At 67.7% G+C, this 57671-nt stretch carries 42 protein-coding genes, 4 tRNA genes and 1 pseudogene; 41 read left to right on the forward strand and 6 right to left on the reverse strand.

Annotation, left to right across the window (positions count from 1 at the left end):
• Positions 1-41 precede the first annotated feature (41 nt).
• From KIH78_RS06275 to pstB, 16 genes are all read left to right on the forward strand, one after another.
• Positions 42-1685 carry a peptidase U32 family protein gene (locus tag KIH78_RS06275; protein WP_219131701.1) on the forward strand — a complete coding sequence of 548 codons (1644 nt, stop codon included), beginning with the start codon at positions 42-44 and terminating at the stop codon, positions 1683-1685.
• Between the two features lie 42 nt (positions 1686-1727).
• Positions 1728-2777, forward strand: a complete 1050-nt coding sequence (locus tag KIH78_RS06280; protein ID WP_219131702.1) for a purine nucleoside phosphorylase YfiH/LACC1 family protein — start codon at positions 1728-1730, stop codon at positions 2775-2777.
• 150 nt (positions 2778-2927) lie between these two features.
• Positions 2928-3815, forward strand: coding sequence for an IspD/TarI family cytidylyltransferase (locus KIH78_RS06285; RefSeq protein WP_219131703.1), 888 nt, complete (start codon positions 2928-2930; stop codon positions 3813-3815).
• Positions 3816-3907: 92 nt separating this feature from the next.
• Positions 3908-4564: a pyroglutamyl-peptidase I gene (locus tag KIH78_RS06290; protein WP_219131704.1), complete on the forward strand. Its 657-nt coding sequence runs from the start codon at positions 3908-3910 to the stop codon at positions 4562-4564.
• Between the two features lie 339 nt (positions 4565-4903).
• Positions 4904-6412, forward strand: coding sequence for a coiled-coil domain-containing protein (locus tag KIH78_RS06295; protein ID WP_214315728.1), 1509 nt, complete (start codon positions 4904-4906; stop codon positions 6410-6412).
• Between the two features lie 170 nt (positions 6413-6582).
• The gene (locus tag KIH78_RS06300; protein ID WP_219131705.1) at positions 6583-7932 is read left to right on the forward strand and encodes a C1 family peptidase; all 1350 of its coding nucleotides are present in this window, start codon (positions 6583-6585) and stop codon (positions 7930-7932) included.
• A 483-nt stretch (positions 7933-8415) separates the two neighbouring features.
• Complete coding sequence (locus KIH78_RS06305) at positions 8416-9546, forward strand: 3-deoxy-7-phosphoheptulonate synthase (protein WP_236034473.1); 1131 nt, start codon at positions 8416-8418, stop codon at positions 9544-9546.
• 124 nt (positions 9547-9670) lie between these two features.
• Positions 9671-10864, forward strand: coding sequence for a 3-deoxy-7-phosphoheptulonate synthase (locus KIH78_RS06310; protein ID WP_219131706.1), 1194 nt, complete (start codon positions 9671-9673; stop codon positions 10862-10864).
• Between the two features lie 311 nt (positions 10865-11175).
• Positions 11176-12495, forward strand: a complete 1320-nt coding sequence (locus KIH78_RS06315) for an MFS transporter (RefSeq protein WP_219131707.1) — start codon at positions 11176-11178, stop codon at positions 12493-12495.
• A 107-nt stretch (positions 12496-12602) separates the two neighbouring features.
• Positions 12603-13313, forward strand: a complete 711-nt coding sequence (gene mtnN, locus KIH78_RS06320; RefSeq protein ID WP_219131708.1) for a 5'-methylthioadenosine/S-adenosylhomocysteine nucleosidase — start codon at positions 12603-12605, stop codon at positions 13311-13313.
• Between the two features lie 183 nt (positions 13314-13496).
• The gene (locus KIH78_RS06325) at positions 13497-14912 is read left to right on the forward strand and encodes a sensor histidine kinase (RefSeq protein ID WP_236034474.1); all 1416 of its coding nucleotides are present in this window, start codon (positions 13497-13499) and stop codon (positions 14910-14912) included.
• A 168-nt stretch (positions 14913-15080) separates the two neighbouring features.
• Positions 15081-15791, forward strand: coding sequence for a response regulator transcription factor (locus KIH78_RS06330; protein ID WP_214315737.1), 711 nt, complete (start codon positions 15081-15083; stop codon positions 15789-15791).
• Between the two features lie 391 nt (positions 15792-16182).
• Positions 16183-17310 carry a phosphate ABC transporter substrate-binding protein PstS gene (pstS, locus tag KIH78_RS06335; RefSeq protein WP_214315739.1) on the forward strand — a complete coding sequence of 376 codons (1128 nt, stop codon included), beginning with the start codon at positions 16183-16185 and terminating at the stop codon, positions 17308-17310.
• Between the two features lie 190 nt (positions 17311-17500).
• Positions 17501-18454, forward strand: coding sequence for a phosphate ABC transporter permease subunit PstC (pstC, locus tag KIH78_RS06340; RefSeq protein WP_214315741.1), 954 nt, complete (start codon positions 17501-17503; stop codon positions 18452-18454).
• On the forward strand, positions 18454-19446 hold the full coding sequence (pstA, locus tag KIH78_RS06345) for a phosphate ABC transporter permease PstA (protein WP_219131709.1): 993 nt from the start codon (positions 18454-18456) through the stop codon (positions 19444-19446). Before pstC ends, pstA begins: the two co-directional genes overlap by 1 nt.
• Before the next feature lie 72 nt (positions 19447-19518).
• Complete coding sequence (pstB, locus tag KIH78_RS06350) at positions 19519-20298, forward strand: phosphate ABC transporter ATP-binding protein PstB (RefSeq protein WP_214315745.1); 780 nt, start codon at positions 19519-19521, stop codon at positions 20296-20298.
• A 527-nt stretch (positions 20299-20825) separates the two neighbouring features.
• On the opposite strand, the gene KIH78_RS06355 is transcribed toward pstB, so the two are convergent.
• Positions 20826-22220: an NCS2 family permease gene (locus tag KIH78_RS06355; RefSeq protein WP_219131710.1), complete on the reverse strand. Its 1395-nt coding sequence runs from the start codon at positions 22218-22220 to the stop codon at positions 20826-20828.
• 352 nt (positions 22221-22572) lie between these two features.
• Between KIH78_RS06355 and KIH78_RS06360 the strand changes: the two genes are divergently transcribed.
• From KIH78_RS06360 to KIH78_RS06385, 6 genes are all read left to right on the forward strand, one after another.
• A complete protein-coding gene (locus tag KIH78_RS06360) occupies positions 22573-23439 on the forward strand; it encodes a hypothetical protein (protein ID WP_219131711.1) in 867 nt (288 codons plus the stop codon).
• Positions 23440-23950: 511 nt separating this feature from the next.
• The gene (rplJ, locus tag KIH78_RS06365; protein WP_214313963.1) at positions 23951-24472 is read left to right on the forward strand and encodes a 50S ribosomal protein L10; all 522 of its coding nucleotides are present in this window, start codon (positions 23951-23953) and stop codon (positions 24470-24472) included.
• Positions 24473-24595: 123 nt separating this feature from the next.
• Positions 24596-24976, forward strand: a complete 381-nt coding sequence (gene rplL, locus KIH78_RS06370; RefSeq protein ID WP_214313971.1) for a 50S ribosomal protein L7/L12 — start codon at positions 24596-24598, stop codon at positions 24974-24976.
• Between the two features lie 228 nt (positions 24977-25204).
• On the forward strand, positions 25205-26731 hold the full coding sequence (locus KIH78_RS06375) for an FHA domain-containing protein (protein ID WP_219131712.1): 1527 nt from the start codon (positions 25205-25207) through the stop codon (positions 26729-26731).
• 8 nt (positions 26732-26739) lie between these two features.
• A complete protein-coding gene (locus tag KIH78_RS06380; protein WP_214313975.1) occupies positions 26740-30339 on the forward strand; it encodes a helicase in 3600 nt (1199 codons plus the stop codon).
• Positions 30336-30536: a hypothetical protein gene (locus tag KIH78_RS06385; RefSeq protein WP_214313977.1), complete on the forward strand. Its 201-nt coding sequence runs from the start codon at positions 30336-30338 to the stop codon at positions 30534-30536. Before KIH78_RS06380 ends, KIH78_RS06385 begins: the two co-directional genes overlap by 4 nt.
• Before the next feature lie 177 nt (positions 30537-30713).
• Here KIH78_RS06385 and KIH78_RS06390 read toward each other — a convergent pair whose 3' ends face one another.
• The 3 genes from KIH78_RS06390 to KIH78_RS06400 all read right to left on the reverse strand — a co-directional run bounded on the left by KIH78_RS06390 (position 30714) and on the right by KIH78_RS06400 (position 32642).
• Positions 30714-31343: an SAF domain-containing protein gene (locus KIH78_RS06390; protein WP_219131713.1), complete on the reverse strand. Its 630-nt coding sequence runs from the start codon at positions 31341-31343 to the stop codon at positions 30714-30716.
• A 307-nt stretch (positions 31344-31650) separates the two neighbouring features.
• Positions 31651-31833 (reverse strand): FmdB family zinc ribbon protein, encoded by a 183-nt coding sequence (locus KIH78_RS06395; RefSeq protein WP_214313981.1) that lies wholly within the window; start codon positions 31831-31833, stop codon positions 31651-31653.
• 182 nt (positions 31834-32015) lie between these two features.
• On the reverse strand, positions 32016-32642 hold the full coding sequence (locus tag KIH78_RS06400) for a 5-formyltetrahydrofolate cyclo-ligase (protein WP_236034475.1): 627 nt from the start codon (positions 32640-32642) through the stop codon (positions 32016-32018).
• A 117-nt stretch (positions 32643-32759) separates the two neighbouring features.
• Here KIH78_RS06400 and KIH78_RS06405 point away from each other — a divergent pair.
• From KIH78_RS06405 to dapC, 13 genes and pseudogenes are all read left to right on the forward strand, one after another.
• Positions 32760-33407, forward strand: a pseudogene (locus KIH78_RS06405) (GNAT family N-acetyltransferase); the annotation flags it as partial.
• A 215-nt stretch (positions 33408-33622) separates the two neighbouring features.
• Entirely contained in the window at positions 33623-35056 is a 1434-nt protein-coding gene (locus KIH78_RS06410) for a hypothetical protein (protein WP_219131714.1), read from the forward strand.
• Positions 35057-35295: 239 nt separating this feature from the next.
• On the forward strand, positions 35296-35589 hold the full coding sequence (gene groES, locus KIH78_RS06415) for a co-chaperone GroES (RefSeq protein WP_214313985.1): 294 nt from the start codon (positions 35296-35298) through the stop codon (positions 35587-35589).
• A 156-nt stretch (positions 35590-35745) separates the two neighbouring features.
• A complete protein-coding gene (locus KIH78_RS06420) occupies positions 35746-36750 on the forward strand; it encodes an AAA family ATPase (RefSeq protein ID WP_219131715.1) in 1005 nt (334 codons plus the stop codon).
• Between the two features lie 148 nt (positions 36751-36898).
• Complete coding sequence (locus tag KIH78_RS06425; RefSeq protein WP_219131716.1) at positions 36899-41404, forward strand: transglutaminaseTgpA domain-containing protein; 4506 nt, start codon at positions 36899-36901, stop codon at positions 41402-41404.
• Positions 41405-41549: 145 nt separating this feature from the next.
• Positions 41550-41631: transfer RNA gene (locus KIH78_RS06430), tRNA-Tyr, on the forward strand.
• A 1-nt stretch (position 41632) separates the two neighbouring features.
• Positions 41633-41704 (forward strand) — tRNA-Thr (locus tag KIH78_RS06435).
• Positions 41705-41708: 4 nt separating this feature from the next.
• Positions 41709-41782 (forward strand) — tRNA-Met (locus KIH78_RS06440).
• Between the two features lie 56 nt (positions 41783-41838).
• Complete coding sequence (gene rpmG, locus KIH78_RS06445) at positions 41839-42006, forward strand: 50S ribosomal protein L33 (protein ID WP_007053013.1); 168 nt, start codon at positions 41839-41841, stop codon at positions 42004-42006.
• 119 nt (positions 42007-42125) lie between these two features.
• Positions 42126-43385: an FAD-binding protein gene (locus KIH78_RS06450; protein WP_219131717.1), complete on the forward strand. Its 1260-nt coding sequence runs from the start codon at positions 42126-42128 to the stop codon at positions 43383-43385.
• 187 nt (positions 43386-43572) lie between these two features.
• Complete coding sequence (locus tag KIH78_RS06455) at positions 43573-45099, forward strand: amino acid permease (protein WP_219131718.1); 1527 nt, start codon at positions 43573-43575, stop codon at positions 45097-45099.
• Between the two features lie 346 nt (positions 45100-45445).
• A complete protein-coding gene (gene fdxA / locus KIH78_RS06460) occupies positions 45446-45769 on the forward strand; it encodes a ferredoxin (RefSeq protein ID WP_152233997.1) in 324 nt (107 codons plus the stop codon).
• A gap of 170 nt (positions 45770-45939) precedes the next feature.
• Positions 45940-47130, forward strand: a complete 1191-nt coding sequence (gene dapC / locus KIH78_RS06465) for a succinyldiaminopimelate transaminase (protein WP_214313995.1) — start codon at positions 45940-45942, stop codon at positions 47128-47130.
• A 73-nt stretch (positions 47131-47203) separates the two neighbouring features.
• On the opposite strand, the gene dinB is transcribed toward dapC, so the two are convergent.
• Positions 47204-48550, reverse strand: coding sequence for a DNA polymerase IV (gene dinB, locus KIH78_RS06470; RefSeq protein WP_219131719.1), 1347 nt, complete (start codon positions 48548-48550; stop codon positions 47204-47206).
• A gap of 262 nt (positions 48551-48812) precedes the next feature.
• Between dinB and KIH78_RS06475 the strand changes: the two genes are divergently transcribed.
• Entirely contained in the window at positions 48813-49760 is a 948-nt protein-coding gene (locus KIH78_RS06475; protein WP_219131720.1) for an EamA family transporter, read from the forward strand.
• Positions 49761-50185: 425 nt separating this feature from the next.
• Here the strand turns inward: KIH78_RS06475 and KIH78_RS06480 are convergent.
• A tRNA-Ser gene (locus KIH78_RS06480) sits at positions 50186-50273 on the reverse strand.
• A 516-nt stretch (positions 50274-50789) separates the two neighbouring features.
• Between KIH78_RS06480 and KIH78_RS06485 the strand changes: the two genes are divergently transcribed.
• From KIH78_RS06485 to malQ, 5 genes are all read left to right on the forward strand, one after another.
• A complete protein-coding gene (locus KIH78_RS06485) occupies positions 50790-52208 on the forward strand; it encodes a CapA family protein (protein WP_219131721.1) in 1419 nt (472 codons plus the stop codon).
• A gap of 504 nt (positions 52209-52712) precedes the next feature.
• Positions 52713-53759, forward strand: coding sequence for a D-2-hydroxyacid dehydrogenase family protein (locus KIH78_RS06490; protein WP_236034481.1), 1047 nt, complete (start codon positions 52713-52715; stop codon positions 53757-53759).
• Positions 53760-53764: 5 nt separating this feature from the next.
• Positions 53765-54406: an IMPACT family protein gene (locus tag KIH78_RS06495; protein WP_219131723.1), complete on the forward strand. Its 642-nt coding sequence runs from the start codon at positions 53765-53767 to the stop codon at positions 54404-54406.
• A gap of 58 nt (positions 54407-54464) precedes the next feature.
• Complete coding sequence (locus KIH78_RS06500; RefSeq protein WP_214314004.1) at positions 54465-55058, forward strand: AbrB family transcriptional regulator; 594 nt, start codon at positions 54465-54467, stop codon at positions 55056-55058.
• A 36-nt stretch (positions 55059-55094) separates the two neighbouring features.
• On the forward strand, positions 55095-57260 hold the full coding sequence (malQ, locus tag KIH78_RS06505; RefSeq protein ID WP_219131724.1) for a 4-alpha-glucanotransferase: 2166 nt from the start codon (positions 55095-55097) through the stop codon (positions 57258-57260).
• The last annotated feature ends 411 nt before the right edge of the window (positions 57261-57671 follow it).

Raw genomic sequence — 57671 nt, forward strand, 5'->3', positions numbered from 1 at the left:
TGCCCCGCCCGCTACACCGCTCTCGCTACACTGTTGGGGTGATGAATACGGATAGGAACAACCCCCTGCGCATGCGCCGCAAGCCCGAAGTGCTGGCGCCGGCCGGCAACCTGCGCGGCCTCAAGACCGCCGTCGACTACGGCGCGGACGCCGTCTACTGCGGCGGCAAGGCGTTCGGCATGCGGAGCGCCCCGAAGAACCTGAGCCTCGAGGATTTCGAGGAGGGCGCCCGCTACGCCCATGAGCGCGGCTCCCGCGTCTACGTCACCCTCAACGTCCTGCCCCGCAACGCGGAGGTGGAGGCGATGCGCGAGTACATCGGCCAGCTCAGGGACACCGGCATCGATGCGATGATTGTCACCGACATCGGCGTGATGATGATGGCCCACCAGATTGCCCCGGACGTGGAGCTGCACGTCTCCACCCAGGCCGGCGTCACCAACTACGGCGCCGCGCAGGCCCTGTACGAGTTCGGCGCCCGCCGCGTGGTGCTCGCCCGCGAGATGGACCTGCAGGCGGTGCGCGACATCCGCGCCCGCATCCCCGACGACATGGACATCGAATGCTTCGTGCACGGCGCGATGTGCATGGCGTTCTCCGGGCGCTGCCTGTTCTCCAACTATCTGACCGGCCGCGACGGCAACCACGGCGAATGCGCGCAGCCCTGCCGTTGGAAGTATTCGATTGTGGAGGAGAAGCGTCCCGGCCAGTACTTCCCGATCGAGCAGACCGAGGAGGGCGCGTACCTGTTCAATTCGCAGGACATGTGCATGCTCGACCACATCGACGATCTCATCGATTCCGGCGCCACGAGCCTCAAGATCGAGGGTCGTTCCAAGTCCGCGTACTACATCGCCGCGATGACGAACGCGTATAAGACCGCCGTCGACGAGTACATGGTCCAGCGTGGTTTCGAGGCCGCCGACGGCACCGTGCTCATGCCGTTCCGCGACCGCGTGATCCGCGAGGGGGACCCCGATTTCGCCGCGTCCGCCGACGCGGCGCCCGACGCCATCGAACGTGACGCCGACAAGGCGTTCGCCGGCGTCCCCGGCGGCGACGTGGGGCTCGAGTTCGCAGGCCCGGCGTCCGATGCGTCCTCGTCCGATGCGTCCGCCGCGCCCGTGGAGGACGCGGCCGCCCGTTCCGCTGGCGGCGCGCAGCTCGACGAGCTGAGCTACAAGGCCCGTTCCGCCCGGCGCAAGTCCAACACGCGCGAGGAGGTGCTGCCGGAGGGCTGGCATCACGCGAAGGTCCGTCCGGCCCCGCATGTCACGCTGCCCGGCTGGCTCCTCGAGGAGCCGGACAAGGTGGCTCACCGCGACTATTCCACCGGCTTCTACTATCCGGAGCACAAGGTCACGCAGAACACCAACCGTTCCGCCTACTTCCGTTCGTGGATGGTGGTGGGCGAGGTGCTCTCGTGGAGCCCGGAGCGCGGCGGCCGCGTCACCATCATGAGCCGCAACAAGATCGAGCCCGGACAGCTCGTCGAGTTCCTGCTGCCCGGCGAGCCGCCGCTCGCCTACAACGTACCCGCCGATGGTCTGGAGGACGCCGACGGCGTGCCCGTCGCGGCCATCAACAATCCCGCGCACGTGTTCTCCTTGCCCTGCCCGCATGAGGTGCCGGAGAACGCGGCCATCCGCTCGCGTACGAAGAAGCCCACGCTCAAGGCCGAATGACCAAGAGCCCCACGCCGTACCCACATCCAAGGAGACACCATCATGAGTGAAATCGACGAGACGATCCTCGACTCGAATCAGATCAGCTCCACCGACAAGGCCGGCCGTCCCATCCCGGTGACCATCCCGATCGCGCTCGCGCCCGGCGTCACCGTGGTGTACACCACGCGCCTCGGCGGCCTGTCCACCGGCGATTTCGGCAACCTCAACTTGGGCGGCAAGTCCGGCGACGACCCGGAGGCGGTGCTGTCGAACCGCATCGCGCTCGCCGAGGCCGTCGGCGCGCGCCTGTCGCTCGTCTCGCAGGTGCATTCCGGCACGGCCGTGGACGTGGACGAGCGGTTCGCCATCAACACGCCGTTCGGGTTCGACGTGTCCGGCACGCGTTCCGACGCCGACTACGCCTCCGCCACCGGCGAGGCGACCAGCCCGTCCGAGCCGTCCGATTCCTCCGCCGCCGACGCCGCGACCCCGCAGGTCGTGGAGGCCGACGGCCAGGTCACGTCGCGCACCGGCGTCGCGCTCGGCATGTTCGCGGCCGACTGCCTGCCCGTCCTGTTCGCCGACCCGACGGCCGGCGTGATCGGCGCCGCCCACTGCGGCCGCCGCGGTCTGGAACGCGGCGTCATCCAGTCGACCGTCGACCTGATGGTCGCCAAGGGCGCGAGCCCGGAGAACATCGTGGCCACGTTGGGCCCGTGCATCTGCGGCGACTGCTACGAGGTGGGCGACGAGGTCGCCGACACGTTCGTCAAGCGTTTCCCGCTTACCAAGACCACGTCCCGGTTCGGCGGCGCCGGCATCGACATCGCGGAGGCGGCGCGCATCGACCTCGCCTTCGCCGGCGTGCACCAGGTGGTCGATTCGATGCCGCGCGTCCACGCCGCCACCGAATACCTCGAGGAAGACGCCGAGCTCGCCGAGCTGTGCCGTACCGACGGCGAAGGGCCGGCGGAACTCCGGGAGCGCATCGCGGGTATCGAGCACAGCATGTGCACGTTCGAGAACCCGCTGTGGTATTCGCACCGTCGCGCCGTGAAGGCCGGCAAGCGTCATGAGGGGCGTCTGCTCGCCCTCATCGTCCGCCACTGACCCGCCACTGACCCGCCATCGACCCGCCATCGACCTGCCATCGATTCGCCGCCGACCCCGAAAAGCCGGGCCCTCCGCCGTGTACATTCCGTGCGGAAGCCTGTGGCCCGGCTCACACCCCGCCGCGCCGCGTTCTACGGTGGAGGCATTATGACCGAGAGAGAGAACCGTGATATGACCGTCGACGGCATCGCATCCGTGCAGTCCGAGAGCGCCGCCCCCGAAGCCCCCGCACCCCAGTCCGCGCCCGTCGTGGCGGTGGTGCTCGCCGCCGGATTCGGCACGCGCTTCGACCCCGACAACCCCAAGCAGCTCGTCTCCGTGGGCGGCAAGCCCATCGTGTGCTGGAGCATCGAGGCGTTCGAACGTTGCGCGCGCGTCACCGACATCGTCGTGGTCGTCAACCCGAAGGTGCGCGACGAGGTGGAGCGGCTCATCGGCGAGGCCGGGTACGCCAAGGTGCGCATCGTCATCGACGGCGGCGAGGAGCGCGTCGACAGCACGGCCGCCGCGCTCGACATGCTCGCCCAGGCCGGCATCCCCGGCGACGCGAAGATCCTCATCCACGATGCCGTCCGCCCGTTCGTCGCGCAGTCGGCGATCGACGGCTCGATCGACGCGCTCGACGGGTTTCGCGCCGCCACCGTCGCGTACGCGTCCACCGACACCGTGCTGCTCACGCGCGACCTCGGCGACCGCAAGGTCGTCGCCCGCGTGCCCGACCGTCCGGACACGTACCGCGCGCAGACGCCGCAGTCGTTCCGCTTCTCCACCATCCGGCGCGCCTACGAGCTTGCGGCGGCGGATCCGGACTTCCACCCGACCGACGACACGCGCGTCGTCGTCGACTACCTGCCCGACGTGCCGGTCGCCATCGTCTCCGGCAGCGAGACGAACCTCAAGATCACGACGCTCGCCGACATCCCCACGGCCGAACGCATCGCCGCCGACCTCACGCACCATATGACGCGCGAGGAGGCGAAGGCGCGCATGCACGCCATGTTCGCCGGCGCCGCCGCCCAGATGCACCGTCGCTGAACGTCACGCCGCGTCCGGAGGCCGGCGGCGCGTCGTGACGGGCCGCGTCCCGTCCGAAAGGCCGGCATGGCCGTACGGGTACACTGGGTGCCATGCAGCAGTTCAGTGTGGTGATCTCCGGCTTCGACCATTACGAGGACGTCCGCGTCAACCCGTCCTACGAGGTGCCCAAGGCGCTCGCCGAAACCGGCGTGGACGGGCTCGAGGACGTGCGCGTCGACATCCACGCGGTGAGCCTGCCGGTCAGCTTCGCCAAGGCGTGGCCCACCCTGCTCGACACCATCGAGACCGTGCACCCGCAGATCGTCATCGCCACCGGGCTCAAACACGCGGCGCGCGGCGTCATGCTGGAGCGCTGCGCCACCAATCTCATGGACGCGGCCAAACCGGATGCGGACAACGTGGTGCCGCGCCGCGCACCCATCGATCCGGACGGTCCGGCCGCCTACTGGACGCGCCTGCCCCTGCGGTCCATCCTCGCCGACTTCGCGCACGACGGCATCCCCGCCACCCTGAGCTCCGACGCGGGCACGTTCGTGTGCAACTCGCTGTTCTACAACCTCCTCAACTGGACGAGCGCTCAGGAGAAGGTGCTCTCCGGCTTCGTGAGCCTGCCGCTCATCAACGAATCCCGGCACCCGCAGCACGGACTGCCGCTGCGCCAGCTCGTCGCCGCCGGCGCGGACGTGGTGCGCGAGAGCGTGCGCTACTACCGCAGGCCCAGCTCCGAGGACATCCTCATCGCCTGAGCGCCGGCAACGCCCGCGGAATGGAGCGGGCCGCGGAACGGGGGCCGCGCGGCCAGCGGCCGGTCTGCGGGAGGCCCGCGCACCCCGCAACACGCACGGTTCGAACGAAACAAGAACATGCTGTGTGAATCGCACGGTCGTTCAGCACATTCCCAGCGGGCATGGGCTAGGATGCGTAACGAACACGCCCATGGGGGACCAACGTGACCACCGCATGAATCGGACGGCCAAAAGGCCGCCGCCGGACCATACGGCCGGAACCGGAGGGGAAGCCAAGCGGGGCGGTCAATCGAGCGAGTGAGTGCGGCGGAAGCCGAAGGCAGCCGAAAGGATAGGAACATGGACCAGTTCCCGATCGTGTTGAGGGGTTACGACAAGGACAAGGTGGACGAGGCGTTCGCCACCGCGCAGGCCAGCGTGCGCCAGGCGCAGCGCACCCTCGCGGACATGCGCGAGCAGATCGCCGCCAACGACGACCGCATCCTCCAGCTCCAGGCGCAGCTCGAGGAGGAGAAGAAGCGCAAGCCCGCCGGCAACAGCTTCGCCTCCCTCGGCGCCAACGCCCAGCAGATGCTCGCCTCCGCCGAACAGACCAGCACCGAACTGCTCGAACGCGCCAAGGCGGACGCCGCCACCACGCGCAAGGCCGCCCAGGCCCAGGCCCAGACGCTCATCAACAACGCCAAGCTCGACGCCCAGCACATCGTGGAGGACGCCAACAAGAAGGCCTCCTCGCTGCTCGACCAGGCCAACACGCAGGCTGAGACCATCACCACCTCCGCGAAGAACGACGCCGCCCAGCTGCGCGCCGAGACCGCGAAGAACGTCACCGAGCAGCGTCAGACCGTCGAGCTCGAGCTCGCCAACGCGCGCGAGGAGCACAACAAGAAGCTCGCTTCCGAGCGTTCCAGCCAGGAGCGTGAGCTCGCCGACCTCAAGGCGGAGGCGACCGCGCAGATCGCCGCCCAGCGCAAGAGCACCAACGAGGAGCTCACCCGTCTGAAGTCGGAGGCGAACGACCAGATCGAGGCCGCGCTCGCCGAGGCGAACAAGAAGCTTGCCGACGTGCGCGAGCAGGTCTCCAAGATGATGACCGACGCGCAGCGTAAGGCCGGCGAGATCACCGACGAGGCCAAGGCCAAGGCGCAGGAGATCACCGACGACGCCGAAGTGCACCGCACCAAGACCATGAGCCAGGTCAACGCCGAGGTGGAGCAGATCCGCAAGGACATCGCCGCCCAGCAGGACGAGGCCACCAAGAAGGTGGGCGAGCTGCTCGACAGCCTCGAGGAGCGTCGCGCCGCCGCCAAGAAGGAGGCCGACGAGCTCATCGGCCAGGCCAAGATCGTGCGCGGCGACGCCGACTCCTACGCCGCCGCCAAGCGCGGCGAGGCGGACACCCAGGCCGCCGAGATCGTGAAGAAGGCCGGCGAGGAGGCGGACGCCCAGATCGAGGAGCGTCGCGCCGCCGCCCAGAGCGAGCTTGACGGGCTGAAGAAGCACATCACCGAGCTGCAGCAGCGCGAGGCGCAGATCACGCAGCGCGTGAGCGAGCTGCGTCTCATGTTCGCCAACGCGTTCTCCGGCTTCCTCGGCGGCCAGTCGCCCGCCGCGCCGGACGTGCCGCTCGCCAACGTGGTGCCTGGAGGCACGGGCGCCGCCACGTCCGTGGCCGAGGCCATGGCCGCCGCGAACGGTCCCGCCCCAGCTCCGGCCGCTCCGGCCGATTCGTCCGCTCCGGCGGACGCCGCCGGTCAGGACGGCGACGCCGATTCCTCCGACGCCGGTGACGCCGGTAATGCCGGTGACGCCGGTCAGGGCGACGGCCAGGCTCCGGCCGAGGCCTGATCGCCCTTCCGCCTTCCGATGACGGCCGGTCCTCGCGCGAGGACCGGCCGTTTTTTCGTCCCGCTCCCGACCCCGCGCACCGGTTTCCGCGTGTCGCGCGAGCGGGTAAGCTGTACTCCGGCATCCACCACCCACAAGGTGGCCGAAGATACGAAAAGGAGCATACGGACATGACCAATCTGCAGCCGTTGACCGGTGACGCGCTGAACGCCCTGCGCGACGAATTCGACGCGGACGGCACCAACCGCATGGCGATGAACGCGGTGACCGCCGCCGGCATCGACACCGTCGCCAAGAACTATGATCGCGCGCGTCTGCTGCAGCGTCGCTTCTCCACCGTCGTCGACAACGGCGAAGCCACCCACCAGGATCGTTCCGGCCGTTGCTGGCTGTTCAGCTCCCTGAACGTGGCGCGCTTCGTGGCCAAGAAGAACCTCGGCCTCAAGGAGTTCGAGTTCTCCCAGAACTACGCCATGTACTACGACAAGCTCGAGCGCGTCAACTACTTCCTGCAGGACGTGGCCGCCCTCGTGCGCGCCGGCGAGCCGGCCGACTCCCGCCTCATCCAGCACCTCCTCGCCGACGTGATGGGCGACGGCGGCCAGTGGACCATGGCGATGAACATCTACAAGAAGTACGGCGCCGTGCCGAAGGACCTCTACCCGGAGACCGCCTCCTCGAAGAACACCGGCGAGATGAACACGCAGCTGCGCCACATGCTGCACACCGCCGTCGCCCGCATGTTCGCCGCGCAGGCCGCCGGTGACGACGCCGCCATCGACGCCGCGATCGCCGAGGCCCGTTCTGCCGGCCACCGCATCCTCACCATCCACCTGGGCGAGCCGCCGGTCTCCTTCGACTGGGAGTGGACCGATAAGGACGGCGAGTTCCATCGCGACGGCGAGATCACGCCGCAGGAGTTCTGGACGAAGTACGTGGGCTCCGCGGACCTCGAAAGCTACGTGTGCCTCGTCGACGACCCGCGCCAGGAGCATCCGAAGGGCCGTAAGATCGCCATCGAGCACCTGGGCAACGTGGCCGGCGGCGACGCCACCGAGTACCTCAATGTGCCGAACCAGTTCATGAAGGACTGCGTGAAGAAGATCCTCGTCGAGCAGGGCATCCCGGTGTGGTTCGGCGCCGACTGCCACCCGTTCATGGACCGTGAGTCCGGCGCGTGGGCGACCGACCTGTTCGAGTACGGCTCCATCTACGACTTCGACTTCGATCTGGACAAGGAGGCGCGCGTCCGTTTCGCCGATTCCGCGATGAACCACGCGATGGCGTTCGCCGGCGTGGACGTGGCCGAGGACGGCTCCACCCGCCGTTGGCGCGTGGAGAACTCCTGGGGTACGAAGATCGCCGACAAGGGCTACTTCACGATGAGCGACGACTGGTTCACCGAGTACGTCTACGAGGTCGCCGTGCCGAAGGCCCTGCTGCCGGAGGAGTACCTCAAGGCCCTCGAAGAGGACGCCATCAGCCTGCCCGCGTGGGATCCGATGGGCGCGCTCGCGTGAGAAAGAGCCCGGTGGGCTCTTTCGCGAGCGCGCCGAGCCGCGACAGCGGCGAGGTATGGTTTCCAGCCCCGAACGCTGTTTTCCCGGCTTCCCGGCCGACAGGCCGGCAGCGCTGGCATAGCGAAGAGCCCTGTGGGCTCTTCGCGCCAGCGCGCCGAGCGGCGGACGAAAGTCCGCCGCGAGGAAGCTCTTGGTGTGTGGAAGGGCTGTCCATAGGTCTGTCCGCGACAGCGGCGAGGTATAGCTTTCGGCCCCGTACGCTGTTTTCCCGGCTTCCCTTTTCCCGGCTTCCCGGCCGACAGGCCGGTTACGCCCGCCCCGCCTGCAGGACCGGCGCATGACGGCCGACCGTTCCACGAAACGGTCGGCCGTTTCTCATTCCGTGGCATCGCCGCTACAGTGGTGTCCTTGTTGCATACCGCATCGTCCGCCTGTCGGGGCTTATGACGGGAGGGCGCGTCGTTTCAGGAAAGGAGAGTCGGCATGGCAGCACTTCGTGGTCCGGATAGTTCCGAGGACGCACAGCGTTTGGGGGAGCAGGCCGTCTTTCCCGAGACCGTCGACGTCAACATCCGCCAGCTCGATCCGATTCCCGCGCCGCGCGCGTTCCTGAAGGAGCTGCCGCTCACGGACGCGATGAGCGATTTGGTGCTTCGCTCCCGTCAGGCCATCCGCGACGTGCTGCATGGACGCGACGATCGTCTGCTGGTCATCGTGGGCCCGTGCTCCATCCACGATCCGAAGGCCGCGCACGAGTATGCGGAGCGTCTCGCCGCTGTGAACCGTGAGCTCGACGACCGTCTGCTCATCGTCATGCGCGTGTATTTCGAGAAGCCGCGTACCACGATCGGCTGGAAGGGCCTCATCAACGATCCGGATCTGGACGGCCGCTTCAACATCCGCAAGGGCATGTGGCTGGCCCGCAAGGTCCTCACCGACGTGCTGAACCTGGGGCTTCCCACCGCCACCGAATGGCTTGACCCGATCACCCCGCAGTACATCTGCGACCTCATCAGCTGGGGCGCGATCGGCGCGCGCAACACCGAATCGCAGGTGCATCGCGAGCTTGCCTCCGGCCTGTCCATGCCGGTGGGCTTCAAGAACGCGACCGACGGCTCCATCAAGCCGGCGGCCGATTCCTGCTATGCGGCCGCGTTCGAACATCATTTCCTGTCCATCAACCTGGACGGCCGTGTCATCTCCGCGGAGACGAAGGGCAATCCGGACTGCCATCTGGTGCTGCGCGGCTCGAATCACGGCCCGAACTACGACAAGGCGTCCGTCGCGCAGGCGCTCGCCGATTTGAAGGCCTCGAAGGCGTCCGGTCCGAGCGAGCATGGTCTCATCATCGATGCGGCGCATGGCAACTGCGGCAAGGACGAGGTGCGTGAGGCCGAGGTCGTCGAGGAGATCGCCGAGCGTGTGGCCCAGGGTGAGCCGGGCATCCTCGGTGTGATGATGGAGAGCTTCCTTGTGGCCGGTCATCAGAAGCCGGCGCCGCTCGACCAGCTGGTCTACGGCCAGTCGGTCACGGATTCGTGCGTGCCGTGGGACCGTACGGAGGAGCTGCTGCATACGCTGGCCGACGCGGTCAGCGCCCGTCGCGCCCTGTAGGGCCCGCCTCCGATCGTCTCCCAATCGCTGTCCGTTCTTGGCCCCGCAACGTCGGCTTCTCCCGGCACTGCGGGGCTCGGCTATGCTAGGGGCTGGAATAGCGAGTAAGGGAGACGAACAGACCATGCAGCAACAGCAGCCGCAGCTCAACAAGCCGGAGGATCTCAGGGCCATCCGCGAGGCGATGGAGGAGGGCAAGAATCCGCTCGTCGCCACGGACGTGCCCCGCTGGGAGGATCAGGTCGGCATCAGCCGCATCGTGAACCGCCGTGTTCTGGAGTTCGAGGTGTTGCCCACGCCCGCCCAGGTGCTCGCCGACCTGCCGCTCACCAGCGAGGCGCAGGAGATCGTCGCCTACTCGCGTGACGAGATCCGCGCATGCCTGTACGGGCAGGACGACCGTCTGCTGGTCGTCGTGGGCCCTTGTTCGGTGCATGATCCGGCGGCCGCGCTTGATTACGCGCATCGTCTCGCCAGGCTCAAGGACGAACTGGGGGAGCAGCTGCTCATCGTCATGCGCGTCTACTTCGAGAAGCCGCGCACCACCGTCGGCTGGAAGGGCCTCATCAACGATCCGGACATCGACGGCTCGTGCAACATCAAAAAGGGCCTGCTGCTGGCCCGCCGCACGCTGCTCGGCGTGCTGGGGGAGGGGCTCGCCGCGGCCACCGAATTCCTCGAACCCACCAGCCCGCAGTTCATCGCGGACGCGGTGAGCTGGGGCGCGATCGGCGCGCGCAACACGGAAAGCCAGGTGCACCGGCAGCTGGCCAGCGGCCTGTCCATGCCGATCGGCTTCAAGAACGCGACCGACGGCTCGGTCAAGGCCGCGTCCGATTCCTGCTTCGCCGCCGCCCAGCAGCACACGTTCTTCGGCATCGACCACATGGGCCGCGCCGCCGTGGTCAAGACGCTCGGCAACCCAGACTGCCACGTGGTGCTGCGCGGCTCGAGCTCCGGACCGAACTACGGCAGGGAGGACATCGCCGCCGCCCTCGACACCATCCGCATGCGCATGCCCGCCGATTCCGCCGCCGCGCACGGCGTCATCGTCGACTGTTCGCACGGCAACTCCGGCAAGGACGAGCACCGTCAGGCCCAGGTCGTGCGCGAGATCGCCGCACGCATCGCCGCCGGCGAACGCGGCATCACCGGCGTGATGATGGAGAGCTTCATCGAGGGCGGCAACCAGCCGGCCGCGCCGCTGCCGCAGCTCGTCTACGGCAAGTCGATCACGGACCGGTGCCTGTCCTGGACGGATACGGAGACGCTGCTGCGCACGCTCGCCGAGGCGGTCGCCACTCGACGCTGGAACTGAACGCGCGCGGCTGACGCCGGCCGAGCGCCGGCCGGACGGCGGACGGACACCGTCCGTCGCACGGACGGCCGGATAGTCATCTGTCCGCAATGTGAACAGTATCGCCTTCGAAGTCACGACGCGAGTACACCTATATGGCAGCACAGCGGTGTGCGGACACCGCTGCAAGCCACAAGCCGAATCGGATTCGTCCGCGCACCCCGCATACATACGGGCACCTGCGATACACCCGCGGGAACCACCCGAATGAGAGAAGCAAACCAAGCAGGGGCCGGGCGCACGCCCAAGGCCCCGTAGAGGGGTATTCCACAATGTCCGCAACCGCAACCGCGACTGCAACCACCAAGGTGAAGAAGGATTCGGTTCCCGAGATCATCGCCGCTTCCATGGTGGGCACCGCCATCGAGTTCTACGACAACTACTGCTATTCCATCGCGTCCGCCAGCTACTTCGGCGCGATCTTCTTCCCGGCCGCCACCAAGGCCAACCCGGCCATCGGCACGATGCTCGCGTTCCTCACATTCGCCGTGTCGTTCCTCGCCCGCCCGTTCGGCTCCATGCTGTTCGGCCACTTCGGCGACAAGATCGGCCGCAAGACCACGCTCGTGGTCGCCCTGATGACGATGGGCATCTCCACATTCCTCGTCGGCTGCCTGCCGGGCTACGACCAGTTCGGCATCTACGCCATCATCATCCTGTGCATCTGCCGCGCCTGCCAGGGCGTGGGCCTCGCCGGCGAATGGTCCGGCGCCGCCCTCGTCGCCACCGAGAACGCGCCGGCCAACAAGCGCGCCCTGTACGGCTCCTTCCCGAACCTCGGCGCCCCGATCGGCTTCTTCTGCGCCTACGGCCTGAACCTGCTGCTCGACACCACCCTCGGCCCGGACAAGATGCAGGCCTGGGGCTGGCGCATCCCGTTCCTGTGCTCCGCCGTGCTCGTCATCATCGGCCTGTACGTGCGTCTGCGCATGACCGAGACCCCGATCTTCCGCAAGGCCGTCGCCAACGACCGCGTCGTCAAGCACCCGCTGCGCTCCCTCGTGCCGTACTGGAAGGAAGTCCTCCTCGGCACCTTCGCCATGGGCATCACCTACACGCTGTTCTACGTGCTCGGCACCTGGTCCCTGAGCTACGGCGTCAAGGTCATGCAGCCGGCGTTCACCCAGAACGAGTACCTCGCCATGCAGATGACCTCCGTGGTCTTCTTCGCGGTCTTCATCCTCATCTCCTGCGTCTACTCCGACAAGATCGGCCGCAAGAAGGTGCTCATCACCACCACCGCGCTGACCCTGGTCTTCTCGCTGTTCGCGATGCACCTGCTCCAGCACAACGTGACGACCGTCATGATCTTCCTGTGCGTCGGCTTCGCGCTCATGGGCTGCCTGTTCGGACCGTGCGGCGCCTACCTGCCCGAGCTGTTCCCGACCAACGTGCGCTACTCCGGCGCGGGCCTGAGCTACAACCTCGCGGCCATCCTCGGCGGCGCGTTCGCCCCGTCCATCGCCACCGCGCTGGTGCAGAAGACCGGCTCCGTGGTGTCCGTCGGCTGGTACATGGCCATCATGGCCGCCCTGGCCCTCGTCGCCCTGTTCCTCATCAAGGAAAGCAAGGACACGAACTACGAGGACTGACCGGCTTCCGTCCGGCCTCCTGACGCCCGGCCTGCGGGCGTCCGATTGACCACAAGCTCCCCTAAGCTCGGAAACGGCAACATTTCCGAGCTCAGGGGAGTTTTCACATGACCAGGACCATTGCGATCATCGGGGCGTTGGACGAGGAGGTCGCGCTCATCGCGCGGTCGCTCGACGGCGTCGAGCACGACCATGCCGCCAGCCTCGACGTGACGTGCGGCACCATCGCCACGAACGGCGGCGAGACCCTGCGCGTGGCCGCCACCGTGGGCGGCATGGGCCTCGTCGCGGCGGCCGCCACCACCCAGCATCTCATCAGCACGTACCGGCCGGAGGCCGTGATCTTCTCCGGCATCGCCGGCAACCTCAACACGCATCTGCACATCAACGACGTGGTCCTCGGCGGCACGCTGCGCTACCTCGACACCGACATGCGTCTCGTCGGTCAGTGGAAGCCCGGCACCGCCGAACACCCCGTCGAGGAGTTCCACTCCGACGACCGTCTCCTCGCCATCGCCGACGAGGCCCTCACCGCCGCCGGCATCACGCACATCACCGGCATCATCGCGTCCGGCAACTACTTCGTCGACACCGAGGCCCAGGTGCGCAAGGTCGTCCACGACACCGCCGCCGACGCCGTCGAGATGGAGGGCGCCGCCGTCGCGCAGATCGCCGCCCGCAACGACGTGCCGGCGCTCGTCATCCGCGCGCTGTCCGACAACGCCGACACCGACTACGAGGTCTTCAAGGAGTTCGACATCAGCGAGTACGCCGACACCGCCGCGCGTCTCGCCGTCGACATCCTCCGACGCATGTAGCCGTCGCGCCGCGATGCGTCGCGTCGCGTCGCACGCCGCCCGTCGTCCGTTCGGTCTGCACGTCGTCTGTCCCGTCCGCGTGCGGAAGATGAACTTCCGCTGAACTTACGTAGTCCACAACGAAACCATGTGCATTTGCCGCTACTGTGGTAGCGAACAGCACACAGGGAAGGGTGGAACCGCATGGTCTGGTGGCAGGTGCTCATCTTGGTGGCGGCGACGGCGTTCGTCGCCGGAGTGGCCGGATACCGCAACGGCACGGAGCATGGCGAGCTCATGGAACGTGAGGCGAACGAACGGACGAACCGGCATCTCGACGCGGACGACGCGCTGTTCGGCTCCGAACCCTCGGTGCGCGCCGCCGAGGAGCAGTTCGTCCACGCCATGCCGGAGGCGGTGATCCTCGTCGATGCCGAAGGCGGCATACTGTACATGGGCAAGGGCGTCTCCGGCTTCGGGCTCGTCGACGGCACGCGCATCGGCGACGAGGACGCGGTCGGCATCCTCTCCCGCGTGGTGGCCGACGGCAAATCCCGCGAACGCGAGATCGCCATCCCCCTGGACATGGCGCATGACGGCGTCATCCCCGGCAATTCCGGCCACGGCGTCCAGGCGGGCGAGACGATGCCCGCCTCCACCCGGTACCTCAAACTGCGCGTCAGCGCCATCGGCGACGACCGGTACGCCATCTTCGTGAGCGACATGAGCGAGCAGCGCCGGTTCGAGGCGATGCGCCGCGACTTCATGACGAACGTCTCCCACGAGCTCAAGACGCCCGCCGGCGCCATCTCCCTGCTCGCCGAGACCATCGGCGACGCCGCCGACGACCCGGACGCCGTACGCTACTTCGCCGGCCGTGTCGCCAAGGAATCCACCAGACTCACCGAACTCGTGCACCGGCTCATCGACCTGCAGAAGGCGCAGGACGCCGGCGGCGTCCTCGACGCACGCCGCCTGTCCGTCATGGCCGTCGCGCGCAAGGCCATCGCCGAGAACCAGGTGCAGGCGGACGGACGGCACATCGCCATCGACCTGTCGTTCGGCGGCGAACCAGCGGGCGCGGAGCCCGCGGAAGGCGAGCCGGACGCGTTCGTCTCCTGCGACGAGGAATCGATCGTCACGGCCGTGAAGAACCTCGTCGAGAACGCCATCCACTACTCGCCCGAACACACGACCGTCCGCGTCGCCGTGACCGCGAACGACACGCGCGTCAAGATCCGCGTCATCGACCAGGGCATCGGCATCCCCGCCGCGTCCATCGACCGCATCTTCGAACGCTTCTACCGCGTCGACCCCGCCCGCTCCCGCCAGACCGGCGGCACCGGTCTGGGCCTCGCCATCGTCAAGCACTCCGTGGCCGACTGCGGCGGCACCGTGTCCGTCTGGTCGCGTGAAGGCGAAGGGTCGACGTTCACCATCGAACTGCCGCGCGACGTGTCCGGCGACGACGATGCGTCCGCTGACGGCGGCGCGTCGGGTGCGTCCGACGCGTCCCGCAAGGGCGACGACGCGGACGGCAGCGGACGCGAACGTCCCGCGCGCAGCGTACGCAACAACGTAGGCGACGACGATATCACGGTGATGGTGCATCGGCAGTGACGCCACGATGGGCGTCATATCGGACGCCACGACGCCGAAACGGATACGTAGCCGATTCGCATCGCAGATGAACACCCGGCGAACGGCTAGGATGGTTTTCGGAAAATCTCATGAAACCCCGACGCGGCATGACGCGGCACCAACGGGGCTTCCCGACGAAAGGTGATCATGACGCGCATACTCATCGTGGAGGACGAGGAGTCCTACAGGGAGCCGTTGATGTACCAGCTCACGCGTGAGGGGTACGAGGTGTCCGCCGCCGCCACCGGCGAGGAGGGCCTCGAACTGTTCACCAAGGGCGGCATCGACTTCGTGCTCCTTGACCTCATGCTCCCCGGCATCGACGGCACCGCGCTGTGCCGCCGCATCCGCGAACAGAGCCGCGTCCCCATCATCATGCTCACCGCCAAAAGCGCCGAGATCGACAAGGTCGTCGGCCTCGAGATCGGCGCCGACGACTACGTCACCAAGCCGTACTCGTTCCGCGAGCTGCTCGCCCGCATCCGCGCCGTCATGCGCCGCAACCAGCAGCCGTCCGGCTCCGCCGACGGCACCGCCTCCGGCGACGACCTGCCGCTGACCTGCGGCGACATCTCCATGCAGGTCGGCCAGCACCAGGTCACCGTGCGCGGCGAGAACGTGTTCTTCCCGCTCAAGGAATTCGAACTGCTCGAATACCTCCTGCAGAACAAGGGCCGCGTCATGACCCGCCACCAGCTCATCGACCGCATCTGGGGCTCCGACTATGTGGGCGACACCAAGACCCTCGACGTGCACGTCAAGCGCGTGCGCGCCAAGATCGAGGAGGACCCGAGCCACCCGAAGTACCTCACCACCGTGCGCGGCCTCGGATACAAGATCGACCAGCCGGTCGCCTGACGGCGTCAGGCGGCGGGTCGATTCGCCCGCCTGTCGGCAGGCCTTCGCCGGTGGACGGTCCACCGGACCGTCCACTGTTCGGCTCAGCCGGTCGCCTGACCGGCATCGGGCCTTCGCCCGCGGGCGGCTCCCTTCCGCAAGGAGGGGAGCCGCCCGTCGTATATGACGGGCGCATAAGGCGGGCGCATACACGCATCGTGCATGGACGATGCCCAACGCGCAAACTACGCCTCCACCCCCGAAAACGACGTAGGCATAAATCGCGGATTGTTCATCGTCCGTTCACCGGTTTCGGCCTTCATCCCCTCGCGACGCCCATAGGCTAGTAGATGTCATGAAATGACGGGCGGCCCATACGGCCGTCGCAGGTTAGTTGATAGAGGGAAAAAGAATGCGTAACAACATCTTCGTGCGCTCCATGGCCGCGCTTTCCGGCATCGTCATGCTGGCCGGCCTTGCCGCCTGTGGTGACAACACCACCAGCGGCAGCTCCAACGGCTCTTCCGAAACCACCAAGTCCGAGCCCATCTCCGGCTCCTTCCAGGGCGCCGGCGCCTCCTCCCAGCAGGCCGCCGTCGAAGCCTGGACCGCCGGCTTCCAGGCCAACAACCCGAACGCCAAGATCGCCTACAACCCGTCCGGTTCCGGCGCTGGCGTCTCCACCTTCCTCACCGGCGCCACCGCGTGGGCCGGCTCCGACAAGGCCCTCGCCGACGACGAAGTCACCAAGTCCGAGGCCGTCTGCGCCTCCGGTTCCGCCTTCGACGTCCCGGTGTACATCTCCCCGATCGCCGTGGTCTTCAACCTCAAGGGCATCTCCGACGCCGGCAAGCACATCAACATGGACGCCTCCACCATCGCCAAGATCTTCGACGGCAAGATCACCACGTGGAACGATCCGGCCATCAAGGAGCAGAACCCGAAGCTCGACCTGCCGAGCACCGCGATCACCGTGGTCCACCGCTCCGACAAGTCCGGCACCACCCAGAACTTCGTCTCCTACTTCAAGGACGTCGCCCCGGATGACTGGTCCTACGACCTCTCCGAGAACTGGCCGAACAACGTCGGCCAGGGCGCCAAGGGCACCTCTGGCGTGATCTCCACCGTGCAGCAGGCCGACGGCACCATCGGCTACGCCGACTTCTCCCAGGTCGGCCAGCTGGGCACCGTGGCCGTGAAGGTCGGCGATTCCTACAACGAGATCTCCGCCGACGGCGGCTCCAAGGTCATCGAGGACTCCAAGCTCGACGACACCGCCAAGGGCGACAACCGCGTGGTCGTGAAGATCAACCACGAGACCGAGGCCAAGGGCGCCTACCCGATCGTCCTCGTCTCCTACATGATCGCCTGCCCGGCCTACAAGGACGCCAAGCAGGGCGAGTTCGTCAAGTCCTGGCTGACCTACGTCACCTCCGATGAGGGCCAGAAGGCCGCTCAGGACGCCGCCGGCTCCGCTCCGCTGCCGTCCAGCCTGACCTCCAAGATCAGCAAGTCCATCGAGGCCATCAAGACCAAGTGAGTCCGGTCCACGGCACGGTCCCGCGACCGTGCCCGTCCGGACGCTGACCCAAGCAATCGTCTCCGATAGCAACCACATCCTTGAGCCGCAGTCGTCATACACGGCTGCGGCTCAAGCCCGGTCAGCACCCGGACACCAGACCAGACCGCTTTCCGCTTCCCCAATTGCAACCCATCCATAAGGAGCATCCGTGAGTTCGCAAGACAAACCGGTGATGCAACCGGCCGGTGGCAAAACCGCCGACAAGGTGTTCAAGGGCGTGGCCTATGGCTGCGGCATCCTGATCCTCGTCGTCCTCGCCGCCGTGTTCCTCTTCCTGTTCTTCCGCGCGTTCCCGCTCATCGGCGGAGACCAGGCCAAGAACAGCGCCACCATCTCCAACTTCACGGGCGGCAAGACCGACAACTTCTGGGGCTACGTGCTCCCGCTGCTGTTCGGCACCGTCCTCGTCTCCATCCTCGCGCTGATCATCGCGTTCTTCATCTCCATCGGCATCGCGCTGTTCATCTCGCACTACGCGCCGAAGAAGGTCGCGACCGGACTGAGCTACGTGGTCGACCTGCTCGCCGCCATCCCCTCCGTCATCTACGGTCTGTGGGGCGGCCTGATCCTGGTGCCGGCCATCTACCCGTTCTGGAACTGGGTGGCCACCTACTTCGGCTGGATTCCGCTGTTCGCCGGCCCGGCCGCCAACCCGCAGCGCACCGTCGGCACCGTGGCGGTCGTCCTCGCCGTCATGATTCTGCCGATCATCACCTCCATGTCGCGTGACATCTTCCTCCAGACCCCGACCCTCCAGCAGGAGGCCGCCTACGGTCTGGGCGCCACCAAGTGGGAGATGATCAAGCTCGCCGTCCTGCCGTTCGGCAAGTCCGGCATCGTGTCCGCCTCCATGCTGGCCCTCGGCCGTGCGCTCGGCGAGACCATGGCCGTGTTGATGATCCTGTCCCCAGGCCTCACCTACTCCGTCAAGCTCCTGCAGGCCTCGCAGAACCAGACCATCGCGGCGAACATCGCGGCCCAGTACCCCGAGGCCGACGAACTCGGCGTGTCCGCCCTGATCGGCACCGGTCTCATCCTGTTCCTCATCACGTTCGTCGTGAACTTCATCGCCCGTAAGATCACCGAGAAAGCGAGTGTCTGATGGCTGAAGAAGCAAAGAAGAAGAACCTCGACGGCGCGCCCGTCATCGACTTCGACAAGTTCCGTCCCACCCGCTCCTCCGAGAACGCCCGCAAGCGCAAGGACGTCTTCATGACCGGCCTCATCGGCCTGTCCTTCGTGATTGCCTGCATCCCGCTGGTGTCCGTGCTCTGGACCACCATCGTCAACGGTCTCAAGCGACTCAACATCAACTTCCTGACGTTCAACATGACCGGCGTGGTCGGCGGCAACCAGACCCCGTCCGGCGGCTACGGCGGCGTCCTGCACGCCATCATCGGCACGCTGGAGATCACCGGCGGCGCCATGGTCATCTCCATCCCGATCGGCATCATGTGCGCCGTGTACCTCGTCGAATACGCGCACGGCGGCAAGCTCGCGATGACGATCTCCCTGCTCGTCGACGTGATGAGCGGCATCCCGTCCATCGTGGCCGGCCTGTTCGCCTTCTCGATGTTCACCATCGTGTTCGGCCCGGGCACCATCAACGGCTTCGAAGGCTCCGTGGCATTGTCCCTGCTCATGCTGCCGACCGTCGTCAAGTCCTGCGAGGAGATGCTCAAGATCGTGCCGAACGACCTTCGCGAAGCCTCGCTGGCCCTCGGCGTCACCAAGCAGCGCACCATCTCCAAGATCGTGCTGCGCACCGCGCTGCCCGGCATCGTCTCCGGCTGCATCCTCGCCATCGCGCGAGTGATCGGCGAGACCGCCCCGCTGCTCATGACCGCAGGATACATCGCCTCCACCAACGTGAACCTGTTCTCCGGACAGATGACCACCCTCCCGGTGTTCGTCTACCAGGAGTACTCGAAGCTCAACGCGAACTGCCCGGTCAACGCCGACGCCACCTGCGTGCCCACCATCCCGATGGAACGCTCCTGGGCCGCCGCTCTCGTGCTGATCATCATCGTGCTGCTGCTCAACCTCATCGGCCGCTGGGTCGCCAAGGTCTTCGCCGTGAAGAGCGAACGCTGACGCCGGCCCGCAACATCGTTTCGTTCGGATTCGTTCGGATCTCAAGGATCTCAAGAAAATAAAGGAAACATCATGGGACAACGTATTGACGTGAACCACGAGAACATCTACTACGGCGACTTCCTCGCCGTGGAGGATGTGAACATCAACATCGAGGCGAACAAGGTCACCGCCTTCATCGGCCCATCCGGCTGCGGCAAGTCCACCGTGCTGCGCACTCTGGACCGCATGCACGAGCTCATCCCCGGCGCGCACGTCGAGGGCGAGGTGCTCCTCGAAGGCAAGAACCTGTACGACGCGGACGTGGACCCCGTGTCCGTCCGTCGTGACGTCGGCATGGTCTTCCAGCGCCCGAACCCGTTCCCGACCATGTCCATCCGTGAGAACGTGCTCGCCGGTGTGCGTCTGAACAACAAGCACATCAGCAAGTCCGACGCGGACGACCTCGTCGAGTGGGCACTGCGCGGCGCCAACCTCTGGAACGAGGTCAAGGACCGTCTCGACAACCCGGGCATCGGCCTGTCCGGCGGCCAGCAGCAGCGTCTGTGCATCGCACGCGCCGTGGCCGTCCACCCGCAGGTCGTCCTCATGGACGAGCCGTGCTCCGCGCTCGACCCGATCTCCACGCTCGCCGTCGAGGACCTCATCAACGAGCTCAAGAGCGACTACACCATCGTGATCGTGACCCACAACATGCAGCAGGCCGCCCGTATCGCCGACTACACCGCCTTCTTCAACCTGAAGGCCGTGGGCCAGCCGGGCCACCTCGAGTACTTCGCGGACACCACCACGATGTTCAACAACCCGCAGAACGACGAGGCCGAGCGCTACATCTCCGGTCGCTTCGGCTGATCGCGCGACGGATTACGCCGTCCCTCTAACCCTGATGCGGAGCCCCGCACCGGATGCTGTTGCCAGTATCGTTGGCCAGTATCCGGTGTGGGGCTTCCGTCGTTTTCCGGGTGGTTTTCGGCTCCGGGGAAGCGGTCCGTCATTGGTTGGTCCGATTGCTTCGCTAACTGGTCTCTCCGCGAAGCGGTTCGGTATGGGGGTGACTGACTGTTTCGCTGACGACCTTCTCCGTGAATCATCCTGTCGACTTTGTGACCGGTTGTTTCGCCGAGACGCTTAACCGCAGCGAACCGTCCTCGCTTCCTGCGCTTCCGTTGCCCCCGGCCGCGCTTTCGGTGCCTCCGGTCGCACCTCAGGCCGAGCTTCCGGATACGAAGAACCCCATCCGCCATGCGCAGCCCGGAGGCTGAGCACAACGGATGGGGGTTGCAGGACTTACATGTGTCGGTCATGTGCCGGTCATGCGCTTATCGGCCACACGGCCACACGGCCAAACCACACAGCCAACAGCCACGCGCCCGTAGGAACTACAGGATCGCCATGCACACGAAGTCGATGATGAACAGCAGCGCCACGATCCAGATGATCGGGTGGACCTCCTTGGCCTTGCCCTTGCAGGTCTTCACGATGCAGTACGCGATGAAGCCGCCGGCGATGCCGTAGGAAATGGAGTAGGAGAACGCCATGAACGCGGTGGCGAAGAACGCTGGGATGGCCGCGGAGATGTCGGTCCAGTCGACCTCCTTGAGGGAGGCGGCCATCATGCAGCCGACGATCACCAGCACGCCTGCGGTCGCGGCGGACGGCACGGCGGAGATGACCGGCGCGAAGAAGATGGACAGCGCGAAGCAGATGGACACGACCACGGAGGTCAGGCCGGTGCGGCCGCCCGCCGCGATGCCCGCGGAGGACTCCACGTACGTGGTGGTGTTCGAGGTGCCGCAGATGGCGCCGATGGAGGTGGCGATCGAATCGGCGAACAGGGCGCGGTCCATCTTGGAGGAGAAGCCGGAGCCGTTCTCCAGCGCCTTCTCGTCCTCGAGGGAGAAGATGCCGGTGCGGCGGCCGGTGCCGAGGAACGTGCCGAGCGTGTCGAACGTGTCGGACATGGAGAACGCGAAGATCGTGACGATCACGAGCGGCAGCCTGCTCAGATCGGAGAACAGCGCCGGGAAGCCTGCCGGCGTGAAGATCGCGCCGAACGTGGTGGGCAGTTCGGAGAACGTCTGGGACAGGGACTGCGAGGAGCCGAAGTTGGTCACGCCGAACGGGATGCCCGCGATGGTGGTGATGATGATGGCGAGCAGCATGCCGCCCTTGACCTTCATCACGGTGAACACGATGGCGAGCAGCAGGCCGATGAGGAACACCCACAGCACCGGGGTGTTGAACGTGGCGAGACCCGGCGTGGCGGCGGTGGCGAGGCCCTTGCCGGCGGCCTTCGCGTCCTTCGGGGTGAAGGTGATGAGGCCGACGTTGAGCATGCCCACGTACGCGACGAACAGGCCGATGCCGCCGCCGATCGCCTGCTGCAGCTGCTCCGGAATGGCCATGATGATCATCTTGCGGATCTTGGTGACGGTGATGAGGATGTTGATGAGACCGCACAGGAACACCATGCACATCGTCTCCTGCCAGGTGAAGCCGAGGCCGAAGCAGACGGTGTAGGTGAAGAACGCGTTGAGGCCCATGCCGGCGGCCTGGGCGTACGGCACGTTGGCGAACAGGCCCATGACGAGCGTGCCGATGATGGCCGCGATGATGGTGGCGAGGAAGACGCCGCCCCACGGCATGCCGGTCTGGCTCAGGATCTGCGGGTTGACGACGATGATGTACGCCATCGCGAAGAACGTGGTCAGACCGGCCAGGATTTCGGTCGAGGCCGTCGTGCCGTTCTCCTTGAGATGGAAGAACTTCTCCATTTTCTCTTCTTTCCTTAATTCCTTGGGTTGTGTGGGAACCGTCCGCCGCGGTCGCGTTCGCGCTGTCGCGGTGGCCCGGTCCCGGCGAGGATCGCGACTCGCCCCGGCCCCCGTGCGTCGTGCGCGTCGACCGTTTCGTCGACGGACGCGCCCGCATGCGCGGCCGGTGGGAACCGTCGCCGATTATATCGCGGGCGTATTGCGCCGCCTGCCCCGGCCATGGCTAGACTGTCCGTTGGAAACGGTCGGACGGCGGCCGTGCGGGGATCCGCCTGTGGTGGCGGACGTCGGCGGACGCCGTCGGATGGCCGATGACGATGGTTGACGACGGATGACGATGGAAGGGGAACAGATGGGCAGGCAGCCGGTCGAGGTGTCGATCCGCGCGTGGAAGAAGAACGTAGTGAAGCCAGGGCGGGAGCGCGGTCGCGTGCTGCTCATGCCCGGCACGGGGTACAACTGCGACCGTCCGTTGCTGTATTGGTCGGCGCAGGCTTTGGTGGAGTCCGGTTGGCGGATCGACCGTATGAACGTCGCGAACGCGTCCGACGACCTGTCCACCGTGATTCCCGTCATCAACGAGGCGATCGACGGTTGGGTCGCGTCCGTCCGCGCCGCGTACGCCGCGTCCCTCGCGTCCGATTCTGTAGGAACGGATGTTGCGGCGACCGGTGAGGCTCGCGTTTCGTCCGTTTCTGTAGGAACGGATGCGATGATGCCGCCCCGTTCGCCGCGTCTGCTACTCATCGGCAAGTCGCTGACGACGATGACGTATCCGCATGTCGCCACGCGGTACGGTCTGCCGTTCGTCCTGCTCACGCCGGTCCTGCATCATGCCGATTTCGATCCGTCGGCGCGCGTGATTCCGGTGCCGCGGGTGGGCGACGACATCATCGCCGAGTCCGACGCCCCGTCCGTCGACGTCGCCAAGGCGGTGCTTGCGGCCGACTCCTCCGGCGTTGCGTCCGATGCTCTCGCGATGGGCGAGGCGGAGCTTGAGCGGTGGCGCGTCTCCCGTTACCCGGGGCCGGCTCCGTTGGTGTGCGCCGGTACGGCCGATCCGTTCTACGATCGCGTCCGCGCCAATGCGCTGACCCCGCACGTTCATGAGTATCCGGATGCAAACCATTCGATCGAGGTGCCTGGGCATTGGCGTCGTTCCCTCGACTATCTCAAGGAGGTCGCCGCCTCCGTCGCCCAGTACGCCGCGACCATCTAGCATCCGTTCGGTGAGGCGTGTGTCGCGTCCGTTTCTATAGGAACGGGTGCTGCGGGGTCCGGTGGGGCCCGTGTTTCGTCCGATTCTGTAGGAACGGGTGCTGCGGGGTCCGGTGAGCTCCCTGTTTCGTCCGATTCTGTAGGAACGGATGTTGCGACGGCCGGTGGGGCCCGTGTTGCGTCCGATTCTGTAGGAACGGATGTTGCGACGGCTGGTCAGGCGCATGTTTCGTCCGTTTCTATAGGAACGGATGTTGCGGCGTGCGACACGCCGCGTCCATATATGTCCGCAACCCCACGTAACTTGTCCACTCGTAAACCACAGACCGTTGGTTGGGGCGTTTACGCGCCCTCGAAGTTTGGTTCGCCAGGCCAGCGCAGGTTGAGAGATATAAGCCCGCTTGCGGGCAGCCGGAAACGGCCTTATGTTGCTCTGCCTGTGCGCAGGGCTTTTTTATTGCCCGGCCGTGCGGATCCGACCTCAGCCAATGATCGACTTAGGAAGGAACGCCATGAAGAGGCCCGAAAAGGAAGCGGTGGTTGCCCAGCTTACGGCTCAGTTCCGTGACGCTGACGCGATCTACCTCACCGAGTACCGCGGGCTTACCGTTCCGCAGGTCGCCGATCTGCGCGAAAAGCTAGGCCGCGATACTTCCTACACTGTGGCTAAGAACACGCTGGCACGCATCGCCGCCAAGGAAGCGGGCATCGAGGGTCTCGACGAGATCCTTTCCGGCCCGACCGCCATCACCTTCGTGAAGGGCGACTTCATCGAGGCTGCGAAGACCATCCGTGACTTCGCCAAGACCAACAAAGCCCTCATCGTCAAGGGCGGCTATGCCGATGGCACCGTCTACGACGCCGAAGGCGCCCAGAAGCTGGCGGACCTCAAGTCCCGCCCGCAGCTGCTTGCCGAGTTCGCCGGCGACATCAAGGCCACGATGTCCAAGGCCGCGTACCTGTTCAACGCCCTGCCGACCAAGGCCGTGCGTACGATCGATGCGCTGCGCGAGAAGCAGGAGAAGGCCGCCTGATTGTGGGACGCGCCTTCGGGCTCGTCGCATGATGATTGGTCACAATTAAAAAGAAACCAAATGTCAGGGGACGGAATACCTCTTCGACTTTAGATCCGTCTCCATTATGGAAAGGAAGCCATTATGGCTAAGTTCACCCAGGATGAGCTGCTGGAAGCCTTCGGTGAGATGACCCTCGTCGAGCTCTCCGAGTTCGTGAAGGCCTTCGAGGAGAAGTTCGACGTCGAGGCTGCCGCTCCGGCCGCCGTCGCCGTTGCCGCTGCTCCGGCCGCCGCCGCTGAGGAAGAGGAGAAGACCGAGTTCGACGTCGTCCTCTCCGCCGTCGGCGACAAGAAGATCCAGGTCATCAAGGCCGTCAAGGCCATCACCGGTGCCGGCCTGGCCGACGCCAAGGGCATGGTGGACGGCGCTCCGACCACCATCCTCGAGAAGGCCAAGAAGGAAGACGCCGAGAAGGCCAAGTCCCAGCTCGAAGAGGCTGGCGCCACCGTCGAGCTCAAGTGATTCGTGCGGCTTGAAGCCGCGTTTCACGCTCGATATCAGCGTTGTGGAAACCCCGCTCCTGCATATGCAGGGCGGGGTTTTCCCGTATCGTGCGCCGCCTTCGCGTCCCGGCTCGCCGGCCGCGCAGAGATTCTGTCAATGCGCACGCCGATAATGCGGTGAAATGGGCGCCATCATGACACAATAAGAAATAGTGTGTGAACGGCGAGACTCGGAAAGGACGACGCGGTGAGTGAGCAGCAGGCAAGCCAGTGGCGCGTGAAGGTCGGCGGGGGAGACCAGGTGAGCGTACGTCCGGGCGAAAGCCTTGAGATTGGACGCAAACCCCTGCGCCCGCTGCCCGACGACGGCGTGGCCAGGCTGGAGATCGAGGACGGCACCAAGTCCATGTCGAAGCGTCATGCCCGGTTCAGCGTCTCCGCGGACGGGTCGGCGCAGATCAGGGACCTGTCCTCGACGAACGGATCGTACGTGGTGAACGAGAAGGGCGAGCTCATGCGCCTGCCTGCGGAACGCGACTACACGCTGCCGTCATCGCCCATGCGCATCCAGTTCGGTGACGTGCCGCTCGACTTCGTACGCATCGAGGCGGACGAACGCCCGGTCAAGCCGGTGCCGAACCTGTTCTCGTATTCGGACAACACCACCCGTCAGGAGCCGGACGCCGCCGACATGTCCGTCGACGACATCCTCGACCTCAGGGCCGGTGAGCCCACCGCGGTGTTCAGCGCGCAGCACGCCCGCCACGCGGCCCCCGTGGTCCCCGGTACGCTCAACGCCCCGGTCACGCTGGGCAACCCCCTACTCGCGGACCTCCACCGGCATGCCGAACCTGCCGCCCAGCCGGCACGGTCCGCGCAGGACGTGCAGGGTGTCCAGAACGTCCAGAACGCCCAGAACGTCCCGGCCACGCAGGACGCGCAGCCGGAGTCCCAAGCGCAGCCGGAAGAGCAGCGGCAGAACGCCGACGTCACGGACAACACCGCCGCGCTTGATCAGAAGCCGGCCGGCGAAGTGACCGTCGCCGAGCCGGACGCCGACCAGGTGGCCGCCGGCGAGGCCGCCGTCGAGACCCCGTTCCCCGAGGAGGCGTCGCGCATCGAGGAGCCTCCGGCCGATTCCATGCCGTTGCGCGTGGTGGAGACCCCCAAGCCGAGCCTGCCGCGCAACCTGTTCACCGACGCCATGGCCGCCGACGCCGCGTCGGAATCCGGACCGGAACACGACCGCACGGCCGCGCCCGCCGTGGACGCCGTCATCGCCGCCCACCAGGACGCCGAACCGGCCGCACCCGTCGCGTCGAATCCGACGCAGGGCGCCGTGCCGGAACGTGTCGTCGCACAGCCGCAGACCGTCACCTTCGTGCCGATGGACGCGCGGCAGGCCCCCGGCGTCGTGACCGGCGGCCCGTCCGCCGCGCCCGCCGACGATCTCGATGACGAGACCGGCGTCTACAAGCCCGCGTTCGAAGCCGGATCCGTGTTCGAGAAGGTATCCAACGGCGACTTCGACAAGCCGGCCGAACCCGAGGTGGAGGTCGACGGGTACACCGCCAAGGACGCGCGCACCACATCGGACATGACCCTCCAATTCGAAATGGCGCGGCACAGCGAACTGCTGCCCTTCCTCGCCATGAACCCGGCGCTGTACGACGACCTGTACGCATGGCTCGCCGCACAGGGCGACCGGGACATCGACGAGGCGCTCGAACACAACGCCGGATACCAGGATTACCGCCAGGCGGTAGGAAAGTGAGCGGACGAATGACCGACCAACCCACACTCGACCGGTTCCAGGAATGGCATGACCAGTACCGTGCCTCGCTGGTGCCGTCACCGTTGGAGGACATCAGCCAGCTCGCCGCGCAGCTCGACCTGACCCACGCGCATCCATCGGGCATCGCGCAGCTGTTCGCCTCCGGACACGTCACGCTCGACTCGCTGTTCCGCGACAACGGCATGCTGCGCGCCGCCGAACGCCGCCTCGGCCGCGTGCTCGACGACCGTGGCGCCAAGAAGCGCGTCAGCGGCGTGGCCGGACTGTCGCTCGTCGTCGGCGTGGCCACGTGGAAAGGCAACGCGCTGCCCGTGCTGCTCTATCCGGTGGAGGCCGTCCTGTCCGAGACGCCCGGCAAATCGTCGATCACGTTCACCGGCACCGTCACCCTCAACGATTCGTTCGTGTCCGTCATGCACGCCGCGGGCGTCGACCTCGACGAACAGTACCTGTTCGACGGTTCGCACTACGCCACCGGCACGCCGGAGACGTCCGCCGTGTTCGGCGCGATCACCAAGCAGGTGAACGGCGCCATCGGCGGCTTCGCCATCGAACGCCACATCATCCTCGGCTGCTTCAAGGAACCGGCCGCGCAGATCCTCGCCGAAACGCAGCGCATCATCGACGACCTGGGCAACGGTCCCAGCGGCAACCCGCTGCTCGACGCGCTCGCCGGCGACGAGAAGGCCGCGGCCGCGCTGCACGACGCGCCCATCGCCGACTACAGCCCGTTCGATGCCGACCCGCACACCGAATACGAGGTGGGCGACGTCGACAACACCGTACGCTACGCCGCGCAGCTCGCCGCCTCCGGACACTCCATCACCGTGGACGGCGCGCTGGGGCGGGACACCGCCGAACAGGCCGCCGCCATCGCCTCCCGATGCGTGATGAACGGCCGTTCCGTGCTGTACGTGCCCGGCGTGGCCGAACAGAAGCGGCGCTTCACACACGTGATGCGCGCCAACGAGATGCAGGGGCTGCTGCTCGACATCGCCGACGACAAGGCCAACGCGAGCATCGACCGCCAGCTCATCACCGCCGTCGGCTTCCAGGAGGGAGTGGCCACCCAGCACTTCGAACAGCTCGCCGACGAGCTTGTCGGCGTCCGCTCCCGCCTCACCCGCTACCTGGGCGACCTGCATGGTGTGAGCGAGAAGTGGGGCGTCTCCGCCTACCAGACCATCCAGAACCTCGCCGCCATCTCCGTGGCGCCCACGCACCCGGCCACGCGCGTGCGTCTCACCGAACACACTGCGCGCCAGGTCGGCGGCCGCATCGACGAGTGGGCCGGCAAGCTCGAACGCGCCGGCGAACTCGGCGAATACACCATCGGACCGAACGACACCGCCTGGTACAAGGCCTCGCTCACCAGCGAGAAGGACGCGGTCAACGCCTACCAGCGCGTCGTGGACCTGCTCGAGAAGGTCCTGCCGGCCGTGCGCGACCAAGTCGCCTCCACCGTGCAGGCCTGCGGATTCCCCGTACCCTCCACGGCACGCGAATGGAGCCGCCAGATCATCGTGCTCAAGAACCTGCGCCGCGTGCTCGACGTGTTCCAGCCGGAGATCTTCGAACGCGACATCGACGCAATGATCGAGGCGAGCAAATCCAAGGCCGACCGCAAGGCCGAAGGCACCACCATGGGCTTCTGGGAGCGCCGTCGCCACGTGCGCGAGGCCAAGTCCCTGCTGCGCGTGGGCGCCCAGGTCGAGGACCTGCACGCCGCGCTCATCGTGGTGCGCAAGCAGGCCGAACAGTGGCGCACGCTCGTGCCCCACGGCGGCTGGCCGGTCCTGCCGCCCAAGCTCGACCAGATGATCGCCGCCCAGGAGACCATGTCCAGCGACATGACCGCGCTCGACGCCGTGCTCAGCACCACGCCGCGCGGCGGCGAGCTCGAGACCCGCGACCTCAACGAGGTGGAGGCGCGTCTCAAGGAGCTGTTCGACGACCACAAGGCGCTCGACACGCTCCCCGAACGCTGCCGTCTCGAGAATGAGTTCCAGGCCGTGGGCCTGACCGACCTCGTCACCGACCTCACCAACCGCCGCGTGGGCGTCCACGCCGTCGGCGCCGAACTCCAGCTTGCCTGGTGGACCACCGTGTTCGAGGACATCGTGCGCTCCTCGCCGATCATCTCCAACCAGGACGGCTCCGTGCTCGCCAACGCCACCGAACGCTTCGAGCAGGTGGACGTCGAACACGTGCGCTCCGTAGGCCCCATGGTCGCCCAGGAGTCGATACGACGTCTCAGCGACATGCTCTTCGCCCGCACCCAGGAGGCCAACCTGCTGCACACGCAGCTCGCCGGCCGCACGCACGCCTCCATCGACCGCGTGCGACGCGACCACCCGGAGATCCTCGCCGCCGCCAAGCCGATCCTCATGGCCACGCCGGACACGCTCGCCTCGCTCACCGAGCCGCGGCAGCTCGCCGACGTCGCCATCATCGACGCCTGCGCGCACATCCCCGCCGTCCAGCTGCTCAGCGTGCTCGTGCGCGTCAGGCAGGTCGTGGTCGTGGCCCACTGCGGCACCGTCACCTGCGACAGCCTCAAGCGGCTCATCGGCATGCTGCCGGCCGTCCAGGTCAAATCGCATCCGGTGCGCCGTTCGCCGCTCGTCACCGCGTTCCTCGAATCGCAGGGATACGGCGCCGTCCGCTACGACGTCACCACCGACGCGGCGCGCGGCGGCGTGGCCTACCACAAGGTCGAGGCCAACGGCACGCCCGTCTTCTCCACCGGCCTGGTCGAATCCAGCCAGCAGGAGATCGACGAGGTGGTGCGGCTCATCATCGAACGGGCGAAGAGCTTCCCCATCGTGCCCACCGGTTACCTTCTCACCGTCGTCACCCTCACCGACGTGTTCCGCGTCCGCCTCGGCGCCGAGCTCAAGTCGCTCGCCGCGAAGGACAAGGCGATGAACGCCTTCCTGCGCCACGTCCGGCTCGTCGGCATCCGCGAGGTCGCCGGCGCCCAGGCCACCGACGTCATCCTCTCGCTGTGCTATGCGAAGACCGTGCACGGCAGGCTGCTCCAGCAGTTCGGCGCGTTGGAGGACGCCGGCGGCAGGGGCATGCTGCTTGACGCGCTCGCGCTCGCCGACCGCCATCTGGACATCGTGTCCGCGTTCTCCTCCACGGAGATGGAGGACGAGCGCATCCACCAGGCCGGCCCCAAGCTGCTCAAGTCCATGCTCGTATGGGCCGAACAGCTCACCGACGAGGTGGCGCACCCCGCCGAACACCGTTCCGGCTACAACACGCTGTTCAACGACCTCGCCGAACGCATCCGCTCGCGTGGCCTGGACGTGTCCATCAACTACGGCTTCGACAACGGCCTCACCATCCCGATGGTGGTGGGCCTGCACGGCAAGCCCTACGCGCTGGCCGTCCTCACCGACGACGCCGGCTACATGTCCATCCAGTCCACGCGCGAACGCCACCGCATGCTGTCCTCCGACCTCATGATGCTCGGCTGGTCGGTGATCACCGTGTGGAGCGTGGGCGCGTTCGTCAACCCGGAGAAGGAAGTCGACCGCATCGTGGCCCAGATCGGCGAGATCTACCGGGAGGTCAAATGAGCGAGTATTCGGCCTCCCGCCGCACGCCGCGCAAGCATAGGCGCGTGGTGCGCGAGGGCACGGAACGCTTCGACGCGGACGGCGTGAAGCTCGAACCCTCGGACATGCTCACCGAACGCCAGCGCGAAGCGGACGACGACAAGCGCATCCTGGGCGAGTTGCCGCCTCACTGGGCCGTGTTTAATGAACGTGGCTGATTACGGCGATTGGGCCCAGTGAGGCGGCCTTCGCGGCCCGCCTGTCGGCGGCCGCTCACCTCGCCTACGGAAAGCCCACCGGGCTTTCCGTGTGACGGCTCGGCCTACTGGGCCGTGTTTAATGAACGTGGCTAGCCACGGCGATCGGGCCCAGTGAGGCGGCCTTCGCGGCCCGCCTCATTCATGCACGGACACGATCGCGCCGAGCTCGGCCGAAGCCATCACGCGCAGCACCTCGTCCGGCCGCATCGCCACGGTGAGTCGCGCGCCGGCCGCACCCTCCCGCGTGGCCTTCGCCTGCGCCATCACCAACGCCTGCTCGGCCAGCACGCACGGCTGCGGCTCGTCCTCGGCACACCCCACCGCGGACACCAGCGTCACGGTGTCCCCGGGAACCAACGCGGAGGCGTCGTTCGACACGGCGACCTCCAGCACGCCGCTGCCCGCGGGCGGCACCGGGGAGGCGCGCGCCATCCCCGGGAAGAGCGGCTGACCGGCCGCCATATCGGACTGGACGATGGCCCCCACCGCCTCCTCCGGCGAGGTCAGGGCCGAATCCAGCGGACTCGCTCGCGGTGCCTCCACCATCTCGACGTCGCCCTCGCCGATCGTCTCGCCGCGCGCCAGCGCGCGGGCCGTCACCACCACGGTGACGGTCGCGGTCATCGACTCCACCACGGACAGCACCATCAGACAGGCCAGCGCCAGACAGCAGCACGCCGCGATGCGCACCGCACGCACCCTCGCGCGCCGCGCCGCCAACGTGGGACGTGTGAGCCGCGTCCACGGCATCGTGAATCTTCTCATGCGGCCCATGGTCGGGGGAGCGAAGTCCCCGGGGCAAGCGCGGCGGGGGATTGTGGATAGAGCCCCCGCGAATCTTCACATCCTGTTCGAACGGTCCGAACGGTCCGAACGGTCCGAATATCCCGAACGGCCGGGTGGTGTGGACGGTCCGCCACGCCGCCCGACGAACGGCCGGACCGTCCACGAACGGCCACGGATACGCGAAGGGGCGCGGCCCCCGCAGGAACCACGCCCCATCGCCCTCACCGGGCGTCCGCCGTCGCGAACCGTATGCGGCCGCACCCGGCTGCACCCGGCCGCAGCCGGCTCACTTCTTGCCGTCGGTGCGGTAGAAGCCGCTGCCCTTGAACTCGATCGGCACGGCGGAAAACACCTTGCGCACCTGCTCCTCATGGCACTGGGGGCACACGGTGATCGGCGCGTCGTCGAACGACTGGTGCTCCGTGAAATCGTATCCACAGCTCTTGCAACGGTAATGATAGGTAGGCATCTGCAATCCTCCATCAGGGACGGACCCTGAACAACGTCCTTCTTCTCCGGCGGGGCACGTCAGGCCGCGTCCGCCGGCGTATGCAACCGTACATATCCTAATCGCCGCCCAGACACGTTCCGCCATGGCCGAACGGACGCCGACCACAATGCGGACGGTCTTCGGGCGAAGTCCGTCCGGACTCACTCCTTGCCGAACATCGTCAGCCCCTCGGGCGTGACCACGCCGTCCACGGGCAGGTCATGCGGCTCGCGCGGCAGCGGATCGGCCCCGTCGGGCAGCATCTCCCACGGCCAGCACACGGCCACCAGCGGCGCGTCCGGGGACACGTGCGCCAGCGCGCGGTCGTACCAGCCGCCGCCGCGGCCCAATCGGGTGCCCGAGGCGTCCACCGCCAGCGCAGGCACGATGACCACGGCGGCGTCGCGCAGCGCCTCCATGCCGAGCGTCTCCGCCTCGGCCGGCTCCTCGGGGCGGCCATGGCCGTCGCCGGCGACGGCCAGATCGTCCAGCGTCTCCAGCACGCCCCAGCCGACCTCCATGCCCGTGCCCAGCATCGGCACCAGCAGGCGCAGGCCCCGTGCGAGCGCGTCCTCCAGCAGCGGTTCGATGCGGATCTCCGATCCCATCGGCACGTAGGCGGCGACGGTGGCGCCCGCCTCGAGCCCGTCGAACAGCGCGCGGGCGTGCCTCGCCACCATGGCGCCCGCCGCGGTCCTGTCCGCGGCCGGCACTGTCTTGCGTCTCGCGATCGCCGCGCGCCGCAGCGCGCGCTTCGTCCCCGGCTCATCCATACGTGGTTCGTCCATCGGTGCGTCCATGGCGGCCAAGCCTAGTCCCGCCATATTTCCCGCCATATTGCGTGTGTGCGGCGTCGGCGCGGCGTCCGTGCGACGAAGACGCGGCGTGAGTGGCACAATAAGGGCGTGTCAGTTTTCCAGTCGATCGCCCGGGCGTTCGCCCCGGCCGATCCGAACGCCATCCGTACGCCGGTCACGCTCCATGCGCCGGCCGGCGCCGTGCCCATCACCCTGCGCACGATGACGGAGGACGACGAGACCGCATGGGGCATGGTGCGGTGGAGCAACGACGCCTGGCTCAGACCGTGGGAGTCCGGCGACCCCATGCACGGCCCGGGCCTCACCTTCAACCAGTGGCTCGCCGCGCAACGGCGCGGCGAACGGCAGGGGCACGGCATCGTCCTCCTCATCGAGCATCGGATGCGCATCGTCGGACAGATCTCCATCGGCGCCATCAGCTACGGGTCCATGCGCACGGGCGTGGTCGGCTACTGGGTGGCGCAATCGTCCGCCGGGCACGGCATCGCGCCCACCGCGCTCGCCATGCTCGCCGACTGGGCCATGGCCGATCCGGACGGACCCCGGCTGCACCGGTTGGAGATCGCCATCCTCCCGGAGAACGCGCGCTCGCACGCCGTGGTGCGCAAGGTCGGCGCACGGTACGAGGGGCAGCGGCGCAACTACATGTACGTGAACGGGCGGTGGCGCACCCACGACACCTACAGCCTGCTCGCTGAGGACCGCGGCGAGGGGTTCACGGCGGGGCTCGTGGCACGGCTCGCGTGGCATGCGGACCATTCGTCGCAGCCGGACCACCAATCGCAATCGGACCGTCCGTCGTCCGACGCCACCGCGCCGGCCGGAGCCGTATCGGACGTGCAGGCGGGCGCCGCATCGGATGCGGGACACGCGGCGCAGACCAACGACGCCGCCGACACGCGCGGGACGGATGCGGCGAATGTGATGCCCGTCTCCTATTCTTGATGCCTATGGGTTACGAGTCACTGAGCACGATCATCGTGCTGGTCATCGTAATCATAGGAATCGTGGTATGGCTGCCCATACGCACGGCCAACAGCATGAGGCATGTCGAGGAGCACCGCACCGACCGCTACTCCACCTCGCTGCACCTGGTCGACGAGCATAGCGGCACACGGTTCAGCGACGACAGGACCTATGTGAAAGGGGTTTCGATGCAGCCGAAACAGAGGCGCGCCACAACGCTCACCCCAGCACGCATCGCCGAAGTGCGGCGTCTTCGTCATGAGGCCACCCGTCGTCGCCGAATCATCGTCCTGACGTTGCTGCTCGCCACCGCGCTCGTGCTCGGACTCGCCTTCGCGCTGCACTACAGCCCGCTGTTCGCGCTCATCCCCGCCGTCCTCGCCGCCGTGGTGGTGGCGTTGGGCGCGCACGCCGCCAAGCAGGCCAGGGCATGGGAGCACAAGGTCGCCCTGATGAGGTCGCGCGAGCGCAAGGCCAAGGTCCGCGCCGCCAAACGCCAGGCGCACATGGTCGAGGTCCACACCGCGCGCATGAAGGCCGCCGTCGATGCCGCGGCCGCACCCGCGGGTTCCGTTCCGGAGACGAAGGACGATGCCGTGCGGCGGGGGAGCGCCGACCTCATCGCCAAGGCCGTGAACGATGACGCCGGCGACGTTCCTGTGAACGATGACGCCCCCACCGATCGTATGGAGCGGCGTGAGATCCGCCGCGTGCTGCGCCAGGCGCAGGAGGAGAAGCGCAGGGCGCTCGCCGAACGCGCCGCCCGCGAGGAGGCCGGGACGCCCGAGTCCTCCGCCGAGGCCGCGTCCGTGTCCGTATCCGCGGAATCCGGGTCCGTCGCCGAGAATGTCAAGGCCGGCGATGAACCGGCCGCGCAGGCCAAGACCGACGCCAAGGCCGTTGAGGAGTCCGTCTCCGACGCCACCGCGGAACTCGTCGAGGTCAGGCCGGCCAAGGCGCTGGACGCGTTCGACATGGCCGCCATGTCCCCCGAACTCATCTCCTTCACGCTGGGCGAGGCCCGCAACGGTGTGGAGCAGGAGGACGGCACCCCGGAAAGCCTCGAGATCAGGTCGACGCGCCAGGTGAGCAAGGCCACGCCGGTGAGCCGCGAGGAGCAGGACCGTCTGGCCGACGAGGCCAAGGTCGAGACCGAGCCGGCCGTGCGGCCGGCCGCCGACGGCACGCCTTCCGGCCGTCCTGCGGACGATGTCGCCTCCGCCGCGTCGCAGGGCGATGTCGACGCCGTGTCCGCCGAAGCCTCGTCCGCCGACGACGCGTCCGACGCCGCTCCCGCTGTGACCGACGTCGCCGCGTTCCATACGGCCGAGGAGCGGGCCCGTGTGGCCGCCCCGGCCGCCACGTCGGATTCGCTCGGCAACGACCTGCAGGCCGTGCTGGCGCGCCGCAACGGCTGAGCGCGGCCGGCAACGGCGTCATAACCGACCGGATACGGGCCGCGCGGAAGGGCATGTCCTTCCGCGCGGCCCTCGTCGTCTCCGGGTTTCTCTCACAGCGTTAGCACTCGAGTTGGCAGAGTGCTAAAAAGCGCGCTACCATGTGAACCAGTGCTCGGGATCGGTCAAGTGATCGTCAGCCTCTTGGGCGTTTCCGGCGCGGAGACATCGAACCAACGAGAAATACGAGGTGACCCACAGTGTCGATCAAGCTCACACCGCTGGAGGACAAGATCATCGTCAAGCAGGCCGAGGCCGAGACCCAGACCGCGTCCGGTCTGTACATCCCGGACAACGCCAAGGAGAAGCCGCAGCAGGGCGAAGTCCTGGCCGTCGGCCCGGGCCGTCGCGACGACAAGGGCGAGCGCATCCCGATGGACGTCAAGGTCGGCGATAAGGTCCTGTACTCCAAGTACGGCGGCACCGAAGTCCACTACGAGGGTGAGGACTACCTCATCGTCGGCGCCCGCGACATCCTGGCCATCCTCGGCTGAGACCGCGCGTCGGACTCCCGCACGTCAGGCCCCCACGGGCGCGTGCGGGCCCGTACGGAAGCCCCGTCCACCGCATCCGGTGGGCGGGGCTTCCGTCGTCCTCGGCTACACTTGACGAGGGTAGGGGATGACCGGACCAGCACGAGGGGGCACGGCATGACACACGACCTTGCCGGCGACGACGCCGGAACGAACGGAACGAACGCAGCCGACGTGGCCGAGACGGTCCGGACCGCGGGGCGCATCATCGACGAACTGACGCGGGCGCTGTCCTCGTCCCGCGAGGTCGCCTCGCTCGCCGTCGCCACGTTCGTGGCCGGCGGACACCTGCTGCTCGAGGATGTGCCGGGCGTCGGCAAGACCACGCTCGCCCGCGCGCTCGCCCGCGCCATCGGCGGCGACATGCGCCGCATCCAGTTCACCCCGGACATGCTGCCCGGCGACCTGACCGGCGTGAACGTCTGGTCGCAGGCCGAAGGCCGGTTCGTCTTCCATCCCGGGCCGCTGTTCGCCAATATCGTCATCGCCGACGAGATCAACCGCGCCAATCCCAAGACCCAATCCGCCATGCTCGAGGCCATGGGGGAGGGCCGTATCAGCGTGGACGGCGAATCGCACGCGCTCGACGACCCGTATTTCGTGGTGGCCACGCAGAACCCCATCGAGCTTGAGGGCACCTACCCGCTGCCGGAGGCGCAGCTCGACCGGTTCATGGCCTGCACGGGCTTCGGCTATCCGGACGAGGACGCGGAGGCCGCCATGGTGTCCGCGCCCGACTGGGCCCGTCCGCTCGACCGTGTGTCGACCGTGTGCGACGTGGACACTGCGGTCCGGATGCGCGGGACGGCGCGTCGCATCGCCGTCAGCCGGCCCGTCGCCGCGTATGTGGTGGCGTTGACGCGCGCCACGCGCCATCGGGAGGGCGTGGCGTACGGCGCCTCGCCCAGGGCGAGCCTGGCGCTCGCCGCCATGGCCCGCGCCGCCGCGGCCATCGACGGGCGCGACTACGTCCTGCCGGATGACGTGCAGCGTTTCGCCGTCCCGGTGATCGCCCACCGTCTCGTCCTCGACGACGCGATGCGGTCGGGGGAGTCGGATCTCGAGACCGCCAGGGACGTCGTGCGGGACGTCGTGCGGGACGTTCCCGTCCCGCGGGCGTGACGGCGGGCGCGCCATGGGAAGCGGGGTGAGACGGTTCCAGGACGGTGCCGCGGCGTGCGCCGCGAGGGCATGGCGGGGGACGCGACGCGTCCGTTTCCGCCGGCATGGGTTCCGCCGGCATGGGTTCGTCCGCCCCACCGTGCCCTGCATGCTGCTGACGGCCGTGGGTGCGCTCGCCTGCTATGCGGGTCTGCTGCTCGACGAACGCACGCTGGTGGCCGCGACCGTCTGCATCGTCGCGCTCGTCGTCGTCTCGCTGCTGCTGACCGTGGCGCAATGGGTCTTGATGCGTGCCGGGACGGCGACGCCGGATACGGCGGCCGCGACCGACCGTCCGGGTGCGTCGGACGTCCGCACGGGCCGTCGCCTGCACACCCGTCTTCGCGCATGGCTGACGCCCGGTGAGCGGCATACGACCCCGCAATACGAGATGGTGGACCAGCGGGGCGCGGTGGTCGGACGGGTCGCGGGCGAGGTGCCGCGCCGTCGCGGCCTGTACCGGCATCACAGCCGCGTGATCCGGTGGACCGGGCCGTTCGGTCTGTTCGCCGCCGCGCGCGTCACGCCGTGGGCCGGCCGGACCCTGATGCTGCCCGACGTGCCGTCCGGCGAAGGCGACGGCGTTCATGCCCCCGACCGGCGCATGGCCGGCGCCGGGCAGGAGGAGCAATCGGGCGGGGTGCGCGCCTACGCGCCCGGCGACCCCATCAGGCTTGTCTCCTGGCGGCACACCGCCCGGCGCGGACGGCTCATGACTCGCGAGACCGCCGGCGACGCGCGTCCCACCGTCCTGCTGGTCCTCGGCACGGGGACGTCGCACGGCGTCGGCTCCGGCGACGTCGGGGACGGTCGCATCGCCCGACGCTACGGACGCCCGCGCGCGGGCGCCGAGGAGGCGACGACGCTCGATCGCGCGGTCGCCGCGTTGATGGCGTGTCTGCCGCGACGTGGTCGCGGGACCGCCGCCGTGCGGATCGTGGCCACCGACGGCGAACGGTTCCATGAAGGCCTCGGCGAGGTGAAGCGCTTCCTCGCGTCGGCCCGCACGGTCCCCTACGCCGGCGACGATTCGGCGCAGGCACGCGCCAAAGCCGTCGCCGCCTATGCGGCGCGTCGGAGCGGCCCGCTGCGCATCGTCGTGTGCGACGCCGACGACGACCGGTCCCTGCGGCAGGCGCTACAGCGCGGTCCGGCCGCCGGGATGACGCGTGCGGTGGAACCCGCGGCGACGGTGACGGTCGCGGCGGACGACGCGTCGGACATCGGTCCGGCGCACGGCGACGCGGCCGCGTCGCGCATGCCGGAAGGAACGCCGTCGGACCGGACCGCGGCATCGGACGGCACGACGGCTCGTGCGCCGAAAACGATGTCCGGCCTCCTGCCGCGCGTCGTCGCGGCCCTCGCGCTGCTCGTCTGCTTCGCCCTGACCCTGCGCGGACTGACCGGACTGGTCAACCCCACCGGCGTGTGGGCATGGTACGCGGCCGCGCTGCTCGCCGTCGCCGCCGTCGGCGCGACCATTCCGTACGGAAGCGGCGACGCATGGGCCGGAACGCGGGAGGAGGCGCGGGAAGAGGCACGGGCGGACGGCGTCGTGCGACGCCGCATCCTGCACCGTGCGGCGCGCGTGGCCGCCTACGCGCTCGCGGCCCTTGCCGGAGCCGCCGTGCTGACGGCCGTACGCGCCCACGACGCGCTGACGGACGCCGACCACCCGTGGCGGGCCCTCGCGGGCGTGCTCGCCGCCGGCTTCGACCGGCTCAACCTCCAACTGCCGCCCATCAAGGTCGACGCGGACGGCGACGTGTTCCTCGTCGTCGTGGTCGCCGCCGCGGCCGTCGCGCTGCGGTGCCTGCTCCTATGGCGCGGCGCCATGCCCCTCATGGCCGTCCTGCCCGTTGCGGCGCTCGCCGCCGACTACAGCGTGGTGGGGCATGCGACCCCATGGTGGGCCGTCGCCGCCCTCGCTCTGGCGTTCCCCCTGTCCCTGTGGGCGTACCGGCCGCGACGTCTCGGACCGCCGGCCACGGCCACGGCGGCGCTGCTCGTCATGGCCGTCACGCTCGCCGGCACCCCCACGGGCGAGGCCATCGCCTACCGCGTGCCCCTGTCCATCGGCGAAGGCGGCGGCATGTTCACGTCGAACACGGTGAGCCCGCTCATCGACCTCAAACGCAACATCACCGCCGGATCCGACAGCATCATGCTCCACTACCGCTCGTACAAGCGCCTCTACCTGCGCATGGCCACCCTCGACGAATTCGACGGCGACACCTGGGGCTACGGCAGGGACCTGGCCATCGACGCAGGCCTGTACGGCGCCGGCATCCAGCTCGGACGCAGCAGCGAGAACGACCTCACCGACGAGCAGCGCGAATCCATCGAGCCGTTGACCGCCTACATGTACTCGCTCGGCTACTATGGCTACGACGGCGCCGGCGTGAGCCAGGACGGCATCGAACGGTACATGGGGTACGCGAACATCCGCATCGACACGCTGCGCTCGCGGTTCCTGCCGATGCCCGGCATCGCCTACGGCCAGCAGGGACTGGGCTCGGACTGGCTGCAATACCGGGACGGCAGCGTGTACAACCGCTCCGGTTCGAGCATGTCCGGCACCTCATACACGGCGAACGGCACGTACATCGATCCGATCCGGTCCGCCTCCGGGTTCGCCGACCTCACCGACATCGTCGACACGGAACGCGGCTTCGAACGCCAATGGTCCTCGGTCGCCGAGCGGATCGGGGGATGGCTGCGCGAACGACGCGCGCTGCAGGCGGCCGGACTGGGCGAGGTCCGCGGCGACGCGGTGCTCATCCGCACCACCATCGGCGACGACGGCGTGGTCTACGGGCCGAACGGATGGCGGCTCGGCAAGGTGGACTCCTACCAGATGTCGTTCGGCTCCTCGATGCCGCAAGGCGACGGTACGGGCGACGGTGCCGGTGACGGTTCGGGCGGCGACGGTTCTGACGGAGGCTCCGGCGGAGGCTCCGTCGACGGCGGCGTCGGCGGGCGATGGCAGAACGCGCGGATGACCACCGGCACGCCCGCCTCCATCACCTTCGACGACGCCGTCAGGGAACAGCTCGGCTTCGGCGAGGACGGCATGGTGATCGGCTCCTCCCCGACGGGCGAGGTCGGCATCGTCGTGCCGCTCGTGGACACCACCGAACAGGTCGGCGCATGGTATGACGTCTCCAGCGGCACCGTGCGCATGAACAGGCCGGACGGTTCGGACATGGCCGAATGGGAGTCAGACGCGCATCGGGCCCTGTACGCCGCAGGCATGTCCCGGGACATCGTCACGTGGGAGAGCGCCGCCGAGGCCGGTTCGGTGATCCTCAAGGAGGTCAGGAAGGTCGTCGAATCCTCGGACCGGCGCGCCCACGCCTCCCGCTACACGTCCCTGACGGACACGCTGCCCGCCAACGTGCGCGCCGTGGTCCGCCGGGCGCAGGCGGACGGCGTTCCGATCACCGGGAAGAGCTACGACGACCAGATGCGCGCCATGCGCTGGCTCGTCGACTACTTCACCGCCAAGGACCAGCACTTCACCTATTCGCTGGACGCGCCCGACGGTGACGGCCGCTCCAACCTCGAGGTCATCGACGCGTTCCTCGACCCGAAGACCGGGCACGCCGGCTACTGCCAGCACTACGCGTCCGCGCTGGCCGTGCTCGGCCGCGCCATGGGCGTGCCCACGCGCGTCGTGCTCGGCTACAACGCCGGCACCGAGGAGGGGAACGCGAGGGACACCGCCGGCTACACGCCGGTCCGGTCCCGCCAGCTCCACGCGTGGGTGGAGGCGTACCTCGACGGCGTGGGATGGGTGCCGTTCGACGTGACGCCCGCCAGCGCCCAGAACGGCACCCTGTCCTCCGCCGCGTCCGGCGCGGACGCGTCCTCCCGGTCCGCCGGGTCCGACGCCGCGGGAGCGCAGACGACGGACGGTGGGGCCGGCACGGCGGACGGCGAATCCGGCGCGGAGAGGGACGCCGCGTCCGCGGATGGCGACGCGAGGAAGAATGGGAAGACCGCCGGCGGCGCGAAGACGTCCCGCGGCGATGCGGCCGACGGTGACGTGACCGTCTGGGCCCGCGTCGCGGCATGGTTCGCCGCGCTGCCGACGTGGGCGAGGATCGTCCTGCCCGCGTGCGGCGTCGCCGCGCTGCTGGCCCTGCTCGTGTTCGCGCCGCGCGGCGTGCGACGGTGGCGTCGCCGCCGCGGCCTGCTCGCGATACGTCGCGCCGCGGCCGCACCTCCCGACGACATGGACGCCCGTGCGCGGGCGTGGCGCGCCGCCTGGACCCTGCTGCGCCGCGAAGGCCGACGGTCCGGCGTGCGATGGCGCGCCTCCGACACCGATCGGGCGATCGGCGAGGCGATCGCCCGTGCATGGGAGGACGCCGGGGGCTCCGACGCGTCCGACGGGGCGGGCTCCGGCCCGTCCGCCGACGCCGCGGCCACCGTGCGCACGGTGGCGCGCAACGTCGCGGCGGCCGCGTTCGGCGGGACACCGGACCGGCCGGAGGGTCTGGAGGAGCGGGTCCGCCGGGCGCCCGACGGGGTGCCTCGGCCCGCGAGGACGCCGTCGCGGTGGCCGAGGCCATTGCGACACGCCGACGCGAGGAAACGTTTGGATTTCTGAAAACGTTGGAATTCCAACGTTTTTAGGGTGTCATACGGCCGTTTCGCCACGCCGGGGCGGCGTTCTGGGTTGCGCGCCGGAAAATCCCGTGGCATGATATCCGAGTTGCCTGACGAGGTCACCTCCTCGGCAGGGGACAGAGACTGGCGGATTTCCCAAGCGGTCAAAGGGAGCTGACTGTAAATCAGCCGCTTCGTGCTTCAGTGGTTCGAATCCACTATCCGCCACGCCCCGATAGCTCAGTGGTAGAGCACTTCCTTGGTAAGGAAGAGGTCGTGAGTCCAATTCTCACTCGGGGCTCTCTGGCGGGGTAGCTCAGCTGGCTAGAGCGTACGACTCATAATCGTAAGGTCAAGAGTTCGAGCCTCTTCCTCGCTACAAATCACGCCCGTCATCCGACGGGCGTACGTTTAGACTATAGAGGTGAATGAACCATGGCTAAGTCCGCCGACATCCGTCCCGGCATCACGCTGGCATGCACCGAGTGCAAGGAGCGTAACTACATCACGACGAAGAACCGTCGCAACACGCCCGATCGCCTCGAGCTCAAGAAGTTCTGCCCGCGCTGCGGCAAGCAGACCGTGCACCGCGAGACCCGTTGATTTCGCGCTACGAACGTTCGAACCCGGCCCATTCGGCCGGGTTTTTGCGTTATCGGGACGATGCCGTCCGCCGCGGACGGTGCGGACAGGACGGGCGGAAGCGGATAGGATAGGCGGTTATGACCAGCTTTGCGGATATCACCACCATCGGCGTGGGCGGCGAGATCGCCCGCTTCATCGAACCGGACACGCGCGTCGGCGTCATCGAGGCCGTCGAGGAGGCGGACTCCCGCGGCGTCCCCCTGTGCGTGATCGGCGGCGGCTCCAACATGCTCGTCGCCGACGCGCCGTTCGAGGGCGTCGTTGTGCGCGACGCGCGCCGCCGCATCACCGTGCCCGACGAGGCCGCTCCCGTCGAGGGCGACGACCGCACTGTCCACGTCAACGCCGAGGCTGGCGCCAACTGGGACGACTTCGTCGCGCTCACCGTGGAGCTCGGGCTCGAAGGCGTCGAAGGACTCTCCGGCATCCCCGGCACGGTGGGCGCATCCGTCGTGCAGAACATCGGCGCGTACGGCCAGGAGGTCGCCTCCTCCGTCGCATCCGTCGAGGTATGGGACCGCGAATCCAAGACCACGCGCGACCTCACGCCCGCGGACCTCAAGTTCGGCTACCGCTCCTCCGCGCTGAAGGCCAGCATGTACCGGGCCCCCGCCACGCCCGCCGACCGGTTCTTCCCCACGCCCCGGTACGTGGTCCTGTCGGTCACGTTCGCGCTGCGGCATTCGGCCGAAGGCACCGTCGGCGTCGGACAGCTCGCCAGGGCACTGGGCGTCGAGGTGGGCAGCCGCATGGCCACCAAGGCCATCCGCGACGCCGTGCTCCGCGTGCGCGCCGCCAAAGGCATGCTCGAGGACCCCACCCGCTACGCGCTGGAATCCATGGCGGGCACCAAGCGCGAGGCCAACGTCCGCGCCGACCTGGCCCGGCTGGCGGCCGTGGAGCAGGCCTCTGCGGACGCGGCGTCGGAAACCGGTCCCGGTGCTGACGGCCTCCCTGTCACGGACCATGACCGCCACAGCTGCGGCTCGTTCTTCATGAACCCCATTCTCACCGCCGAACAGGCCGCCGCGCTCCCCGAGGACGCGCCACGCTTCCCGGGCGTGCTGCCGGACGGGACGGACGGCGTGAAGACCTCCGCCGCATGGCTTATCGACCACGCCGGATTCCACAAGGGCTTCGCCACCGGCGGGCGCGACGCGTCCACCGCGTCGGCGAGCCTGTCCACGCTGCACACGCTGGCCCTCACCAACCGTGGGACCGCCACCGCCGCCGACCTCGCCGACCTCGCCCGCACCATCCAGCGGGGCGTGAGGGAGCGGTTCGGCGTGGCGCTCGTGCCCGAACCCGTCTGCATCGGCGTCGACCTGCGTCCCTGACCGCGGCGGCCGTCCCCGCGGCGGCCGTCCCCGCGGCGGCCGTCCCCTGAGGCCGTCCCCTGAAGCCGTCCCATATTTCGGGAAAACGGGCGGCTTTTCGCCCGTATCATCGACGAAGGGTTACATAAACGTACGTCCGGCGCATATACTGACCCCTTGAACTTATCGGAGAACAAAGGGTCATACCATGCAACTGTTCCGAACGAAATCGGTTGAGCAGACCATCGCCGAGACCGGCGAGGAAGGCCGTACGCTCAAACGCAACCTCACATGGTGGGATCTGTCCATCATGGGCGTCGCCGTCGCCGTCGGCGCCGGAATCTTCTCGGTGGGCGCGCAGGCCGCCGCGTTCCACGCGGGACCCGCCGTCATCATCAGCTTCCTCATCGCCGGCATCGTGTGCGGCGCGGCCGTCATGTGCTACGCCGAATTCGCCTCGATGATCCCCGTGGCCGGATCCGCGTACACGTTCACCTACACCACGGTGGGCGAGATCATGGCGTGGGTCATCGGGTGGGACCTCATCCTGGAGATGCTCATGGCCGGTTCCGTGATCTCCAAATACTGGGGCGTCTACCTCAACGACTTCATGCGTCTGATGGGGTGGGGCCTCGACACGAACATCGCGATCGGGTCCTTCAACCTCGACATCGCGCCGATCATCATCGTCGCGTTCTTCACCACGCTGCTCGTATTCGGCACGAAGATCGGCGCCCGCGTGGACGGCGCGATGACCGTGCTCAAGATCGCCATCGTGTTCTTCGTGGTGATCGTCGGCTTCTTCTACGTGAAGGCCTCCAACTTCACGCCGTTCATCCCGCCGGCCGAGCCGGCCTCCTCCGTGCAGAGCTCCGCCGCCGTGGCCGGCGTGATGGGCCAGCCGCTGTGGCAGTGGGCCACCGGCATGGTCCCGTCCATCTACGGCGTGCCCGGCATTCTCTCCGGCGCCGCGCTCGTGTTCTTCGCGTTCATCGGCTTCGACGTCGTCGCCACCGCCTCCGAGGAGACCAAGAACCCGCACCGTAACGTGCCGCTCGGCATCGGCGTGGGCATGGCGCTTATCATCGTCATGTACATGCTCGTCGCCATCGTCACCACCGGCATGGTCTCCTACAAGGATCTCGCCAAGCAGGACAGCCCGTCGCTCGCCACCGCGTTCGAGCTGGTCGGCGCCAACTGGGCCGCCAAGATCATCAGTTTCGGCATCGTGCTGGGCCTCGCCACCGTGGTCATGGTGCTGCTGCTGGGCCTGACGCGCATCGTCTTCGCGATGAGCCGCGACGGTCTGCTGCCGCGCGGGCTCTCCAAGACCGGCAAGCACGGCACCCCGGCCTTCCTGCAGATCGCCGTCGGCGTGGTCGTCGCGCTCGTCGCCGCCTGCTTCGACATCGGCGTCCTGTCCGACATGGTGAACATCGGCACGCTGTCCGCGTTCACGCTCGTCGCGATTTCCATCCCGATCATGCGCGCCAAGCGCCCCGACCTGCCGCGCGCCTTCAAGATGCCCGGCAACCCGTGGATTCCGATCCTCATCGGTCTGGCGAACCTGTGGCTCATGCTCAACCTCACGGTCCTCACCTGGATCCGTTTCGTGGTGTGGCTGGCCGTCGGCTTCATCATCTACTTCGGCTACGGTTACCGCCACGCCCGCCTCGGTACCGGCGACCTGACGGAGGAGCTCTCCGCCGAGACCGACAAGGCCGTCAACGGCTGACGGGTGTGTCCTGCCGGGTGTGTCCTGCCGGGTGCGTTCGTCCGGCGGGTGCGTTCGTCCGGCGGGTGCGTTCGTCCGGCGGGTGCGTTCGTCCGGCGGGTGCGCTCCTTCTTTGCGGCCCTTGCACCTCCCCATGCTCGTCCGATTCTTCAGGAACGGACGGAACGGGAGGTTGCGGGGGCCGTTTTGCGTCCGTTCCTATAGGAACGGATGGAATCGGGGTGTTCGAGTGGGTGGTTTGCGTCCGATTCTTCAGGAACGGACGCGCCGGGCCCGTCCTGACACGACGTCAACTGCGTCCGGACGCGAGCCTAGACTGGGATGTCAGTGATTCAAGGAGGTTCCCATGCCATACGTTGTCGCCCAGCCTTGCGTTGACGTCAAGGACAAGGCCTGCGTGGACGAGTGCCCGGTCGACTGCATCTACGAGGGCTCCCGTTCGCTGTACATCAACCCGAACGAATGCGTCGACTGCGGCGCGTGCGAGCCGGTCTGCCCCACCGAGGCCATCTTCTACGAGGATGACCTGCCGGAGGAGTGGGCCTGGTACAAGGACGCGGCCGCCAACTTCTTCGCCGAGGTCGGCGATTTCGGCGGCGCATCCGCGCACGGCCCCATCGGCAAGGACCCCGAGCAGGTCGCGGCCTTGCCCCCGCAGAACCAGGACTGACCTCCCGGTCCCGCGGACCGCATCGCAATCCTCCCCGGAACGCACGGGGAGGATTTTTCATATCCGGTCTATCCTGTTCACAGACGCATCCGATTCCCGCGGCTCCCGTCGCCCCGTCCGGGGCGTCGCGGCGGACGGGAACCAACGAACGACAAGAAAGGCGCGCCGCCATGGGTTTCCACGCGTACTCCTCACCGTATGACTGGTCCCGCATCGCCGGGTACAAGCAGACCGCCGGAACCGTCGAGGGCGGCATGGTCGACCTGTCCGTCGGATCCCCCGTGGACCCGGTGCCGGACGCCGTACGGCAGGCGCTGTCCGCCGGCGCCGACGCGCCGAACGCGCACGGCTATCCCGTCACCGCCGGCACCGCCGACCTGAAGGACGCGATCGGATGGTGGTTCCGCCACCTGCGCGGCGTCGACCTCAAGGCCGTCAACGCCGCCGCCGTGCCGACGGTCGGCTCCAAGGAGGCCGTCGCGCTGATGGCGTCCCTCCTGCACCTGGGCCCGGGCGACGTGGTCGTCCAGCCGAAGGTCTCCTACCCGACGTACGAGATCGGCACGCAGCTGGCCGGCGCGACCGTCCTCAAGGTCGACGACGTCGCCGACGTGGACTCCTGGCGCGACGTGCCTGGCGTGAAGGCCGTGTGGGTCAACTCGCCGTGCAACCCCACCGGCGACGTGCTCGGCGCCGACTGGCTCGCCGGCATCGTCGCGGCCGCCCGCGCGATCGGCGCCGTCGTGCTGTCCGACGAATGCTACGCGCTGATGGACTGGCGTTCGGCCAACACGTCCGCCGCGCCCGCGGCCGAATCGAACGAGACGCCCGCGGCCGACGCGTTCAGCCTGTCCGCCACCCCCTGCGCGTTGAACCCGCAGGTATGCGAGGGCACCGCCGACGGCGTCCTCGTCCTCTACTCGCTCTCCAAGCAGAGCAACATGGCCGGCTACCGCACCGCGCTCATCGCCGGCGACTATCGTCTCGTCACCGCAATGGCCGAATACCGCAAGCAGATCGGCCAGATCATCCCCGGTCCGGTCCAGGCCGCGATGGCCGCGGGCCTGCGCGACGTGGAGTCGGTGCGTGCGCAATGGCGTCGTTACCATGCGCGTCTGGTCCGTCTCGTCGCCGCGCTGCGCGCGTACGGCTACGACGCCGCGATGCCGTCCGGCGCGCTCTACGTGTGGGTGAAGGCCAAGTCCGGCGACTGCTGGACCGACATGGCCGACCTCGCCCGGATCGGCGTCATCCCCAGCCCCGGCGAATTCTACGGCGCGCCCGCGTACCTGCGGTTCTCCGCCACCGCCACCGACGAGGCCGTCGACGCCGCGTGCGCGCGTCTGACGGCCGCCGACTGACGGAAAGGCCATCGCCCGGTCCGGCCGTATGGTGCGATCGCGGTCCGACGTGCGCGTCGTACGACGCGCACGGCTACGCGCCGAACCGCACGGCCTTGCCGCCGAAACGGTCGCGTACCGCGTCGAGCGCCGCCTCCGCCCGACGTCGGCGGTCGTCCGCTGTACGCGCATCGGCGGCGTCCGATTCCTCCAACAGGTCGTCCAACGACGGCTGCACCGCCGTCGCCTCCGCACGGCTCAACGAACTCGCGCTCATACCGGCCAGGCGGACCAGCTTCGGCAGGGGAGCGTCGGGGGAGACGCCGTCGCCGAAACCTGCTGTGGCCGGGAAGGCGGCGGAACCGGCGGGCGCGGCGGTCGACGCGCCCGCGTCGGACGCCGACATCCCCAACATCGCATGCAGCAGCCGGACGCACTCCGGATACAACGCGGCCGCCGAATCAACCGGACGCTCCAACGTACGCGACCGCGTCCGATAGCTCAGATCCGCGAACCGCAGCTTCACCGTCACCGTACGCGCCACGAACCCGCGGCGCCGCAGCGACGACGCCACCTCGTCGCACGCCTCACGCAGCAGACGACACACCACCCGCTGGTCGGTCGTATCCTTCAGCAGCGTCTCCTCGGAGCCGACGGACTTCTCCACGCGCACCGGCGTCACCGCACGGTCGTCCAGACCATGCGAGGCCATCCACAAGCCGCGGGCCGTCGCACGCGAACCCGTCGCACGCTCCAACGCGTCCGGGCTCATCGCGGCCAGATCGGCCACCGAATCCACGCCCCACGCGTTGAGCCGCTTCTCCAACGAGGGGCCGATGCCCGGAATGCCGCGCAACGGCATCATCTGCACGAACTCGGCCGAACGCGCCTGCGGAATGAGCAGCATGCCGTTCGGCTTCGCGTTCGTCGACGCCATCTTCGCGACGAGCTTGTTCGCCGCGACCCCCACCGAACAGGTCACATGGAAGCGGTGCTCCACCTGCTCGCGGATCCACGCGCCGATGGCCGTCGGGCGCTTCCACGCGAGCAGCGCCCCCGAGACGTCCATGTAGCCCTCGTCCACCGAAACCTGCTCCACACGGTCGGTCACGGCATGGAAGACGTCGGTCATGATCGCGCGGGAGACCGAACGGTAGTAGCGCATATCCACCGGCAGGAACACGCCGTCCGGGCACAGTTGGCGGGCGCGCGCCGAAGGCATCGCCGAATTGATGCCGTAGCGGCGCGCCTCATAGCTCGCGGCGGACACCACCGAACGCGGGCCGGTGCCGATGATCACCGGACGGCCCCTCAGCTCGGGATGCCGCGCCACCTCGAGCGAGGCGTAGAACGCGTCCATGTCGATGTGCAGCACCGTGCATCCGGTCTCGTCATGCCCCCAATCGCGTTTGGCGGCGGCCAGTCTCGGTGCGGTGCTCATGGTTCAGATTGTAGTGGGGTGGGTGGTTGGCGTGGTTGTGGTGGGGCTGGTGGTTGTGGTGGAGCGGTGGTTGGCGTGGGGGCGATGGCTGACGGGGAGGTTTCGTGGACTGCCTGATGGACGATTCCGCGGACTCTCCGTGGACTCTCCGCGGCCTGTCCAAAGACCGATGATGTCCACCGGACGTGACCGCATGGTGGGCACGCTCACGCCGTTCCGCGGCGATTAGGTGTGGCCGGAGGCGTCGGCTACCGTGAAAGGCATGAAGAGAGCAGTGATCAGGGTGCTGAACCATGTGCCGGTCGTCGTCATCGTCGTCTGCGAGGCGATCGTCATCTACTCGGCGACGGGCGTCGCCAAACTCGCGTTCACGCAGCTCGATCCGCTGTACGCCGTCTGGTATCGCGTCGGGTTCATGGCGGTGCTCATGCTGCTGTGGCGGCGGCCGTGGTCGGCGGCCAAGCGTGGGTGGCTGTTCCACCGCGACGCGCGCAGCTGGGGATGGGTGGTGCTGCTCGGCGTTTCGCTGGCGCTCATGAACACGATGTTCTACGTGGCCATCGGCAACATGGACATGGGCATCGCCGTCGCCATCGAATTCATCGGGCCGCTGTCCGTCGCCGTGATCACCGGGCACAGCTGGCGCGAACGGCTGGGCATCGGTATCGCGGCCGTCGGCGTGGTGCTGCTCGCCGGCATCTCGCTCGCGAACCCGGATGGCGACGGGAACTTCCTCGTCGGCCTCGCCGCCATCCTCGTGGGCGGGTCCATGTGGGGCGTGTACATCGTCACCGGACGGCACATCGCCGCCGCAGGCAACTCGCTCGACAACCTGTGCATAGCCGTGGCCATCGGATGGGCCGTGCAGTCCCTGTTCCTCGGCGTGCCTGCAATCACGCACCTGGTGCATCCCAAGGCGTCGGCCACATGGGCGCTCGCCGCCGGAGGCCCATTGAAGCTGCTCGCGCTGATGTTCGCGGTATCGCTGCTCGCCTCGTTCTTCCCGTACGTCATCGAACAGGTGACGCTGCGACGCGTCACACCGGCCGCGTTCTCCGTCATGCAGTCCATCAACCCGGCCGTCGCCATCGCCGTGGGACTGGCGTTGGGCGAGATTCCGGGCGTCGGGGAGATGATCGGCGTGGCGCTGGTCATCCTTGCCGTGGTCGTCACGTTCTCCGGAGACCAGGCCCCCGCGCCCGGGCGGTGAGGTGCGTGTGTGCGAAACGGTTGGTACTTCCTCTGCCGTGTTGCTTCGCTGAGCTGATGATGCGTGGCACCGGAACGTAGAAATGGGCTGTCTGCGTGTTCCGGCCCACAGTGCTGTGGTCCGGAGTGCGTGTGTGCCCTGGATTTCCGTTCCGGGGTCAGGTTTTGTGGCCCCGGAGTGCGGAAACGGGCCGTTTGTGCGTTCCGTCCCACTGCGCCTTGGCCCCGAGCGAGATTTCAATGTCCGATTTCGTTCCGGTGTCATGGTGCCGACCTGGAAGGCCCGCAACGATGCATTGCCGTTTCGGCTCGCTGTCCCCGAGGCGCGCATCTTGCCTTCATGGACGTCCGTGCAGGTTCCGCTGCCAAGACTCACTCAGTTGCACGAAAAAAGGGTTTCCGGAACGCATCCGGAAACCCTAATCGCGGAGTGAGGGGGATTCGAACCCCCGAGCCGCTCAAAGCAGCTAACACCTTAGCAGGGTGCCCCTTTCGGCCACTCAGGCATCACTCCACGCTGTACCTCATCGGCATCCGAAGATGCGTACAAAAGCACAACAGCATGACACTATACACCATGATGTGGATGTGACCCGCCGTGGCGTCGAAAGACCTTGCTCATGGGACAGGGAAGGCGCGGGAAGGCGCAGGGAAAACCGCTGGAGAAACCCGGTTCTGCCGGAATCGGAACGGACATCGCGGATGACAGAGGATGACAGAGGATGACAGAGGATGACAGAGGATGACACGGGATGACAGGAGAATAGCAGGAATGATATGGATGCCTGTTCCGTGATGCTTACGACGAGAAATGAACAACCATTTCAGGCGGGCCGGCGGATATCCCTCCGGCCCGCCTTTGCCTGTGCGTAGGCGGAGCCGGAGGTACGCCATTGTCCGTCCGTCTCCTGCCGGCAATTGTAGTCCGGTTCATGTGACGACACCCTCGTATTCGCATGGCGTAATGGTTTTGGCGTCTCCCGAGGATAGTCTGGACGAATCACGAGAGAGCACAGAAAGTGGGAATCCGATGCATCACATCAACGGATTCGGCCGCCACGTCGAGGTCGACGAGCGTCAGGGGCGGTCGGCGGTGGCCGTCGCGGTCGGGGCGGCGATCGTCGCCGTATTGGCCGTGGCGTTGGGAATCGGCGTGTGGCTCCATGCCACGGGGCGTCTGGATGACCTCCGGTTCGGAGCCGGAATAGGGCAATCCCAGTCGCAGGCAGGCGCCGCAACCGCCAATGGCGGCGCGGGCGTCTCCGCCGGCACCGACCTGTCGAAGGATAGCGCCGCTCCCAAGCCGGCCGCCGAGCACCATGGCAATTCGCCGGACTGCCCGGACCGTGATTGCATCGCCATGCTCGTCAACGGCGATTTGCTGTTCCACCCGAACCTGTGGAAGCATTTCGCCTCCGCGAACACGTCCGCCACGGACGGCACCGCCTTCGACTTCACTCCGCTGTTCGAGCCGATGAGGAAGTACATCCAGGCGTCCGACATCTCCGTGTGCGAGTTCGAGACGCCGATCGCCCAGCGTGGCGGCCCGTACGCGGGTTGGCCGGTGTTCAACATTCCGCCTGAGGTGGCGGACGCCGCGAAGAACGTCGGCTACAACGCGTGTACGCATGCCACGAACCATTCTTGGGATCAGGGCGCCGCCGGCATCGACCGCCTGTGGGACACGCTGGACGGTCTCGGCATCGCGCAGACCGGCTCGTACAAGACCGAGGAGGACTCGCTCAAACCGCTCGTCATCGATTCCCCCACGGGCGGCGGCAAGCTGGGCCTCGTCACTGGAACCGTCTCCCTCAACGGCATGACCGCGGACGCCGACTGGCGTGTGGACCGTCTGCGCGAGGGCAGCGACCCGAACCATGCGAGCGATATCCAGAAGCTCGTCGACAAGGCGAACAAGGCGCGCGAGCAGGGGGCCGATGTGGTGGCCGTGGCCATGCACTCGCTGCAGGAGTACATCGACTACGCGGACTCCTATCAGGTGGCGGAGGCGCATGAGCTGGCCGACACGGGCGCGTTCGACGTGATCTACGGCGCCGGATGCCATTGCGCGCAGCCCATCGAAAATTACAACGGCACGTGGATCATCTACGGTCTCGGCAATGCGGTGAGCGTCTACACCACCATCCCCGGCCATGACGTGAACAATCAGGGTGTGACCGCACGCATCCAGTTCGCCGGCAAGAAGGGCGTGAAGGGGTCGTGGCGCGTCAACCGCATCGACTGGGTGCCGAACGTGAGCCGCCATCAGGGTTCGTACGCGTGGTGTCCGATCTCCTCGGACAAGCCGGACGGCACGTGCGAGAGCGACGCTTCGGACACGGCGCAGCGCGAGCGCATCTCGAAGGTGATTTATTCGATGGGCGCCGACCCGAACGTGGTGCGCGAGTGGAACATCACCGCCGAACGGCAGGCGGCGGACGCGCAGTAGTCCGATTGCGTGCGGCAGTCCGGCTGATGGGCGGTGACAGTGCGGCAGGCGGCGGACGGTCGGTGACAGCGCGGCAGTCCGATAGAGTGCGGCAGTCCGGTTGCGTTCGTCGGCCTTTCGTCTGGTGACGTCGGCGTTCTCCCGATGCCTTTCGTCCTGCGACGTCGTGCCTTTCGTCCTGCGACGTCGTGCCTTTCGTCCTGCGACGTCGTGCCTTCCGGAACCGTCGGTCCGTCGGGCGTCCATTTCGCTCGTCGGACGGTGGAACGTCGGCGTGGGCCGATGCGTCGGCGCGTTAAGGTGGTGCGCATGACCGACGACACGCCCAAGACCGCGGCAGAGACCGATACGTGGACCGCGCACGCAACCGTGACGACGACCGTCACTTCGACGACGACCGTGGAGACCGCGGACGGTCCGGCGGGAGGCGTCGCGTCCGCGTCCGACGGTTCGTCCGCCGTGTTCGAGACGCAGCCGGAGCGCACCGACCTGCCGCTCGTGGTCATGCCGGCGGTGCTCGATTCGATGGTCGCCCCGCTCGAGGCGCAGTTCCCGAAGCTGCATGACGTGGCGCGCGTGCGCATGCATCTGGACTTCACCGAGGACGAGGACGTCCTTGCGGCCAGGGCCTCGCAGGCGGACGTCATGTTCAACGGCGGCCCGCACATCTCGAACGTGCTGCTGCACCGCCTGTGCGATCCGGCCGAAGGCGGCCGCGTACGCTGCATCGTGTTCTCCGGCACCGGCGTGGCCAGCTACATCGACCTCGAGGAGGCGCGTCGCCTCGGCGTACGCGTGTGCAACGCGGAGCATTACGGCGACAACGCGGTGGCCGAGCATACGTTCGCGCTCCTCTTCGAACTGCTGCGGCATGTGGGCGCCTTGGACGAGTCGATGAAGGCCGGCCGTTGGGGCGGTCCGTTGGCGGACGGGCAGCAGCTCGCCGGACGTCGCCTCGCCATCATCGGCCTCGGCGGCATCGGCTCGACGGTGGCGCGCGTCGCCCGGGCGTTCGGCATGCAGGTGAGCGCCTGGTGGACCGGACACACGCCCGTCGAACGCTTCACGCAGGACGGCGTCACGCCGGTGGCGGACCTCGGCGACCTCATCGGCGGCGCCGACGTCGTCTCCATCCACCTGCCGCTCATCGACGGCGCGACGCGCGGTGTCATCACCGCCGAGCATCTGGACCATCTGAAGCCGGGCGCCATCGTGGTGAACACGGCGCGCGCCGAGGTGGTCGAACCCGGCGCGATGACGGCGCGACTCATGCGCGGCGACGTGTACGCCGCGCTCGACGTGTTCGAGAAGGAGCCGCTTCCGGCGGACGATCCGCTGCGCTCGCTGCCCGGCGTGGTGCTCACCCCGCATGTGGCGTGGCGCACCGACGGCGCGTTCGCCGACCTGACGCGCCAGATGGTGGAGGCGACCGTCGCGTTCCTGTCCGGCGGCGCGATGAACGTCGTCGTCTCCGAACATGACGCCAGGCCCGCGTCCGATCCTTCCGATCCGTCCGCCGTCGCCGGCCCGTCCGCCGCGCCTCGCGCGTGATGCCCATGCGCACGATTCTCGATGCCGTCGACGCGCCGGCGCATGACGCGTTCGTGGAGAAGAAGTCGGAGTTCATCGGTGACGCCGCGCACGTCGGCTCGCTCGACGAGGCGCTCGCGTTCGTCGAGACGATCCGCGAGCGGCACCCGAAATCCCGACACGTCGCCTACGCGGCGGTGTGCGGCGGCGCGGACGGCCGCGTGGCCGAACGCATGAGCGACGACGGCGAGCCGTCCGGTACGGCCGGCAAGCCGATCCTCGACGTGCTGCGCGCCAACGACCTCACCGACTGCGTGGTGGCGGTGACACGCTACTTCGGCGGCATCCTGCTCGGATCCGGCGGCCTGATCCGCGCGTATTCGGCGGGCGCCTCGATCGCGGTGAAGGCGGCGCGCATGGCGGCGATCGTGCCGTGCCGTCGGTATCTGGTGTCGCTGCAGTATCCGCAACTGTCCCGCTTCCAGCAGATGCTCGCCGCCGTCGACGGCGTCCAGTCCGACGAGACGTACGCGGCCGACGTCACGCTCGTCGCGTCGCTGCCGGTCGGAAACGCCGAACGGTTCGAGGCGATGGTGCGTGAGGGGTTCAACGCGTCCGTCACGCCGGAACCGTTGGACGTGGTGAACCGGGCGATTCCGATCGGGTGACGTCGGCGTCGTCCGCCGGCGCCGTCGCGTCGCGACGCGTCGACTATGCTTGGGGCGCATGAGTGACTTCGAACCGTTGACCGTGACCTATGAGCATCTGCGGCACTCCACCGACTCGGCGGAACTGTCCGAGTTCGCGCGACGCGACCTGCCGGACCGCGCCGACCAGGCGGCGTTCTCCCGTGCCACCGCACTGCTCGAGGCGGTGGGCGGCAACCCGAACACGCCGGTCGAGGACCGCGTGTTCCTGGCGAAGACCATGCCGTTCCCGAACGTGCTGGTCAAGCTCGCCGCCGATCCGGACCCGGCCGTACGGCAGGCGGTGGCCGCCAACACCGACGATAAGAACTGGCTGGTGGGCCGCCTCACCAAGGATCCGGTGCCGGAGGTGCGCGACACCGCGCTGAGGAACCCGAAGACCTCGTGGAAGATGCGTCTCGAGGGTGCGCAGAACCCTGAAGTGGACGCGCAGACGCTCGCGTTCCTCGCCACACTGGGCGTGGAGGTGGAGGAGAAGGCCCCCGCCGTGCTGTCGTCGATGGTGCGGCGTGCGGTGGCGCTCAACCCGAACACGACCCCGGAGACGCTCAATCGGCTTGCGGATGATTCCTCCGAGGAAGTCCGCAATGCGGTACGCAAGAGGCGTGCGTAACGGCGTGTTCTCCACATGGGCGTTACACTTGGGGGTATGACTGAGAGAACGGAAAGTGAAGAGCGTCTCGCACGTCCGCTGATACGATTGGCGAGGCTGGTTGGGGTCGCCACCAGTTATGTCGGCATGAGCAACGACTATCACGAGATCGACGACGATGTCCTGGTGGCCGTGTTGAAGGCGTTGGGCGTGGACGCTTCGAACGACGAGGCCATCGCGCAGTCGAGCAAGCACATCCGCGACGAGCGCCGCTCCCGTCTGGTGCCTCCCACCGTCCTGCACACTGTGGGCGAGGATTCGAAGGTCCTGGTCAACGGCGGCGTGTTCGACATCCCGTCCGCCACCATCACGCTGGAGAACGGCGAGGAGTATGGCAAGCCGCTGGCGTACGGCCCCGGCGACGGCTCCAAGGCGTATGTGCTCGACGACAAGTTCATCACCACGTCGTCGATCGTCATCCCCGCCGACCTGCCCGCCGGCTACCACACGCTGCATGTCACCGTGGCCGGACGCACGCAGGACGCCACGTTGATCAGCGCGCCCGCCAAGGTCAAGCTCCTGGACGAGATGGAGCACGGACATCTGTGGGGCTGGATGGCGCAGCTGTACTCCATCCGTTCCGCCGACTCCTGGGGAGTCGGCGACTTCAAGGACCTCGGCGACCTGCTCTCCGAGGCCAAGCGGCGCACGGGAGCCGATTTCGTGCTCATCAACCCGGTGCACGCCTCCGAACCGGTCTCCCCGCTGACCCCGTCCCCGTACCTGCCGATCTCCCGCGGCCTGGTGAACTTCACGTACATCCGTCCCGAGGCCATCGAGGAGTATGCGCTGCTCGGCGCGGAGAGCCTCGAGCAGGTCAAGCAGCTGCATGGCTCCGTGGAGCCGCTCAACGGCGACTCCCAGCTCATCGACCGTGACGCCATGTGGCGCGCCAAGATGCACGCGCTGTGGATCATCTTCAAGCTCGGCCGCACCCCCGAGCGCCAGCAGCAGTTCGACGACTACGTGCATCAGGCCGGCGACGACCTCGAAGGCTACGCCACCTGGTGCCTGTGCTACGACAAGTGGGGCGCCCCGAACGGCGCCGCCGACAACTGGGAACAGCGCTTCGACAGGAACTCGCCCGAGGTGCAGGCGCTCAAGCAGCAGTTCCCGGACACGTTGAACTTCTACCGCTGGCTGGAGTGGATCGCCGTCGAACAGCTCGACAAGGCGCAGCGCAAGGCCCGCGAGACCGGCATGCGCATCGGCGTGATGGCCGACATGGCCGTGGGCGTGCACCCGCTCGGCTCCGAGGTGTGGTGGAACCCGCAGAACTTCGCGCAGGGGGCCACCGTGGGCGCCCCGCCGGACATGTTCAACCAGCAGGGCCAGGACTGGAGCCAGCCGCCGCTGAGCCCGCTCGCCCTGGAGGACACCGGCTACGCGCCGTACCGCAACCTGGTGCACAACATGTTCGCGCACGCGGGCGCGGTCCGCATCGACCACATCCTGGGCCTGTTCCGCCTGTGGTGGGTGCCGTCCGGCAAGAAGCCGGTGGACGGCACGTACGTGTACTACGATTCCGACGTCATGCTCGGCATCCTGGCGCTCGAGGCGTCCCGCGCCGACGGCGTGGTGGTCGGCGAGGATCTGGGCGTCGTGCCGGATTACGTGGCCGATTCGCTGTCCAAGCACGGATTGCTCGGCTGCGCCGTGGAATGGTTCGAGCAGTTCGACGGCACGTTCCGCGCGCCGAAGGATTGGCGTCCGTACGCGCTCGCCTCGGTCAACACGCACGATCTGCCGCCGGCCGCCGGCTATCTCGAGCTCGAGCATGTGGAGCTGCGCGAGCGTCTTGGCCTGCTCGCCGGCCCGAAGGAGGACTTCGAGCGTTCCGCCCGCGCCGAGCAGGACGCCATGCTGCGCATGCTCATCGAGCAAGGATATCTCGAGGACGCCCTCGCCGAGGACGTGCCGGCCAACGAGCAGGCGATCATCGAGGCCCAGTACCGTGCGCTCAAGGGATCCCCGTGCAAGCTGCTCGCCGCCTCGATCACCGATGCGGTGGGGGAGCGTCGCGCGCAGAACCAGCCGGGCACGAACAACGAGTATCCGAATTGGCGCATCCCGCTGGCCGACGGCAACGGCGACGTGGTGCCGCTCGACGGTCTGTTCCGGCGTGAGTCCGTGCAGCGTATCGCCGCCATCATGAACGACTGAGCCGTTTGGCTTGTGGCGGGTCCGGTCGGGTCCGGTCGGGTCCGGTCTGACTAGTCCGGTCGGGCTGGTTGGGCTGGTCCGGTTCCGGTTGGGGCCGGTTGGCTGATTGGGCTGGTTGGGGCTGGTTGGGCTGGTCAGGCACGGCTTCGTGAAAACGTCCGATTCTTCGGAATCGGACGTTTTTCGTATGCGCGGGGACCTCTTCGCGTCCGTTTCTATAGGAACGGATGGTTCGCGGGGTTCTGGGTATGCGATTGCGTCCGTTTCTATAGGAACGGACGGTTCGTACGGTTCGGGGTGCTGCTTTGCGTCCGATTCTATAGGTTCGGGTGTTTCGCGGGGTTCTGCGTATGCGGTTGCGTCCGTTTCTATAGGAACGGATGGGGGAAGGGATGGAAAACGGACGGGCCG

Origin of the sequence: Bifidobacterium saguinibicoloris (assembly GCF_019331725.1) — a bacterium.
GTDB lineage: Bacteria > Actinomycetota > Actinomycetes > Actinomycetales > Bifidobacteriaceae > Bifidobacterium > Bifidobacterium saguinibicoloris.

What these genes read in the sequence shown, in the direction of transcription:
- KIH78_RS06310 (WP_219131706.1), top strand. Translation starts at nt 9,671, where the DNA reads ATGCAGCAACAGCAGCCGCAGCTCAACAAGCCGGAGGATCTCAGGGCC.
- KIH78_RS06450 (WP_219131717.1), top strand. Translation starts at nt 42,126, where the DNA reads ATGACCAGCTTTGCGGATATCACCACCATCGGCGTGGGCGGCGAGATC.
- KIH78_RS06410 (WP_219131714.1), top strand. Translation starts at nt 33,623, where the DNA reads ATGGGTTACGAGTCACTGAGCACGATCATCGTGCTGGTCATCGTAATC.
- KIH78_RS06360 (WP_219131711.1), top strand. Translation starts at nt 22,573, where the DNA reads ATGGGCAGGCAGCCGGTCGAGGTGTCGATCCGCGCGTGGAAGAAGAAC.
- KIH78_RS06280 (WP_219131702.1), top strand. Translation starts at nt 1,728, where the DNA reads ATGAGTGAAATCGACGAGACGATCCTCGACTCGAATCAGATCAGCTCC.
- KIH78_RS06385 (WP_214313977.1), top strand. Translation starts at nt 30,336, where the DNA reads ATGAGCGAGTATTCGGCCTCCCGCCGCACGCCGCGCAAGCATAGGCGC.
- rplL (WP_214313971.1), top strand. Translation starts at nt 24,596, where the DNA reads ATGGCTAAGTTCACCCAGGATGAGCTGCTGGAAGCCTTCGGTGAGATG.
- malQ (WP_219131724.1), top strand. Translation starts at nt 55,095, where the DNA reads ATGACTGAGAGAACGGAAAGTGAAGAGCGTCTCGCACGTCCGCTGATA.
- KIH78_RS06395 (WP_214313981.1), bottom strand. Translation starts at nt 31,833, where the DNA reads ATGCCTACCTATCATTACCGTTGCAAGAGCTGTGGATACGATTTCACG.
- KIH78_RS06475 (WP_219131720.1), top strand. Translation starts at nt 48,813, where the DNA reads ATGAAGAGAGCAGTGATCAGGGTGCTGAACCATGTGCCGGTCGTCGTC.
- KIH78_RS06285 (WP_219131703.1), top strand. Translation starts at nt 2,928, where the DNA reads ATGACCGAGAGAGAGAACCGTGATATGACCGTCGACGGCATCGCATCC.
- KIH78_RS06400 (WP_236034475.1), bottom strand. Translation starts at nt 32,642, where the DNA reads ATGGACGAACCACGTATGGATGAGCCGGGGACGAAGCGCGCGCTGCGG.
- KIH78_RS06330 (WP_214315737.1), top strand. Translation starts at nt 15,081, where the DNA reads ATGACGCGCATACTCATCGTGGAGGACGAGGAGTCCTACAGGGAGCCG.
- KIH78_RS06290 (WP_219131704.1), top strand. Translation starts at nt 3,908, where the DNA reads ATGCAGCAGTTCAGTGTGGTGATCTCCGGCTTCGACCATTACGAGGAC.
- KIH78_RS06380 (WP_214313975.1), top strand. Translation starts at nt 26,740, where the DNA reads ATGACCGACCAACCCACACTCGACCGGTTCCAGGAATGGCATGACCAG.
- KIH78_RS06500 (WP_214314004.1), top strand. Translation starts at nt 54,465, where the DNA reads ATGAGTGACTTCGAACCGTTGACCGTGACCTATGAGCATCTGCGGCAC.
- KIH78_RS06425 (WP_219131716.1), top strand. Translation starts at nt 36,899, where the DNA reads ATGCTGCTGACGGCCGTGGGTGCGCTCGCCTGCTATGCGGGTCTGCTG.
- pstA (WP_219131709.1), top strand. Translation starts at nt 18,454, where the DNA reads ATGGCTGAAGAAGCAAAGAAGAAGAACCTCGACGGCGCGCCCGTCATC.
- rplJ (WP_214313963.1), top strand. Translation starts at nt 23,951, where the DNA reads ATGAAGAGGCCCGAAAAGGAAGCGGTGGTTGCCCAGCTTACGGCTCAG.
- KIH78_RS06420 (WP_219131715.1), top strand. Translation starts at nt 35,746, where the DNA reads ATGACACACGACCTTGCCGGCGACGACGCCGGAACGAACGGAACGAAC.
- KIH78_RS06295 (WP_214315728.1), top strand. Translation starts at nt 4,904, where the DNA reads ATGGACCAGTTCCCGATCGTGTTGAGGGGTTACGACAAGGACAAGGTG.
- KIH78_RS06305 (WP_236034473.1), top strand. Translation starts at nt 8,416, where the DNA reads ATGGCAGCACTTCGTGGTCCGGATAGTTCCGAGGACGCACAGCGTTTG.
- dapC (WP_214313995.1), top strand. Translation starts at nt 45,940, where the DNA reads ATGGGTTTCCACGCGTACTCCTCACCGTATGACTGGTCCCGCATCGCC.
- dinB (WP_219131719.1), bottom strand. Translation starts at nt 48,550, where the DNA reads ATGAGCACCGCACCGAGACTGGCCGCCGCCAAACGCGATTGGGGGCAT.
- KIH78_RS06490 (WP_236034481.1), top strand. Translation starts at nt 52,713, where the DNA reads ATGCCGGCGGTGCTCGATTCGATGGTCGCCCCGCTCGAGGCGCAGTTC.
- KIH78_RS06300 (WP_219131705.1), top strand. Translation starts at nt 6,583, where the DNA reads ATGACCAATCTGCAGCCGTTGACCGGTGACGCGCTGAACGCCCTGCGC.
- KIH78_RS06315 (WP_219131707.1), top strand. Translation starts at nt 11,176, where the DNA reads ATGTCCGCAACCGCAACCGCGACTGCAACCACCAAGGTGAAGAAGGAT.
- KIH78_RS06390 (WP_219131713.1), bottom strand. Translation starts at nt 31,343, where the DNA reads ATGAGAAGATTCACGATGCCGTGGACGCGGCTCACACGTCCCACGTTG.
- KIH78_RS06275 (WP_219131701.1), top strand. Translation starts at nt 42, where the DNA reads ATGAATACGGATAGGAACAACCCCCTGCGCATGCGCCGCAAGCCCGAA.
- KIH78_RS06355 (WP_219131710.1), bottom strand. Translation starts at nt 22,220, where the DNA reads ATGGAGAAGTTCTTCCATCTCAAGGAGAACGGCACGACGGCCTCGACC.
- rpmG (WP_007053013.1), top strand. Translation starts at nt 41,839, where the DNA reads ATGGCTAAGTCCGCCGACATCCGTCCCGGCATCACGCTGGCATGCACC.
- KIH78_RS06495 (WP_219131723.1), top strand. Translation starts at nt 53,765, where the DNA reads ATGCGCACGATTCTCGATGCCGTCGACGCGCCGGCGCATGACGCGTTC.
- KIH78_RS06455 (WP_219131718.1), top strand. Translation starts at nt 43,573, where the DNA reads ATGCAACTGTTCCGAACGAAATCGGTTGAGCAGACCATCGCCGAGACC.
- KIH78_RS06325 (WP_236034474.1), top strand. Translation starts at nt 13,497, where the DNA reads ATGGTCTGGTGGCAGGTGCTCATCTTGGTGGCGGCGACGGCGTTCGTC.
- pstS (WP_214315739.1), top strand. Translation starts at nt 16,183, where the DNA reads ATGCGTAACAACATCTTCGTGCGCTCCATGGCCGCGCTTTCCGGCATC.
- pstB (WP_214315745.1), top strand. Translation starts at nt 19,519, where the DNA reads ATGGGACAACGTATTGACGTGAACCACGAGAACATCTACTACGGCGAC.
- mtnN (WP_219131708.1), top strand. Translation starts at nt 12,603, where the DNA reads ATGACCAGGACCATTGCGATCATCGGGGCGTTGGACGAGGAGGTCGCG.
- KIH78_RS06485 (WP_219131721.1), top strand. Translation starts at nt 50,790, where the DNA reads ATGCATCACATCAACGGATTCGGCCGCCACGTCGAGGTCGACGAGCGT.
- fdxA (WP_152233997.1), top strand. Translation starts at nt 45,446, where the DNA reads ATGCCATACGTTGTCGCCCAGCCTTGCGTTGACGTCAAGGACAAGGCC.